At 57.6% G+C, this 57,671-nt stretch carries 40 protein-coding genes, 1 tRNA gene and 4 pseudogenes (1 of these 45 running past the window's edge); 23 read left to right on the top strand and 22 right to left on the bottom strand.

Annotated features, from left to right (window positions below; translation table 11 throughout):
• Positions 1-366 precede the first annotated feature (366 nt).
• From AAE027_RS30125 to AAE027_RS30135, 3 genes are all read right to left on the bottom strand, one after another.
• Positions 367-951, bottom strand: a complete 585-nt coding sequence (locus AAE027_RS30125; RefSeq protein WP_370989602.1) for an anthranilate synthase component II — start codon at positions 949-951, stop codon at positions 367-369.
• Positions 948-2,342, bottom strand: a complete 1,395-nt coding sequence (pabB, locus tag AAE027_RS30130) for an aminodeoxychorismate synthase component I (RefSeq protein ID WP_370989603.1) — start codon at positions 2,340-2,342, stop codon at positions 948-950. Before pabB ends, AAE027_RS30125 begins: the two co-directional genes overlap by 4 nt.
• A 112-nt stretch (positions 2,343-2,454) precedes the next feature.
• Positions 2,455-2,814 carry a Dabb family protein gene (locus AAE027_RS30135; protein WP_370989604.1) on the bottom strand — a complete coding sequence of 120 codons (360 nt, stop codon included), beginning with the start codon at positions 2,812-2,814 and terminating at the stop codon, positions 2,455-2,457.
• 833 nt (positions 2,815-3,647) lie between these two features.
• Here AAE027_RS30135 and AAE027_RS30140 point away from each other — a divergent pair.
• From AAE027_RS30140 to AAE027_RS30150, 3 genes are all read left to right on the top strand, one after another.
• On the top strand, positions 3,648-4,289 hold the full coding sequence (locus tag AAE027_RS30140) for a dethiobiotin synthase (protein WP_370989605.1): 642 nt from the start codon (positions 3,648-3,650) through the stop codon (positions 4,287-4,289).
• A gap of 415 nt (positions 4,290-4,704) precedes the next feature.
• Positions 4,705-4,965, top strand: a complete 261-nt coding sequence (locus AAE027_RS30145; protein ID WP_128947693.1) for a hypothetical protein — start codon at positions 4,705-4,707, stop codon at positions 4,963-4,965.
• A complete protein-coding gene (locus tag AAE027_RS30150) occupies positions 4,962-5,624 on the top strand; it encodes a nucleotidyl transferase AbiEii/AbiGii toxin family protein (RefSeq protein WP_370989606.1) in 663 nt (220 codons plus the stop codon). Before AAE027_RS30145 ends, AAE027_RS30150 begins: the two co-directional genes overlap by 4 nt.
• A gap of 60 nt (positions 5,625-5,684) precedes the next feature.
• Here the strand turns inward: AAE027_RS30150 and AAE027_RS30155 are convergent, their stop codons facing one another.
• The 6 genes from AAE027_RS30155 to AAE027_RS30180 are packed head-to-tail and all read right to left on the bottom strand — an operon-like array spanning position 5,685 to position 15,800.
• Entirely contained in the window at positions 5,685-7,052 is a 1,368-nt protein-coding gene (locus AAE027_RS30155) for a coiled-coil domain-containing protein (RefSeq protein ID WP_370989607.1), read from the bottom strand.
• On the bottom strand, positions 7,049-10,411 hold the full coding sequence (locus AAE027_RS30160; protein ID WP_370989682.1) for an AAA domain-containing protein: 3,363 nt from the start codon (positions 10,409-10,411) through the stop codon (positions 7,049-7,051). The genes AAE027_RS30155 and AAE027_RS30160 overlap by 4 nt, the downstream gene beginning before the upstream one ends.
• Positions 10,318-13,314 (bottom strand): protein kinase domain-containing protein, encoded by a 2,997-nt coding sequence (locus AAE027_RS30165; protein ID WP_370989608.1) that lies wholly within the window; start codon positions 13,312-13,314, stop codon positions 10,318-10,320. Before AAE027_RS30165 ends, AAE027_RS30160 begins: the two co-directional genes overlap by 94 nt.
• 10 nt (positions 13,315-13,324) lie before the next feature.
• A complete protein-coding gene (locus tag AAE027_RS30170) occupies positions 13,325-13,975 on the bottom strand; it encodes a 4Fe-4S single cluster domain-containing protein (protein ID WP_091897639.1) in 651 nt (216 codons plus the stop codon).
• Complete coding sequence (locus AAE027_RS30175; protein WP_370989609.1) at positions 13,972-14,382, bottom strand: hypothetical protein; 411 nt, start codon at positions 14,380-14,382, stop codon at positions 13,972-13,974. Before AAE027_RS30175 ends, AAE027_RS30170 begins: the two co-directional genes overlap by 4 nt.
• Positions 14,331-15,800: an AAA family ATPase gene (locus AAE027_RS30180; protein ID WP_370989610.1), complete on the bottom strand. Its 1,470-nt coding sequence runs from the start codon at positions 15,798-15,800 to the stop codon at positions 14,331-14,333. Before AAE027_RS30180 ends, AAE027_RS30175 begins: the two co-directional genes overlap by 52 nt.
• A 126-nt stretch (positions 15,801-15,926) precedes the next feature.
• On the opposite strand from AAE027_RS30180, the pseudogene AAE027_RS30185 reads away from it, so the two are divergent.
• A pseudogene (locus AAE027_RS30185) lies at positions 15,927-16,316 on the top strand (LabA-like NYN domain-containing protein); the annotation flags it as partial.
• A gap of 318 nt (positions 16,317-16,634) precedes the next feature.
• Positions 16,635-18,032: a carbohydrate porin gene (locus tag AAE027_RS30190; protein WP_370989611.1), complete on the top strand. Its 1,398-nt coding sequence runs from the start codon at positions 16,635-16,637 to the stop codon at positions 18,030-18,032.
• A 3,787-nt stretch (positions 18,033-21,819) separates the two neighbouring features.
• On the opposite strand, the gene AAE027_RS30195 is transcribed toward AAE027_RS30190, so the two are convergent.
• A complete protein-coding gene (locus AAE027_RS30195; protein WP_370989612.1) occupies positions 21,820-22,095 on the bottom strand; it encodes a recombinase family protein in 276 nt (91 codons plus the stop codon).
• A gap of 903 nt (positions 22,096-22,998) precedes the next feature.
• Between AAE027_RS30195 and AAE027_RS30200 the strand changes: the two genes are divergently transcribed.
• Together AAE027_RS30200 and AAE027_RS30205 are read left to right on the top strand one after the other, a co-directional pair.
• Positions 22,999-25,308, top strand: a complete 2,310-nt coding sequence (locus tag AAE027_RS30200; RefSeq protein ID WP_370989613.1) for a S9 family peptidase — start codon at positions 22,999-23,001, stop codon at positions 25,306-25,308.
• Between the two features lie 242 nt (positions 25,309-25,550).
• Complete coding sequence (locus tag AAE027_RS30205; RefSeq protein ID WP_370989614.1) at positions 25,551-26,060, top strand: imm11 family protein; 510 nt, start codon at positions 25,551-25,553, stop codon at positions 26,058-26,060.
• Here AAE027_RS30205 and AAE027_RS30210 read toward each other — a convergent pair.
• Positions 25,953-26,282: a hypothetical protein gene (locus tag AAE027_RS30210; RefSeq protein ID WP_370989685.1), complete on the bottom strand. Its 330-nt coding sequence runs from the start codon at positions 26,280-26,282 to the stop codon at positions 25,953-25,955. The genes AAE027_RS30205 and AAE027_RS30210 overlap by 108 nt on opposite strands.
• Before the next feature lie 1,037 nt (positions 26,283-27,319).
• Between AAE027_RS30210 and AAE027_RS30215 the strand changes: the two genes are divergently transcribed.
• Positions 27,320-28,951, top strand: coding sequence for an ATP-dependent Clp protease adaptor ClpS (locus AAE027_RS30215; RefSeq protein WP_370989615.1), 1,632 nt, complete (start codon positions 27,320-27,322; stop codon positions 28,949-28,951).
• A 352-nt stretch (positions 28,952-29,303) separates the two neighbouring features.
• On the opposite strand, the pseudogene AAE027_RS30220 reads toward AAE027_RS30215, so the two are convergent.
• Positions 29,304-29,874, bottom strand: a pseudogene (locus tag AAE027_RS30220) (RNA polymerase factor sigma-54); the annotation flags it as partial.
• Between AAE027_RS30220 and AAE027_RS30225 the strand changes: the two are divergent.
• On the top strand, positions 29,833-30,360 hold the full coding sequence (locus AAE027_RS30225) for a hypothetical protein (protein WP_370989686.1): 528 nt from the start codon (positions 29,833-29,835) through the stop codon (positions 30,358-30,360). The pseudogene AAE027_RS30220 and the gene AAE027_RS30225 overlap by 42 nt on opposite strands.
• A gap of 58 nt (positions 30,361-30,418) precedes the next feature.
• On the opposite strand, the gene AAE027_RS30230 is transcribed toward AAE027_RS30225, so the two are convergent.
• From AAE027_RS30230 to AAE027_RS30255, 6 genes are all read right to left on the bottom strand, one after another.
• Positions 30,419-31,780 carry an O-antigen ligase family protein gene (locus AAE027_RS30230; protein ID WP_370989616.1) on the bottom strand — a complete coding sequence of 454 codons (1,362 nt, stop codon included), beginning with the start codon at positions 31,778-31,780 and terminating at the stop codon, positions 30,419-30,421.
• Positions 31,781-31,903: 123 nt separating this feature from the next.
• On the bottom strand, positions 31,904-33,097 hold the full coding sequence (gene wecB / locus AAE027_RS30235; RefSeq protein WP_370989617.1) for a non-hydrolyzing UDP-N-acetylglucosamine 2-epimerase: 1,194 nt from the start codon (positions 33,095-33,097) through the stop codon (positions 31,904-31,906).
• Positions 33,057-34,091, bottom strand: a complete 1,035-nt coding sequence (locus AAE027_RS30240; RefSeq protein WP_370989618.1) for a polysaccharide biosynthesis protein — start codon at positions 34,089-34,091, stop codon at positions 33,057-33,059. The genes wecB and AAE027_RS30240 overlap by 41 nt, the downstream gene beginning before the upstream one ends.
• Entirely contained in the window at positions 34,084-34,971 is an 888-nt protein-coding gene (locus tag AAE027_RS30245; RefSeq protein WP_370989619.1) for a dTDP-4-dehydrorhamnose reductase family protein, read from the bottom strand. The genes AAE027_RS30240 and AAE027_RS30245 overlap by 8 nt, the downstream gene beginning before the upstream one ends.
• On the bottom strand, positions 34,964-36,184 hold the full coding sequence (locus tag AAE027_RS30250) for a glycosyltransferase family 4 protein (RefSeq protein WP_370989620.1): 1,221 nt from the start codon (positions 36,182-36,184) through the stop codon (positions 34,964-34,966). Before AAE027_RS30250 ends, AAE027_RS30245 begins: the two co-directional genes overlap by 8 nt.
• Before the next feature lie 4 nt (positions 36,185-36,188).
• A complete protein-coding gene (locus AAE027_RS30255; RefSeq protein WP_370989621.1) occupies positions 36,189-37,310 on the bottom strand; it encodes a glycosyltransferase in 1,122 nt (373 codons plus the stop codon).
• Between the two features lie 974 nt (positions 37,311-38,284).
• On the opposite strand from AAE027_RS30255, the gene AAE027_RS30260 reads away from it, so the two are divergent.
• From AAE027_RS30260 to AAE027_RS30290, 7 genes are all read left to right on the top strand, one after another.
• The gene (locus AAE027_RS30260; protein ID WP_370989622.1) at positions 38,285-39,391 is read left to right on the top strand and encodes a hypothetical protein; all 1,107 of its coding nucleotides are present in this window, start codon (positions 38,285-38,287) and stop codon (positions 39,389-39,391) included.
• Complete coding sequence (locus AAE027_RS30265) at positions 39,388-42,888, top strand: TylF/MycF/NovP-related O-methyltransferase (protein WP_370989623.1); 3,501 nt, start codon at positions 39,388-39,390, stop codon at positions 42,886-42,888. Before AAE027_RS30260 ends, AAE027_RS30265 begins: the two co-directional genes overlap by 4 nt.
• On the top strand, positions 42,881-43,699 hold the full coding sequence (locus AAE027_RS30270; RefSeq protein WP_370989624.1) for an ABC transporter permease: 819 nt from the start codon (positions 42,881-42,883) through the stop codon (positions 43,697-43,699). The genes AAE027_RS30265 and AAE027_RS30270 overlap by 8 nt, the downstream gene beginning before the upstream one ends.
• Positions 43,700-43,787: 88 nt before the next feature.
• On the top strand, positions 43,788-45,098 hold the full coding sequence (locus AAE027_RS30275) for an ABC transporter ATP-binding protein (RefSeq protein WP_370989625.1): 1,311 nt from the start codon (positions 43,788-43,790) through the stop codon (positions 45,096-45,098).
• A gap of 178 nt (positions 45,099-45,276) precedes the next feature.
• Positions 45,277-45,690, top strand: a complete 414-nt coding sequence (locus tag AAE027_RS30280) for a hypothetical protein (RefSeq protein WP_370989626.1) — start codon at positions 45,277-45,279, stop codon at positions 45,688-45,690.
• 70 nt (positions 45,691-45,760) lie between these two features.
• A complete protein-coding gene (locus AAE027_RS30285) occupies positions 45,761-46,696 on the top strand; it encodes a glycosyltransferase (RefSeq protein ID WP_370989627.1) in 936 nt (311 codons plus the stop codon).
• 126 nt (positions 46,697-46,822) lie between these two features.
• Positions 46,823-47,104, top strand: a complete 282-nt coding sequence (locus tag AAE027_RS30290) for a hypothetical protein (protein ID WP_370989628.1) — start codon at positions 46,823-46,825, stop codon at positions 47,102-47,104.
• A gap of 657 nt (positions 47,105-47,761) precedes the next feature.
• Here AAE027_RS30290 and AAE027_RS30295 read toward each other — a convergent pair.
• Positions 47,762-49,171 carry a tetratricopeptide repeat protein gene (locus AAE027_RS30295; RefSeq protein ID WP_370989630.1) on the bottom strand — a complete coding sequence of 470 codons (1,410 nt, stop codon included), beginning with the start codon at positions 49,169-49,171 and terminating at the stop codon, positions 47,762-47,764.
• 449 nt (positions 49,172-49,620) lie between these two features.
• Between AAE027_RS30295 and tnpC the strand changes: the two are divergent.
• Positions 49,621-50,287 (top strand): annotated as a pseudogene (gene tnpC, locus AAE027_RS30300) (IS66 family transposase); the annotation flags it as partial.
• A gap of 245 nt (positions 50,288-50,532) precedes the next feature.
• Here the strand turns inward: tnpC and AAE027_RS30305 are convergent.
• From AAE027_RS30305 to AAE027_RS30315, 3 genes are all read right to left on the bottom strand, one after another.
• A complete protein-coding gene (locus tag AAE027_RS30305; protein ID WP_370989631.1) occupies positions 50,533-50,742 on the bottom strand; it encodes a DUF4145 domain-containing protein in 210 nt (69 codons plus the stop codon).
• Positions 50,646-51,149 (bottom strand): hypothetical protein, encoded by a 504-nt coding sequence (locus tag AAE027_RS30310; RefSeq protein ID WP_370989687.1) that lies wholly within the window; start codon positions 51,147-51,149, stop codon positions 50,646-50,648. The genes AAE027_RS30305 and AAE027_RS30310 overlap by 97 nt, the downstream gene beginning before the upstream one ends.
• 422 nt (positions 51,150-51,571) lie before the next feature.
• Entirely contained in the window at positions 51,572-51,799 is a 228-nt protein-coding gene (locus tag AAE027_RS30315; protein ID WP_370989683.1) for a hypothetical protein, read from the bottom strand.
• A 327-nt stretch (positions 51,800-52,126) separates the two neighbouring features.
• Between AAE027_RS30315 and AAE027_RS30320 the strand changes: the two genes are divergently transcribed.
• The 6 genes and pseudogenes from AAE027_RS30320 to AAE027_RS30345 form a co-directional block, all read left to right on the top strand.
• A complete protein-coding gene (locus AAE027_RS30320) occupies positions 52,127-52,741 on the top strand; it encodes a hypothetical protein (RefSeq protein ID WP_370989633.1) in 615 nt (204 codons plus the stop codon).
• Positions 52,742-53,516: 775 nt separating this feature from the next.
• On the top strand, positions 53,517-53,735 hold the full coding sequence (locus tag AAE027_RS30325) for a hypothetical protein (RefSeq protein ID WP_370989634.1): 219 nt from the start codon (positions 53,517-53,519) through the stop codon (positions 53,733-53,735).
• A gap of 1,118 nt (positions 53,736-54,853) precedes the next feature.
• Positions 54,854-54,926: transfer RNA gene (locus AAE027_RS30330), tRNA-Gly, on the top strand.
• 17 nt (positions 54,927-54,943) lie between these two features.
• The gene (locus tag AAE027_RS30335) at positions 54,944-55,615 is read left to right on the top strand and encodes a DUF4145 domain-containing protein (RefSeq protein ID WP_370989635.1); all 672 of its coding nucleotides are present in this window, start codon (positions 54,944-54,946) and stop codon (positions 55,613-55,615) included.
• A 783-nt stretch (positions 55,616-56,398) separates the two neighbouring features.
• Positions 56,399-57,587, top strand: a pseudogene (locus tag AAE027_RS30340) (IS3 family transposase).
• Positions 57,588-57,590: 3 nt separating this feature from the next.
• Positions 57,591-57,671 carry the 5' portion of a LamG-like jellyroll fold domain-containing protein gene (locus AAE027_RS30345; protein ID WP_370989636.1) on the top strand. It continues 390 nt past the right edge of the window, so only the first 81 of its 471 coding nucleotides appear in the window; its start codon is at positions 57,591-57,593; its stop codon lies beyond the right edge, outside the window.

A 57,671-nucleotide genomic window follows, 5' to 3' on the forward strand; every position in this document is an offset into this window, starting at 1 on the left:
TTCGCCGATCGGTTTGACCCTGCACCCTCGCGTGCGCATCTTGTTGAGCGAGTGAGCTAGCAACGCCCTGCCTTCGCGACCGCTCATGGCCCATCGCGACATACTGCGCTGCCGCACGAACTTGGTCGCTATAGGACCAAAGCGGACGTAGTCACCAGTCACATGACGACGCCGATATAGGTACACGGCCTAGCACTACTTTGGCAGAATGTGTTTTCGCCACTGCTTTTCAAGGAGTGCACCAAAAGAGAAAGTTGCGTACGTAGCATACCAACTGAGCTATTTCCGCCTTCTGGTTACATCTTATCCGACCTCTGCGGGGCGATTCACGAATACGCAGCTCGCCTTTCGACGAAGTCTCCGATCTCACGCTTCGAAACTGGTCGCCAATCGCAAGAAATTCATAAGCAAAACGTGCCCTTGTTGAGTAAGTACTGACTCGGGGTGGAATTGCACGCCATAGGTTGGATGATGCCGATGTGACAAAGCCATAATCTCACCTTCAATTGAACGGGCTGTAACCACGAGATGCTGCGCGTCTGACTCCTCGAGTTCGACCGCCAGAGAATGATAGCGTCCAACAGAAAGTGGAGACGGGAGTTCCTTGAACAACCCTCGGCCGTCATGCGTTATGTGTGAGGCTCGGCCGTGCATGGGACAACGCGCGCGCGCCACGCGACCGCCGAAAACGCTGCCAATACACTGGTGCCCAAGACAGATGCCAAGAATTGGAACGCGACCCGAGAGTTCGCGGACAACGGCAGTGGATATGCCGGCCTCCATTGGCGTGCACGGCCCGGGAGAGATCACGATTGCACGGGCCTGGAGCGCGACAAGATCGGTGAAGCTGATCGCGTCATTCCGGACGACTTGCGTCTCTTCACCGAGCTCGCGGAAATAGCGCGCAATATTGAACACGAAGGAATCGTAATTGTCGACGATGAAAATCAAAGCGCACCAGAGGGATCGGCACCAAAGGCGTGGAAGAGCCGCTGTGCCTTGGCAAGGGTTTCCTCATACTCGGTTTCAGGATCCGACATCGCCGTTATTCCACCCCCTGCATGAAATACAGCTAGGTCGTCGTCGATCATCACGGTGCGGATCGCAATGTTCGTGTCCATCTGTCCATTGAATCCAATGAAACCGATCGCCCCGCAATAGACCTCTCGCGCCACTCCCTCGATGTCCGCAATGATCTCCATTGCTCGCACCTTCGGAACGCCGGTAACGGAGCCGCCCGGAAAGCAGGCGCGAAGCAGACCGACGGCGTCTTTGTCCGCAGCAAGTGCGCCCCTGACAATCGAGACGAGATGGTGCACCGACGCATAGGATTCCAGGTTGCACAGTGCGGTAACCTCGACCGAATTGTCGGTACAAACGCGTGACAGATCGTTGCGCAGCAGGTCGACGATCATAATGTTCTCGGCGCGATCCTTCTCGGACGCAAGAAGGAGTTCGGCACGGCGCCCATCTTCCGCGGAATCGGCGGAACGCGCGATCGTGCCCTTGATCGGGCGCGTTTCGACCTGCCGTCCGTCAAGTTTCAGAAATCGCTCAGGAGAGCTCGATGCGATCGTCAGCTTATCGTAGCGCAGGAGAGCTGCAAACGGTGCCGGGTTCAATGACCGGAGCTGGCAATAGAAGGCGAGCGGATCGAACAGGGGCGAAACCCTGGCACTGAAGCGTTGCGCGATGTTCGCCTGGAATATATCTCCAGCCAGGATCAAACCGACGACGCGCTGGACCGCTGCGATGAAGCGTTCACGGCTATAGTTCGAATGCCAAGCACCCGCCGTGCTGGGGATTATGATCCGCGGCGACTTTGGCCTGGCAAGCAGTGCTGCAAACTCGTCGGCGCGACGACGCGCGCGATCGGCTCGTCGGGTGGGGTCCTGCTCGGGCCATCCGGTCGAGACGATCCAGCACCTGTGGTCCTTGTGATCGAAGCTGACCACCACATCGTAAAAATGCAGGATTGATTGAGGCAACCGGAGGCCGAGAATTGACGGCGGCGGCAGCCGCTCCAGTGTTCGGTTCAGATCGTAAGCAAGGAAGCCGGCTGCGCCGCCCTGGAATGGGGGTAGATCGGGCCGATGCGCTTCTTTGTATCTCGCAAGAAGGTCACGGAGGACCTCCCATGGATCGCCTGTAAGTGCCTCTCCACTCCAACTTGCCTGTCCATCGGCGACCAAATAGGTGCTGAACGGCTCGCAGGCCAGATACGAGTAACGCCCAAGCAGCTCATGCCCTGCCGCGCTATCGAGAAAGGTAAGCTGCGGCCGCTGCGCAAAGCATCGCAGCGCCTTGACAGGCTCAATCCACTGCAGCTCGCGGACGTGCATAGGCTATCTGTTACGACGACCGGCAGGTTGTGAGGCCCGCGCCGCGTGATGCCTTTCCGAACGAGGGCTATTTCCGTCCGACGCGTACGAGACTTTGCGGCTGATCATCAAGCTACTCACGGCCAGCTGGTCCGCTGCGCCGAGCGACTTGCGTTAGCCCTGCCGTTCCAGCGAAATGCACGTCTGTTGACAGCTCATAGTCAGCGGCAAAGCGCAACTCCCGGAGTGGCCGTACGCATCGGATCGCTTCTCGATACAAATTGTGCGTTTTGTACGCAGCGAGATCCGTCTCGCTATCAAACTCCCCGTACACCACGACGTCAATGTCATTGCCGAGCTGATCACTCTTGCGGTTGCGCGCAATCTCGAGCCGGCGTGCATATGGAATGGAGGTAAGAACCGATAGACCTTCGACGATTTGGTCGATACCGGCCTCATCTCTGGCTGTGAAGAAGACGATGTGACGGATCATGGTGGCCGCAAACGTGACGCCGCAACTTGGCCGCGTTCTTACCTCGGGATGAGAATCGACGCAATGCTGGAACGGCGTTGATGGCAGAAGAGGGGGCGCTCGGGCGACGCTCGGCCTTGCAGCAGAGGCTCGCAGAAGTTCCAATTGAGCAAGATGTGTGTGAGTTGCGCGGTGCCCAAATGATCTGAATGTGCCGTTATTCTGGCTCGGCGGCTCGATGAATGCCCGCGCGCAAAACTCGAGAACGGGCGATACTCCGTTGCGGGTGATACCGTCGATCAATGTTCTCCGGAGAAGACTTTTCAGCACTATCTCACCGGCCCCATACCAATTGAACTCAGTCACAAATCGTAGAGCTGCGGTACGAAACGTACAGTTCTGCATCTATTAGGATACATCGCGCCGGACGTGAACGCCTTCGTCCGATCCGGACAGTATTTGTGTGTCGAAAACAATCTTGACCTGTCACAACGCATGACACGCAACTCGGGGAAGCGCGATGGTCCGCGCGCGAAACTTGCATGGTTCAATCTAACAGTTGGCCATGCGGAGCAGGCCCTTTCAGGCGGGCATCGGCAACGAACGCCATCGGTGTCTCGCATAAACTGTGCGGACGCTGCTTGGCGTTGAGAGCGTAAAAAATAGTCGTCGTAAGTGCGCTGAGCAACCTTTTGCTCGACTCATGGAAGGTCGGGTCGTACGCCGAACGTAGACTGCCGATCTTCCCAAGCGCGAGGCAGGGCCTCCCGACTGGCGCACGTTTGTGAACTGACACTGAAAATCGTGGAGGATGAGATGCGTACACTGCAGGAGGAGACAAGAGGCCAAGCTCGATGAGCCAGCAGCGGATTGTGGTGACCGCTACAGGCGCCGGCATCGGAAAGACAGTGTTCTGCGCAGGACTTGTCAATCTCCTCGGTGCGAAGTTTTGGAAACCGATTCAAGCCGGCCTCGAAGGAGAAACGGACACCGAGCGTGTCGCTCGGCTTGGCAGTCTTCCGTCGGATCGCATCGTGCCTGAGCGTTACCGACTGCAAACGGCCGCTTGGCCCTACAGTTCCGCGGAGATTGACGAGGTTCGCATCAAAACGGATTCGCTGGACGTGCCGAACACTGAAGGGCAGCCGCTCGTAATCGAGGGTACCGGCGGATTAATGGAGCCGCTGAATTGCGGCTCGCTTTACATTGACCTCTTGGAGAGATGGCGACTTCCTGTCGTGCTCTGCGCGAGCACAACTCTGGGCACGATCAATTGTTCACTGCTGTCCATAGAGGCGCTCCGGAGGCGCCAGATCGACATTCTTGGAATCGCTTTCGTTGGCGAAAAGAATTCGGATGCTGTGAGAGCAATTTGCGAGATTGGACGGGTGCGGTGGTTAGGGCGACTGCCCTGGATTGCGCCTTTGTCGGCGGACACGCTGCAAGCCGCGTTCAAGGCCTCCTTCTGGCGCGATGATTTCAACCCATGCCGCTAAAGATGAGCGGCGGGGCAAGGAAGCTCCGACCGAGACTCCCCTGGGAAATGGTTGGACGCCTTGGGCTGACGCGCTTCGGGTCCCGAGGGCCCGGACTCTCGGCCCGGCGCGCACAGCGCATAGAGCCCGGTCGGCTCAGGGATCGGATTCGCCCGAACGTAATCGGGCTTGAAGGCCTTCACGAATGCTCGGCTAGGCCGTTGTGCGCCACGTGGAGCAGGGCGCTGGATCCGGCGACGTCCTCGCTCGCTTCCTCAGGCGGCCAACGTCAGGACCGGGTTTGAACAAGCTTCGCGGTACGGGTAATATAGTACCTCGCTTAGATGATCAGCTATTTCGCTGGGTTGACTTTGTTGGACATTCCACCACCTTCAGTGGAATTCGATTGTCCGCTCTCGGGACAAAAGGGACGCAAATGACGATCTCGACGCTAGTTCTCGCTGCTATCAACGCGCCTCACAGCAAACAGCTGGACGCGCAGGCGCTCGTCTTTTGCCTTAAGAATCCAGCTGCCGCTAAAACAATGCCGGGACACATGTCGGCTTTCTTCGGTGAAGTTGACACGTATTTGCAGAAAGAATTCGCACATCAGTTCGGCATCAGCGATGCGGAGCTCGTTGCTTCTGCAAAAGCGTTTTCCAGCTATTCGGGTGAGCATTACCCGATTGCAGCGTGATAACCGAGAAGACCAGGTCGGATTGGGCGAAGCTATTTCGGATAGCGCGCGATCTAATTGGCCAAGTTAACTCGCAAGGAACAGTCATAGACCATTGGACGTTCGGTGGGGGCACCGCGATGATGCTGCAAATTGCACATCGCGAAAGCCACGACGTGGACATCTTTCTTTGTGATCCGCAATTGCTGCCGTTTTTGGATCCGCAGAAACAGGACTTCAACTTCGAGATACGCCCAAGCGAATACAAGGGTGACGGCAATCGCTTTCTCAAATTGGCGTTCGAAGCTGTTGGCGAGATCGATTTCATCGTTGCTGGTCACAAGACCGCTAGCCCAACGATTGAGAGAGAAATTGAAGGTATCAACGTCCTTCTAGAAACGATTCCGGAAATCATCGCTAAAAAGATCATCTTTCGTGGAGCGAGTATCAAACCGCGAGATATCTTTGATATCGCTGCAGCGAGCGTCGATCATTCCGCCGAACTGATCCGCGAGCTGAACCCATATCGACAGAACGTGATCGAAACCATCGTTCAGATCGATAGGCTAAATCCTGAATTTGTGCGCAGGGCAATAGACAGTCTGATCATAAGGGACGGCTATAAAGGAGTTGCCGCAACAGCTCTCGACTCCGCGAAAGAAATACTTCGGGCTGTGTGATCTTCGCGGACATCTGCGAGATGATCTCTGTTAGGTTAGTAGCTGGGTTCTTGCAAATTGCTAATTGGGCGGGTTGATTGATAGTGCTCGATATGAACTTTCAACAACTTCCGCTTCGTGGCTTACATCCGGAACTGACACGATCTTGAGAGGAAATTGGCCGGCGGGCCTTGCGAATTCCATTGCAAAGTGCCCGCCTGCTTTAGCGACCAACGCCTTCAGGCGATCGAACTCGCCGCACCAGATCGTTTCCATGTCGTGGTCACGTTTCGCATCGCGAGCTTCGGCCGAGCTGCCGATACCTACGGCGCGCACCTGGAGGAGATCCGATCTCGATCCGCCCAAGAGCTCTACTCCGTAGCCAGGATTCGCCGCCTTACGCAGGACAATCTGGCCGTTCTGGACCCAGGCGGTCGCTATTCCCTCCGATACTTCGTATCCCAGGCTGGCAAGACCTTCGAGCACCGCGCGCCTGCGCTCCGCCGCGGCCATCGCCTTGAATTCTTCCTCGATGAGAACGTCGGCGCGTTTGACGAGCTCTTGCCGGTTGCTGGGCGCCGGCGAGGCGAGGGTCTCCTCGATTTCGGTCAGCAGCGAGTTAGCCTCCGCTGACTTCATCACGGAAAGCTCGGCGCGTCGCGCCCGAAGCTCGTCCGCTAGTCGCGCGCTGGCGCGGCCATCCTTCACGGCCGCGGCCAGGTCGAGCAGAAGACTGTCCGCGACAAGCGATCTTCGAACGAGCGGCTCTGCTTCCAGCAGTGCGACACGGTCCGAGAATGGGGAGGAATCGATGCCAAGCCCGCGCAACTCGCCGAGAAGAGTATCGACGCGTCCCAAGGCGGGATCCTCCATCTCCTGAACTTGCCCGGCAATCCAGTCCCGCAGGGTGTCACGGCGCTCGCCGGCGCCCAGGCGAGTAGCAAGCTCGCGTTGGCGGTCTGTCGCGCTATCCTGTGCCGCCTGAAAAGGAAGCAGCAGCAGCGCCTTTGCCATCGCCGCTTCCAGGCGCTCGGAAGATTCGGCCAAGCCACTGAGCTCGCTTCGAATGTCGGCGGGAATCTCGACTTTCAGAGCTTGCAGTCTCTCTAGCAGTGCCTCGGCTGCCGCTTTCGAGCGCCTTAATACGCGGTTCGAACGGGCGGCCATTTCGGCAGCTCTTTCGACCCGGCGCTCGGAATCCGCCTGAAGGAAGGCGATCTCGGCGGCAACCTGCTTCTGGAGTTCGATGAAACGATCGGCCTCGAGCAGGCGACGAAGCTCATCTCGCCGAACTATGACTTTGTCGATGTCCTTCTGCTCAATGGTCCCGTTGCGTTTGCCGGCGGAGGTCCAGCTTTCGATCGCGGCGTCAAGCCGCGCCAGGTTGCGGTGGCAGATGGCGATGATCTCGGCTCGAGTAACGATCCTGAAGGCTTTGGGTCCGCTCATTGCAATCCTCCCCCACGGAGCGCGTGCTCGACAGCGTTCTTGAGCCGGAGGCGTTCGGCGTCTCCAGCATGAGTCCAAGCATACGACGAAACTCTATGGACATAAGGAACGGCTCTTCCCAACACATTGGGACGCCAGATCTCGCGAGCACGAGCTCTTTGAAGCAATTGGTGTCGCGGCGCATCGCATTCCACGCCTATCGCGTATAGGCCGGTCCGGGGATCGGTCACGGCAAAATCAAGGCTGAATGCGCCGCCATCGCGAGCGCGAGTGGGCTTATAGCCATTCGCTTCCAGAAAGGCTTCGACGGACCTGGTGAAGCCGTCGTCCTCATGATGTCCAGCTTCGTGGTGCGGACGTGGTTCGGTTACCATCCGGTCCAGGAGCGTCTTTCCGGAGTCTGCAAGACCATCGGATACCGTCCTGGCATATTCGAGGTAGCCTTGCAGATAGTCGCGCGGCACCCTGGGACCACTCCGCCTCGTCAACAAGTCCGATATCTCCGATATCGGCATGGATGTGACGATGACCACCTTTTCTCTCGCACGTGTTACCGCGACATTCAGGCGGCGCTCGCCGCCGGCGTGGCCTAGCGCGCCGAAGCTCTTGCGGAAAACGCTGTGTTCGTTGCGGCCGAATGTCGTGGAGAAAACGATGATGTCACGTTCATCGCCTTGCACATTCTCCGCATTCTTGACGAAAAAGCCCATGTCCTCGCCATGCTCGATACGTTCGCGCTCGCGCATCAATGCCTCTCGGAACGCTGTATCGTTTTCGGCGCGATCTTCCAAAACATCTTCTATGGCGTCGGCCTGCTTGCGGTTGAATGTGACGACACCAACCGACGGTGGCGATGAATCCTCCCAGAGCTGCGATAGGTATTGTACGACATCGCTGGCTTCCTTTTGGTTCGTCTGAGCCTTGTAAGTGCCGTCCGAGCGCACGACTTCGATCGGCTTGAGCCTGTGGATTGTCTCTACGGGATGGCGAACGGGGACGCTAAGGCCGTTGGCGTAGAACGATGCGTTCGAGAATGATATCAGCTCTCGATATTTCGAACGATAGTGCACCTGCAGAGTACGGGTCCGAAGCACGGAGCGGGCGAGTTGGAGGAGGTCGGGACAATCCTTGATCTCTCTGCGATTCCACGTCTCCGCGAAGGCTTCGCGTTCCTCCTCGCTGGCTCCTTCTTCTGGTTCTTCACCGTCGAATATTGCCGCTTCGTCGTTCTCGACCTTGCTGGCGAAGAAGGAGGTCGGCGGCATCTGCTTTTCGTCGCCGCTGACGACGACAAGCCTGCTGCGGAACAGGGAGGGCAGCGCATACTCAACGGGCATCTGCGAAGCCTCGTCAAAGATGACGGTATCGAAGAGTCCCGCGCGAGGTTGCAGCACGCGGCTCGCGACATCTGGCGTCATGAGCCAGATCGGCCGGAGCGCGAAAAGACCGAGCGGAGCGGCGCGATCGATGAATTCGCGCAATCTTAGCGCTCTTGGGCCACGCAGCTTGGTGATCGCGTCCCACTCGCTGGTCGGACGCACTTTTGCTGCATCGATACCTTGGACGAGAAGATCCCGGTTATACTGCCGGATCTGTACGTCGGCTTCCGCGAGCGATTTTACCTTCGCATCTAGCTCGTCGGCGTCGAACAAGACGTCAGGATTCGCACCCTCCATATCGGCCTTCCACGCCAAACGGGCCTCGCGGCCTATAGTGGCGCGAATGCAGGCGTCGAGGTCTTCGGAAGCCAGTTCCGAAAGTTCGGACTCCCTCGACCTGAGTGTTGCGAAGATGGCGCGCTCCTTGTCGTCCAGGCGCGAAGAGCGAAGTCGATATTCCTGGTAGCTGCTCAGCATCGGCAGAGCCTGCGCGATCTGGTCAATGGCGCTCGCATTAGAGCGACCATTCTCGATCGCCGAGCGTCTCGATCCGAGCCACAGTTCGTCGAAATAGGTCCTGAGCCGGTCCAATGCGGCGCGGCTCTCCTCCCGCGTGTCATGCCTTCTGAGCGCGAGTTCAGCCCGCTCAAAGAACGTGCCGAGCTCCGCGGTCGTTCCGGCCGAGAGAGCTCTCTCGAGCTCAAGCCGGTCCGGGCACCGGTCGATGAGCGAATTGTGGCCTCCCAGACCATTGAGGAACGAGCCGAGGCGCTCGGCGAAATCGGCGAGCTTACCGGGCGACAAATCGAGATTGGGGGAACGGCCGAACAGGATCGTGAAATATTGCTCGAGTTCGTGCCTTGGCCTGCGTATGGCCAATTCCAGCTCGACCGCATAATACAATGAGCTGATGGCGTCGTTATCTTGCGGGAGCTGCAATGACGCAAGGAGCTGGCGTACACGGCGCGTTCGCAGCCAATGGAGCGGGTTGAGCCATTGTAGGGCGCTTGCCGGCAAGCGAACTTGGCCCGCGAGCTCCCCGGCAGAGCAGAGCTCTTCCTCCTTGAAGGCGATGAGCTTGGAGCAAAAGTTCGTTTTGTAGGATGGGCCGTCGAGCGATGAGAAGATTTCTTTAATCGCTGATAGGCTCGCGAGAATGCGCGCAGCTTCCGATGTCCCATCCTCGACGTTCCGAAACAGCGGCCGCAATCGAGCGAGATTTGCGCAGACCGAATCGCTGATCGAGCGGAGCTCATCCGCTTCGGCGAGCCAGGACCGAAATTCCGCCGCATCCGATATTTTCAGACAATTCGCCGTCTCAGCGTCGGTCTGCTCCCGCCGCGCGTCGGCTTGCAAAAATGCCTGCAGGTGCAAGGCCAGCGCGGCCGCGGTTCCTCGATCGGGATTGAACGGCTTGAGGGCGGACAGAGGATTGTCTTCAAATTTCGCCGGAAGCCAGAATTTCGCGAGCGGGCCGCAATTCTCCTCGATCCTCGCCACGTCCGCGGGATGTAGATCTGCCAGCAAAGGGCGGAGTTCAGGAGCGTCAATGGGTTTCGGGCTAACTTCTTCAATCTCGAGCAGTTCGCCGAGCAGCGTTCGATAGGACAATCCGGTTCGATCATCCACGGAATGAAGTGCAACCTGGCGACAGTCCAGCTCCGTCTCGAGCGTCTCGATGCGAGCGGCGAGACGATCGCGCTCTCGCTTCCAGGCCGGAGACCCTCCGGGAGACTGGTTGTGCAAAGCCTGGACCTGCGAACGGATTGCGCCGACGATCGACTCACGGTCGCGATGGGCATCGGTGATCATGACGAAGCGATCCGTCAGGCGTTCCTTATCCAAGCGCTTGCGGACCACCTCGAGAGCGGCTTGCTTCTGGCAGATCACGAGGAGCGATTTTCCCGTGCCGATGGCGTCCGCGACCATGTTGACGATGGTCTGGCTCTTGCCGGTTCCAGGAGGTCCTTCGATGACCAGGCCCGGAGCCTGACGTGCTTCGAGGACGGCCGCCTCCTGCGAGGGATCACTATCCGCAGTAAATCGGCCTCTTTCACCGGAGGGGATGCCGAAGGCGCCGCCTGCTGTTCGTTCAGGCGCAGGGCGGCCTCGAGTGCTGTGGCCGTCGGCGGCAAGCCCCGGAGGGTCTCGAGATCCTTCATCACCGCCTGGCCCATGAAGGCCAGATGGAACAGCACGGCTGCTGGCACCAGCTGCCGTTCTTGCGCGCCGACTTCGACGTCCTTTCCGGGAAGAGCAGTCAATTCGTTGCCGATAGGCTTGGCCAATCGGCTGAAGGCGTCCATCACCGCCTGGACGGACAAGCTTGCATGGGTCAGGAGCTCGTTGGCCGCTTCCTGCCAACGTCTCGCCTCGGGAATGCCGACCATTCCTTCGAGAGCGGGATTGACGAGAACATGCTCGAACTCGGTATCTGGATTTCTCTCGCGCCCATAACCTAAAGAGACATGACCGCGGTTTCCGACCTCCGGATTGACGCGCACCGGCCACAGCAGGACCGGCGCAATCCGCGGTCTCGCGTTCGGCCGATGATCGCGCATGATCAGGAACGGAAATCCCATGAACAGGCCATCGATGCCGGTATCGCGTCTGTAGAGCAATGCATGGGAGTGCAAAGAGCGCAACCTTCGCTCAATCCCGTCGTCATCGGCGAAAGCCGCCGGATCGACGTTCACGGTCCGGTTCGTACGACCAAGCAGTTGGTCGAGAATCTCAGCTGCCGGCACTCTGGACGTGTCGAGCTCGGTGAGATCGATCCTGGCCGATTTGCCGATCAGCATGCGCGTCAGCGGCCCGCGCAACACGCCGCCTGAAATCCGCTTGGCGAAGAAGTCCAAGATCGTCGACACATAGCCTTGCTTCGGAAGCGCTCTCCACGTCTCGGCGGGCACACAAAGAAGGGCGAGCGCGCGCCCTAAGGGCATCCGTCTGTCCAGGCGAAACTGGTCCGCCCACTCGTCGACTTCCTTGATGCCGCATCTGGCGAAGTTTTGAATGCGCTCGTCAATCGCCTGGTAGATCTCGCGACGTGGGCGGCCGAGGAGCGTTGTCGCCTCCTCTGCCGAAAAGTTGCCGAGCCCGGCCGTCGACGCTTCCTTTTCTGCTTCTTCGATGACCTCGGCGACCGAGCGGAACTGGTTCGAGGTCGCGCTGAGCAGGATGACGAGGTCTTCTTCCGCCGAAATGCGGCGCTCAGTGAGCGCTGCTACGCCGGCATGGTCGGTATCGGGGAAAAGCTTTCGCCGTTCTTCCCAGAGCGCGGCCAGGCGGGCCATAGAGGTCGACAGCAGGTGAACGCGCAGAGCATCCTCGTCGACCGCGATTTCGAGTTGGTCCAGTCGCTTACGAACCGTGTCCGAGCGGACCTTCAGGCGCCAGAGCCAATCGTCCGGATCAATCTTCCGCAGCAGGTCGGGTGCAGGACCTGTGATCAGACTGTAACCGTCGCTCGGGTGGTCGAGCAGCCAACCCGGTGTGACGATATTGCCTCTGACGATCAGAGGCATCGACGGATTGAGGGTTTTAAGTGAGATGGAGAGCTTCAAATCCTCCTGAAGGTCCTCAGTCCGCAGAATTTGCCGAAGACCTGCCGCAACAGCCGCTTCGAAGCCAGCCTCCGAAGTCCAGCTTGCAACGGCGCCTCTGAGGACAAGCGCCTTGGCATGGTCCCAGTTCGCAGCTTCCGCCGCTGCCAATGCGAACATGTTTGCAGATCGATATTGTTTGCCGCCCAGCGAAATCGAGCTCCGGCCCTCTGTGTCGCCCGCTGTATCGGCCGCTGGCGCTGATACGCTTTCTCCGCGTAGCCACGCCTGAACTTCCTTCCACTGCCAGCGCTGACGCCTGTCACGCGCCAACAGGCCGCGCAGCAACGTGTTAAGCCGCTCATCCAGACTTTCGGGGAGGTGTACGCCGTTGGTGAGAATGTGGATCAGAAAAGCCTGCTCATTGATGCCTGCGAAGCACGCGCCTTGGGTGATCTTCTCCAACAAGATCATCCCCATGCTCCACCAGTCGGAAGCCGGGGCGACGCCGCCAGCGATCGCCTCGGGCGCCATATAGCGAGTGGTTTCAAGCGGAGACACGATATCGAGGTCGAATTCGGAGAGCCGTGCCGAGCCGAAGCCCCCGATGACGAGGTCAAGTGGCTCTTTTGACCGCACGAAGACCACGGAAGGGCGCAGATCCCTGTGTCGCAATCCGGCTTCGGTGAGAGCGTGAACGGCCTTGGCGAGCTCGCCGACCAACGTTGCAAGAGACGCCGGATCGGCTAGATCGACGGCAAAATCCGCCAGAGTGCCGCCCTTGAATTCCTCCGTGACCTCGTAGGCGCGGTCTTGCCAGCGACCGGTTGCGAAGAATTCCGGGACGTGATCTCGAGGAAGCTTTAAGAGCAAATCGTAGATCGCTTGGTCCGGTTCCGAGCCTATAGCGTAAAGCGTGAGTATTCCTCGCTGTCCGTCTGAGGCGCGCGTGGCGACGAACCGCTCGCGAACTGTGCTGGACGAGGCGATCCGATCCTGCAGATGCCAACCGTCCACGACCGTTTCGTGGCCGGGCGCTGGCGCGGGCTGTGGCGTCGGAATGGGCTCGGTCGGTGAGGGCGCCTCGTCCCCTTCGATGATCGGCTCGCCGCATAGGCTGCAGATCAGGTCGCCAGGAGAGCCCTGATGACCGTTTCGGCAGGTTGGGGCGCTCGGAAGAGGAATTACAGCTGGATTTGGCCTTGGTGTCGCCGATCCCGCCGGCGTTATATCGACCGCCGACAGGTCCCAGCCGCAGGTTTGGCCGTTCAACGTGCCTTCGCAAAAGATCTCGCTGACGGGGCGTTCGGTATTGCAGTTCGGGCAAAGTCTGATCATCAGCAAAATTCTAAACAGAGGGAATATGTGTATCTTCCGAAATTCCCAGCGTCGCTCCGCCGCCTTCGAGCATATGTCGAAGGCGCCGGAAGTCGCCACGAGCCGGAATGCCCGCAAGCCAGACGTCGCCATTATCGTCGAACATGACGTCGAAGGTGCGGTCTCTTTCGTCCATCGGCCGGTCGAAACTCGCGAACCGAGCGCGGCCCAGGGGCGTCATGAGGTGCAGCTCCTGATTGTCGCTGCCACGAAGCGCGAGGGTTTGCTTTTCATCGATATCGAACGGCCCGGAAACGACCGCGTCGATCAGAGATGGCGATGTGGCTAGCGCTTCGCAGATCGCGGTCCACGGGTGGCCGGTAAAGACCAGGATGTCCGCCTTCGTTCGAGTTCTAAGCCGCGCCAGAAGATCGAACAAAGCCTCGCGTTGATCGAAGGGCTCGCCACCCGAAATCGTGATCCCATCGGCGGTCGAAAGCCATGGCGAGACTGCCTCGACGACTTTCTCTACGGTCGTCGTTCCTCGTCCGTGCGCCCAGGTGTCCATGGAGATGCATCCCGGGCAGCGGATCGAACAGCCTTGAAACCAGATCCCGATCCTTCGGCCAGGCCCCAACGTTGTGACCGGGAAATGGATGCGCGACAGATTGACCATCCTCATGGGGACTGCTCGCTCACGAGATCGATCGTGGTCGATGGTCCAGGTCGAATCTGTTCAATCCTGTATCTGTGTCCGGCTTCCGCTCCGCGATCGAAGAGACTGCGCGACAGTGGGTTGATGAGGTGAGATTCAACCTGATTGCGGATGCCGCGGCCGCCGTTTGAAAGATCAGAAAGGCACAGGCCGCGAAGGACCTCGCGGGCAGCTCCGGTCAAAGTCACGCCATAGCCGAGCGAGCTGACGTCCCTGAGCAGGTTGTCGACCATCTGATCGAATATCTCGTTTGCAACCTCGGGCCGGATGAAATCGAAGACGATGACGTTCTCTCCGATCCGGTTCAATATCTCGGGCCGGTTCAGGACCTGTTTGAAGTGCTTTTCGATCTCGCTTCGGACCTTTCTCCGCACGCCGTCGAAGGTCTCTTCGGGCGTGACGTTGGCAATTCTCTCACCAGATGGCCCGGGACGTAGATGCCTAAATTTGAGGTGAAGACAATGAACGCCTCGGAGAAATAGACGCGATCGCCTCGTCCCGAGGTGAGGACGCCATCGTCGAGGACCTGCAGGAATTTGTCGAGAATCCTCGGATGGGCCTTTTCGATCTCGTCGAACAGGACGACGCTGAACGGCTTTTCACGGATCGCGTTCGTGAGCTCGCCTCCGACGTCATACCCGATATAGCCGGGCGGTGCGCCGATCAGCCGTTGGTCGGAGTGCTCGGCACTGAACTCCGACATGTCGAAGCGGATATACGCAGATTCATCGCCGAAAAGCAGGCTGGTGATGGTCTTGGCGAGTTCCGTCTTGCCGACACCGGTCGGCCCGGCAAGAAAGACGACACCTCTTGGCCGGCCGCCGCGCGGCGATTGTCCGATCCCGGTCACCGCGCGCTTGACGATATCGAGCATATGCGTGACTGCGTGAGACTGTCCCTTGACGCGGCGTCTGACGAATTCTTCACCCGAAGTGATCTTGTCGCGACTGATCTTGCGCCAGGGATCCTCAGTCACGCCCACTTTGAAGCGCCGGACGGCATCCCCGATCCGATCGAACTGCACGCCTTCGCTGCGGGCGAGCTGCGCGACCGCGCTGACGTCGAGCAACAGAAGGCCTTCAGTCTCGTCCACGAATCCTTGAGTACACTTTTCTAAGTCAGATTGGTCCGCGTTCTGCGCGCCAGGTAGACTTCGGACAAGGGAACGGATCATGCTCCTTCTCGCAAGATGATCCGGTCGCCCAATGGGCACGTGTCTGATCCTCGGGTTTCCGATCAGGAACCAATCGGGCAGATCACCCTCGTTGTCGACGATCCAGACGACCGTATTGAAGAAGGGCAGCCGCTTGTCGCCCGCCGGACGCGCCCGCGCCGCATGAGACAGGATCAGCGCCCGGGAGAAAAGCTGGTGCTCGGCAGGTGATAAGGCGTCGTTTCGCGCGATCAGTCTTGAGGCAAAGTCGACGATAAGGGCGGAGGGCTGGCCTTCAGCCATGACGTGCCGTTCGAGCGTCGTCGACAACAGATCGATCCCGCCGGCCGCTGTGCCAGCAGTCGGGACTAGACCCAGTTGAGTGAGGTAGCTTCCGTCGGCCGGCTCGACGTCCCGAAATCCGTTCAGAAGATCGAACCATGCGATCCGCCCATAACCAGCTGCCTTCAAAACGTCCGGCAGGACCCTCGATAGCGGCGCTGCGGTCAACTCGCCCGGACCGAGCTCGTGGATCTGAAGGTCCCGCGTATTGCCGGAGAGCACGAATTGGCTGCGCAGAGGCAAAAAGCGCAGCAAATCGCGGAGCCATCTGGCTCTTTCCACCGAACTGTCGTGCACCGAGAAGCCCCCTTGTACGCGTATCGCGCGACTATAAGCTATCCTACTCGCTGATTTCGAGAGTATTTCCCAAGAATCCATAGGGAAATGGGATAAGGCGACGAAGGACGAGAAGGGCGGCAACGAATCGACGGAGCCAATCTCTATGCCACAGCCAAGACCCTCGACTTCGACATCGATTACAAGCGGCTGCTCAGCGAATTTCAAACTCGCGGGACGCTGCTCCGAGCGTTCTACTACACGGCCATGATGGAGGATCAGGATTACTCCTCGGTCCGGCCGCTGGTCGACTGGCTGGACTACAACGGCTACACGGTCGTTACCAAGGCGACGAAGGAATACATCGAGGCGTCCGGTCGCAAGGTCAAGGGTGACATGAACATCGAGCTTGCAGTCGATGCTATGGAGCTCGCGGAGCACATGGACCAGATGGTGCTGTTCTCGGGTGATGGAGACTTCCGCTCGCTGGTTGAAGCTGTGCAGCGGCGCGCCGTCCGCGTCACCGTGGTCGAAACCCCTGGTGTGATCCAGACGCTGGTATGACTGTGTCGCCGGCGCTGCTCATTCCTGCGAGCTGTGCCCCGCGAGACGAGCGCAACAAATAAGCCCGGCATTTGCGCCGGGCTGATCGCTAATATAGTTCGGTTCTCAGCAACGGACGAATTAGACAGGAGTCAGTCGCGTCCAGTCGGTTCGGATTCTGACATTGCATGCTTGCCCACGACCATCGCATGTCGGGTTCCGGAACAGGCCACGGTACGCTCTTGAGTTTGCCGTCCGACCGTGCGCCAATGCGTCGTATCGTGGAGTCCTCCGTATGCAGTTCAATTGAACATGTCCGTTAGATGCCTGGCGCTGGCAATCCTTGCCGCGGGGCTACTCGCGGGGACGCATGTTTTCGCGCAGGAGGACAAGAAGACTGACGAAGACAAGCCTGCCGATCCGGACACCGGCGAGAGCACGGTCGAGGAGAAGACCCTTGGGCTTCTGCCGAACCCCTTCCAAAAAAAATATGGGATCAAGTTCGCCGCGACATACATCGGCGAGACGCTCGGAAATGTCTCCGGCGGACTGAAGCAGGGAGCGATTTACGAAGGCCGGCTGAACCTCGCGGTCGATGTCGACTTGCAGAAGCTCGCCGGCATCGACAAGCTGACCTTCCACGCCAACATGTTCCAGATTCACGGCGAAGGACTGTCGCGCAACTATCTCGACAATCTCTTCGTCGTCAGCGGCATCGAAGCGTTGCCCTCGACGCGCCTCTACGAAGCGTACTTCGAGAAGCAGTGGGGCGACAAAAGGGCCTCTCTGAAGTTTGGGCAGCTCGCCGCCGATAGCGAGTTCTTCAACACCAAATACACCGACGTCTTCACCAACGCCTCGATGGGGTGGCCGGCGATCACATCGCTCGACCTGCCCAGCGGCGGCCCGTCGCCGCCGTTAGCGGCAATGGGTACCCGGCTGCTGCTCAACATCACGGATCAGCTATCCGTCCTCGGAGGCATCTTCGACGGCAATCAGGCAGGTCCAGGCCCGGGCGACCCGCAACAACGTAACCGATATGGCGTCAACTTCCGGATCAACGATCCGCCTCTTGTGCTCGGCCAGATCCAGTACGCCTGGAACAACAAGAAGGGCGATCCCAATCTGGCGGGCCAGATCAAGTTCGGCGGATGGCGTCACTTCGGACCATTCTCCGATCTTCAACTCGCCAGCAACGGCGTTTCGCTTGCGGCACCGACCAGCAGCGGCACTCCGCTCATGTTGGCTGGCGACGTCGGCGGATGGGCAGTCTTCGAGCAGCAGATCTATCGCGTGCCCAAGAGCGATGACCGGGGAATTGGCGTATTCGCTCGCGTCTCCGGCGCTCCCGCCGACCGAAACCTGATCGATCTCTACGCCGACGCCGGGCTCGAATTCATCGGCCTCAGCGACAAACGGCCGGACGACAAGTTCGGCGTCGCGGCCGGCTATGCGCACGTCTCGAAACGCGCCCAGGCGCTCGACGCCGATTATCGCGCACTTGTCGGTCCGGCTTGGCCGGTACGCAGCTTCGAAGGACTGTTAACGGCCGTGTATCAGTACCAGCTAAGGGACGGCTGGACGCTCCAGCCCAACTTCCAATATGTCATCCACCCCGGCGGCGGCGCGACGGATCCGGCGGGGCCGATGCGGGGCAAAGCGCTCAAGAACGCGGTAGTCTTCGGTCTGCGTACGACGATGAAATTCTAGGTGGGCGCCCCCGACTGGGAAGGCTCCTAAGCGAAGAACTATCCGCGAAGAGAGCATGAAGGATTTCGGAGGTGCGCCGCGGACGGCTTCGGCTGTTGTATGCCGCGGCCGGGGAATTGATCTTGTGAGTCCCGGAGATGAGAGAGTGCGCTGGCAGACTGCAGCCGGCTACGCTCCAGAGCCGCTTGGCGATGAGCCCCAGCGGCCGTTCCGCTTCAAGGCGGTATGATCGGGGGGGCGATGTGCTTGGGCGTGTTCTTGAATTTGCGGGACCATACGAGCTGTGTCGGGAGCTCCAGGAACGCCGCGTGGGCCAAGCTGCTCGCGCGCAATGTTATCTTCAGTTTTTCAGGCGCTACGCCGTTGATCGGGCGTGGATGCATGGTTCTTTTCCCCAGGCGTACCGGCCGTCAATCTTGCGATGCGGCGAGCTCCGCTCCAGACCTCCATTACCATATGTGTTTCGAGGAATTTTGCGGCTCGACGCCGTGCGTCTACTTTCTGTCCTAGCAAAGGGTAGCTGTCTAACGTTCGAAGGCGACAACCTCGTCCATGCGGTCATGTCATCGGCCAGGCAACTTCAAGCTCGGGGTTTGCGCTGGGCTCTCTGACTTATCGGAGACTTTTGAAGAGCAGGCCCGGTTTGCCTGGACGCCCGGGCCCATAGTCTCAGCGACCTGAGCGGCCGGTTGTTCGGCTACACGCCACTTTAAGAAAAATGAACACAGCCGGGTTGCGATACGTCAAAAGCCATCCGGCGTGAGCCGCATCTACCATGATTAAGAGCTTGCCGTTTTTTCCCGGTCTGCTGTAGAATCTTCTTCGTGTTAGGACTTCGAATAGCCTCCGTTTAGTTCCAGATTTCGCAAATTCATTTGAAACATTCTGTGGGGGACATTGCGATGGCTAAGCCTTCCGTTTCCCGTGAGGCCTTTCGTGGGTTGTTCGCCTTTTATGCGGCCAAGGCCCACCATGATCATAACGGTGTCGCCGAAGGTCGGCTCCTCAAACTATTTGGATCGAGCGAACACATCCCGGACGGGCTGTTGGAGTTGTGGTCATCACGGACCGAGCTGATTAGCCCTGAGGCTGTTGGCAACATAATGTCACCACTCGCTCATCAGATCCTGGACGGCGGTGCACAATATAACCACGCGAGCGACTTCCTTCATCGACTGTTGCGAGAGTTAGACCGAGACGTTCATTAAGCGCTTAAAGCAGCCTCAGGGTCCGAGTTGGGCGGACAACAGACATAGCTTTCGCCGAGACGGCGAGTAGTGTTCCTCCATTGAGGCGGAGCGGGTGGCGATCATCAGTTCAATCAGTATAAGCGCGTGGTCGCTCGGTTTCGGCAGTCTCGTTTGGGGCTAAGCAACGGCGCGCCCGCTCGATCTGTGCGTCGGTAGCGCCATGGTTACGCGCGTACATCTCGGCCACTGGTGCCGAATATTTCGCAACGTAGTATCTGACCTCGCTGCAAGAGATGCGCCCTGTGGGCCTATGGTGACGCGAAGCGAAGGCTTCGGACCCCAGCGGGATCAGCAACAAGGCAACAATGGCCGCCGCCCGTACGATCATTCTCGCCGTCCCCCATACACTGTCTGCTTCGTACAGAGAGCAGGGCTGAATCGCGCGCATGACGCAAATTAAGAATCGTGCACTGGGGCAAAGTGCTGGGAGACTGTTGCTCCAATGCTTCGGTGCTGCGCAGGCAGTGAAAAATGAGGCGTCGGTAAAAGCGATCTGATGCGAGCGTTCCAAAAAGCCGAAGTGGCAAGTTCGATCATCGCATTGAACGGCTCTACGAGCTTGCGATAGCTAGCTCCGCCGAAGAACTCTCCTTCTACGGCTGGCCTTGGGGATACGGCTAGTCCTGGCAATCCTTCTCGCCTGAGCGGCTCGTAGGCGACGCCGGAGGGCCTGCAGTTCTCGAAATAGTGCGACCAGTCCCTCGACCCGTTCGCCCAGAATAGTCGAATAATTGTAAACCCGAGCTCGATTACTCATTACTGCCCAAACCATGATTGTTGAAAGCAATAGGCGGTCGACAACGGGAAAAATATGCAATCCAGGGTAGGAACATACAACCCATAAATGACGGTGGCATTAACAGGGGCCATGTCCTACATCGTTGTTCAGTGCGCGTTGCTTTCGCTTTGTCTTTCGGGTTGATTTCGTTTCGAAAGATTAAAGCTGCAGGCTTAGTACCGCGGCACTCTCGCGCGCTGCGATCTCTCAGGCGTGGTAGTTCCCTTCTGCCCTTAGTCGCACGACGGCTGCTTAGGGCCGCTCTTAATCGCCTGGCGGCCCCGGTTTGAAGGATCGCATCGAACATTACAAATTATACCCGCGCCCCATTGCGACCAGTTGCGTGCATCATGACAACCGCGTGGCGCATGCCCCCGCCTTGCCCATCGGACCGCCGGCCACTCTCCCTCTCCTCCGCCGCGGAGGGCCAGGGGGCGGACTATGAGGCCCTGGCGCCTAGGCAAACCGGGCCTCGCCTTAACTGCTCCTCCGCTTAGCACATGCCAATCGCGTGCACGTTTTCGCGATGGTGAGACGACATGAGGCTCGATAGGTCCGCCAGGGAAACATCGATGATCTCAGCGCCACTGTGCACTATGAAATCTAGGGGTCGATCCCTCGGAGGCTCCGCCGCGCATCGCACGAATGCAAGGGCGGTCCAGCAGCACATGGTTGCAGACACAGTCCGGCCGGCTTGGCGTTGAGCTCCCGGGCGACCGCCAGGCATCACGCCTTTTTGGTTTCTTGCGCGATCCACCGCTGTCTTATTCGTGCTGAGGGACATCGGCTGTTAAGAGTTGGTTTAGTTCCCGGCATGATCATTGGGGACCACGAGGGGTCCGAGCATGCAACTGCATCATGCCAATACCTTGGAAAGGATCGAGGCGGTCGCGGATCAAGGCAGTGGCGAGGTCGCAACGTGGCCCGTCACTCTCGACCAATCAGATTTCTTGACCTCCAATCGAGATGAGATCCTGGCGCTATTAGAGCCAAGCGGCCATCCAAATCGCACCATTTGGCTCGTCGTGGCCGCATTAGCTGGGGGCTTCGGGTTGGGATGGGCTGGGGCTTTGTATGGTCCTGCAACTATCTCGGCTCTCAACCCAATTGCTCAGATAGATACGGCTTCGCGCCGGATGCCTGACACAAAGTCAGGCGGTAAGGCCGAAAGCGCCCGAAAGATAGCATCAGCATCAGGCTCGCGAGCACCGCCTGGTTTAGGTCAGCCCTCCACAGTCAGCGCGAGCCTTGCTCCGAAGCCTCTCGCCAAAGCGTCGAGTGCGGCGCAATCGGCGGAAGCTTCGAAGCAAGCTTCCTCTGCTGTGGAGACGGACATGTCTGTGACCGGCTCGCTTGAGCCTGCGGGGCCGCTCCTGTCGGTTCCCGAGACAAGACCAACGACAATTGGGGGTTGGACAGTCCTTGACGTTCGCGGCGGAACGGCGGTGCTCGAAGGGCCCGATGGGATTCGAATGGCAGCACGGGGCGACGTGGTCCCCGGCATCGGGCGAATCGATTCTATCGTGCGTTGGGGCAACCGCTGGATAGTTGCAACAGCTCGTGGATTGATCTCGACGCCCTAGGCGTGACCGGTTGCGAGGAGCGTGTTACTGTGCTCGCGCATTCCCTGACTTCGGGAGAATGACGGAATGATGCCCACGCTGCGGTTGTATTTGGAGTCGCGATTATGTGCCGCTATTGCCGATCAGGCCCATACTCGTCGAGCAAACCGAGCGATCGATGTTGTCCTGGGCAGCGATCAACTGGACGCCGGCAGACCTGGTTCGTTGTGAAAGCCGCCCAGGTCTTTGAGGTCGCGTGAGATGCGGTCGAGAGACTTCGAATCGATCACATCGAACTTCCGGCTCCTGGCATTCGGCATCAGGCGCTGAAAGCCCATGCGGTTGATGGTCGAGGGGCCGGAAATGCCGTGATCGGAGTAGCTCAACGACGATGTGACCCTCATGCTTGCAGAATGCGCGGCACAGCGCGACCTGATCCTCGATCGACTTGGCGGTCTGCTTTTCCTTGTCACTAAACATTGTGTAGATCGCCGCTCTCATCATCATCGCCTGCACTGGGTTTGATGGTTCTGCTGTTCTGCGCGGCTATCGCTGCGGCGCGGGCAAGGGCGCGCACGAGTTTGCGCATTGCCTCGCTGGGCGCGCGTTTGTCCGCTGTGCCAACGGGCACTGAATGTGGGCCGGCCATGAATCAGCATCCCCGCGCCCGCGGCCGCGAGGGCCACGTGGCGAATCCTGAAACGGCCTCCAAAGGCGGGGCCCAGCGCCGGAGTGCAGGACGATATGTTCCTGGGCCGGCCATAGCACTCTGGTGGAAATCGCTTCTCACTAAGCGTAGCCCGCGACAAGAGTAGCGCTCCATGACAGGATTGAAGCAATTCAGCCAAGATTGCATCAAACACGTTCGATGTTCTTCGAACAAATGTCCACGAGACCGCAGCGGACATCCGCGCCGGCTCGGTCTGGCAACCTGACATGCCACTTGAAACCGCGTGCTGTGGCGCAACTAGGCAAGGTCGCGTGTGCTTGTATGCCCTCGCACTCGCGTCCGAAGCAGGTTGATATTTCTCGAGAGTCACAGCTTCGGGGTATGACCGCTGCCTAACCTTGATCGCTCGACCTGCCGCTACTGCCGAACTCGATTCTGTGTTTGATTTTACACATTCGTGTTCGCGTTACTCTTCTTGTGCTCTAGCCGCCAAGGGGATCAGATAACAACGCAATAACGCCTGCAGCTTCGATGGCATCATTTCTGCAGGGAGGACTTGGAACGGAGCTCAAGGGGATTGAACCGAAAGGGCACTGGAGATCTTTCGGCCCACGACTTAGCCGCACCCTATCAGCGAGCCTTATTGCTCCTTTCGTATACGGGGCACCTTAACGATGGCTCCGTTAGCTCAGAGGAGGAGGAAGCCGTGAACCGCCTGAAAGACACACTGGGACGCGAGATCCTGCAGGTAGCGGATTACGAACGAGCGCTCTCGATCAACGGCTACTATGCTCAGCTCACGGTCAATGTCGCGGACGTGCCGTTCTGGATGTCAGACGGTGAGGCCTTTGCTTATTGCCGAAGTGTAAGGGGCCGGCGCCAATTCATGCTCGTGAACGTTGTCAAGGGCGCAAAACAGCTGGCCTTTGATCATGATAAGCTGGCTGCCGCCCTGACCCGAGCAACGCAGAGGCATTACGACGCTGCCAATCTGCCATTCCGTCGCTTTGACCTGCCTAGCGATGGTCGCGAAATCAGCTTCCAGATCGATAACACCAGGTGGAGCTGCGATCTTGTGAGTTACACTTGTCTAACCCAGAACGCTTCCTCCAAAGTCCATGAGGAGAACCCCTATGGCAGCCCTCGGATAGAAAATGATCCGAAGGAAAAAAGCGCATCTCCTGATGGTAAATGGCTGGCCTATATCAATAGGCACAATCTATTCCTGTGCAGCAAGGATGGCTCGCAGGACATGCCGTTCACCTGGGACGGATCCGAGAGCAACTACTACGGGTTGTCGACACTGAGTTGGTCTCCGGACTCGCGCTATCTTGCGGGATACCGGTTCCGCCCCGGATACGAGCGTAAGATTCATTTCGTCGAATCGTCGCCGACCGACCAGCTTCATCCGAGGCGCCGGACGATGACGTATCCTAAACCTGGCGACCTGTTGACGGTATCACATCCGGTGCTCTTTGAGATCGGCAGCCGACGCGAGATCCAACTCGACAACGATCTATTCCGAAATCCTTACGAACTTTCGCCGATCGAGTGGTGGGAGGACAGTCGAGCTTTCACTTTCAAGTATAATCAACGAGGTCATCAGCTCTATCGACTGCTAGAAGTGGTAGCAGCCACCGGAGAAGTCCGCTCGCTGATCGATGAGTGCAGCAAGACCTTCATCGACTATCAGCCGCTGAACATGGACCAGGAGTGCACTGGCAAAATCTTTCAGTATAACGTCGCAGACGGAAAGGAGATCATCTGGGCGTCCGAGCGCGACGGACACGAGCATCTCTACCTTTTCGATGGCCGAACCGGCGAGCTCAAAAATCAGATCACCAGAGGCAATTGGGTGGTCCGGACGGTCTATTTTGTCGATCCGGTGAGGCGCCAGATCTGGTTTGGCGCGAGCGGAATGAACGCAAGCGAAGATCCTTACTTCATCCATGGCTACCGAATCGACTTTGACGGGACGGGCCTGACTGCGCTCACGCCGGAAGCGGCAAATCATCACATCGAGTTCTCGCCAGATGGCCGGTACTTTGTAGACCTGTGTTCACGAATCGACCTTCCGCCGAGCTTGGTCTTATACCGAACCAGTGACAATTCGAAGCTCATGCAGGTCGAAAGCGCCGACATTTCGGAGCTCGTCGCTGCTGGCTGGACGCCGCCGCTCAGCTTTCATGCGAAGGGGAGAGATGGCGAGACTGATATTTGGGGTGTCATTCACCTTCCCATTAATTTCGATCAAGCCAAGCGATATCCGGTCGTAGAGAGAATATATGCTGGCCCTCACGGTTCTTTCGTTCCGAAGTCATTCTCAGCCTCGGCCGAGCCGCTCGCGCAACTTGGATTCGTCGTTGTACAGATCGATGGAATGGGGACGAACAACCGCTCGCGAGCGTTCCACGACGTCGCCTGGAAAAATCTGAAGGACGGTGGCCTTCCCGATCGAATCCTGTGGCACAAGGCGGCGAGCGCAAACTATCCGTGGTACGATATTTCAAACCTTGGCATTTTTGGTGCGTCCGCCGGCGGTCAGAATGCGGTGAGCGCACTCCTCTTCCATTCTGAGTTCTACAAGGTTGGGGTCGCTAATTGTGGTTGCTATGACAACCGAATGGATAAGATCTGGTGGAATGAGCAGTGGATGGGCTGGCCGGTCGGCATCGAATATTCACAATCCTCCGCCGTCGACAACGCGCACCGATTACAAGGTAAGCTGTTGCTGATTGTCGGCGAACTGGATGAAAACGTCGATCCGTCATCCACCTTCCAGCTTGCCGACCGTCTTATCGACGCAGGAAAATTCTTCGACATGCTTGTGGTGCCGAACGCAAACCACGGAGTGCCAGGCAATTACTGCGAACTAAAGCTCGTGGACTTCTTCGTTCGCAACATTCTTTGGCAGACACCGCCTAACTGGAACGCGGCTTCGATCGAGCCGCTGAGCCGGTGCTGGATGCGAGGAAGCGGCCAAAAACTAATTAGCTCGATCGAATCTCACAAGTGATATCCGCGTTCAACGGCAGGACGATTTTGGCCGGGTCAGCGTTCGTGTGAAGCGCGGATTACGGTGGGTCATGGGTACTTTCGGTTCGCGGGCAGATCGGAAGACGCCGAGTAGAAGCTCAAAGCAGAGAGCGGAATGGTTTACCTCTTGGATGTAACGGAACATGAGTGGGGGATGTACCAAGTCCTTCGCACCAACTCATAGATAAGCATATTGAGGGCGTTGCACTTCAACAGGATCCCATGGCTGCGAACCGAACAGCTGATGACGCCTTCGTTTCCCGACATCTGCAGGCTAACCAGCTGCTTTTTCTATGTTTCGGATTGCGGCGTGCGGCGCTGGAGGACTTGACACCGCGGAGCGTCGCGTTCTTTCCACTTAAGGTGATGGCGCCCGAAAGTATGCATCCCGCAAACGTCTATTTCTTCATTGACGTGCTGCGGCGCGCCCACTGCATTGACTGGGATCAATCCGAGACGACGCGGCGCGTCGTAACCGCGCCTGGCGACCGCGAGAGCCGAGGAAGGGCGTTATTTGGAATCCGTCAGCGAAGTTCAAAGCAGTCGATCCTGACACGCTTAATATGGCAAGAGGCGGACGTTGATCGTCCGACACGTCACTTCTTCCACATCAAGAAGGACGCCTTAATGCGAGACGAGGGGGGTGTTGAACAGCAGATCGAGACCCGGAAGCAAGAACGGGATCATCGCGACGAGCCGCTTACTGCAGAGCCGGTCAGAGGCGTCCCATAGCACAATTAGTGCAACGTGAATCGAAGCTCCGTAGCTCCGGCCCCGTCGCCGCGGCACCGCCGAGCCCGACAGTGCTCGGATCGCGTGCTGACGATGCCGTCGCGTACCGGCGCACAGCTCGTCTAAAATCCGTTCCTTCTCGAGCTGCCCGCTCGCCCGATAACGCTCCGCCAGCGCTGATGTGATCTCGCGCTTTGCGCGCGTGCCGATCTTTCCTGCCATGGCCGCCACCGAACTGATTCGGCAGCTCCGCCCAGACACGACAGGGAAGTTGTCGGTAACATCGTTAGTGCGCAATGGCGCCTTAAATCCGGATGTCGCTTGACGATTCTCGTCCCACCGGCGCAAGCACTCTCGCATTGCAGCGCAAACGCCTCGAGGGTGGCCGTGCGCCTCTTCAGCGCACTCCCGAATGCCGGCGATGTTCGGCACAAAGAACCAAAATGCCGCAGCTGTCGGTGCATTATGCGACACCGCGTCGCCGATACCGCTAGCTCTTCTTGATTGCCGAGGCCCCGTGCCGCCCATTATCCACCACATCAGCAGTGATGAGGCGCAGCCCAAGTCAGCGGACATCGTGGTGATCGGTGGTGCGGTTGTTAGCGCCAGTGCGGCCGTATCCTGGCGCGGCGGGGCCTATCGCTAGCGCTTGTCCAAAAGGGGGGATGTCGGTTGCGAAAAGTCCGGCCAGAGTGTGGCTAGTGTCGTCGGCAGAACCGCGATGCGCGTGAATTTCCGCTCGCTAATCTGGCAACTCGCGACGCTTCAAGAAGCGAAGCTCATGCTCCTCGGCAGGTGCCGATTCTCCTGCAAAGAATAGTTTGAGAGTCGTTTTCGCGACCGGCATGCAATTTGCTGAAAGATCCGGAAACGAGAGAGGCTTGATGACAAGCAGTGACATCATTCGCCCTTTACACCAACACGGGCGCGTAAGGACTGTAGGAGAGAGCACAATTGTGAGGATACTGACAAAGGCCAAACATGCCGTCGCCCGGGTCCACGACGCGATTGTGCGTTTGGTCCGCTGGGGCCTGCGTGTCCTTACTCGGCTATCACAGTCGATTGCGCCATTCGGCCCAATCGACGCAGGCCTTGATGGGGCTCACCGTGAGCCGCCGATGAGTTCTCCTCACTCCATGCGGCTAAATGGCGCCTGGACGGCAAAGCGCAAGTTCATCGAAACAACCGTACGAGGAACGGAGCGCATCAAGCGAAGTAAGGCCAACGACAAACCGTTTCACTCATACTAGGAGCTTTGGATGGATCATCAAGTTTACACTGTGCCCGAGTCTGTACAGCTGGTTTTTCAAGATGGCGGTAAGACGCCGCGCGATTTCGTGGTGGATCTATTCCGGGAGGTGTTCGGCAGACATCAGCGCGATGCCTACGCCCTTTCCATGTTGATCGAACGGCAGGACAAGGCCGCGTGCGGCCCCTTCCCACCGTCAGTTGCAAAGGCGCTCTTCGATGCGGCGCAGGAACGAATCCGAGCTGAAGGACATACGTTGCAAATCACCTCCGAGCCTGCTGGCGAAACCGAGGCGCCAGATCCGTCCGAAATCCACTTCGAATTGGCCCGTGACGCGGTTGCCTGGCATTTCGCTGATATCCCGCCGAACAGCCTCGTGACTATGGTGCGGCGATTTCCCGGCCACATGCGCGCGGACATCCAGATCGCAATCGACAAGCTGTTCGCTTCGCCGGTCCGCTTCTTTGGCCTGCATCAGCGATGGGTTTTGGAGAAGCTGTCATTCGCGGAGCTCCGGCGCGCCGGAGACGATGCCGTCTTGCTGGCGTCGCCACAATACCACGAGATCGACATCGGCGAGGCTACTCCAGTCAAATGCCTGCACAATGGGCTGTGGCTATCCGAGGCGAACGAGTTTCGTTACGCTGTCGTGCTGTACTATTACCGCGAGCCAGTGCAACAATGCGGGACCGACCCAGAGGAGATGATGCACATTGAGGTCGCGGTGCCCGCCGGCGGGGCCGGCGAGTCTTTCGCGCAGCACTGCTTCGTTGAACTGGAGAGAGCGGTACAATCCGCCGGATCGTACCGTGGCAAGATCCTGTCCCTCGAGAGCGATCCGAATTACAGCGGCCGTTCGCGCGGCGTTACGGTGCATCGTTGGCCCCGGGTAGACCCCGCGGACGTGATCCTGCCCGAAAAGGTGCTCAAACTGCTCGATGGAAATGTATTGAGCTTTGTCGGAATGCGCGATGCGCTGCGCCGGCTCGGCCAATCGACACGCAAGGGCATCTTGCTTCATGGCCGGCCCGGCACCGGCAAGACCCACACGATCCGATACCTCGCAACTAACCTGGCTGATCAGACCACCCTAATAATGGCAGCCGGGCAGGTCGGTGCGCTCGGTGTATATATGAACCTCGCGCGGCTGTTGCAGCCGGCATTGGTGGTGATCGAGGACGTCGATCTGATCGCGCGCGACCGCAATGAGATGCGAGAAACGGACGAAGAAGTGCTGCTCAACAAGCTGCTCAATGAGATGGATGGGCTGAAGGAGGACGCCGACATCGTGTTCTTACTTACCACCAACCGACTGGAAGAGCTCGAGGACGCGCTCGCGGCGCGGCCTGGCCGGATCGACCAGGTCATCGAGGTGCCTTTACCTGATGCTAATGGCCGCGACAAGCTGGTGCGGCTCTATGGCAAACGCCTGCCACTCACTGAGGCCGTTGTCGCTGAAGCCGTGCGACAGAGCGAGGGCGTCAGCGCCGCCTTCATCAAGGAGTTCATGCGGCGCATCGCGCAATCGTCCATCGCGCGCGATGGCGGCAACACGGTCATCTGCGATGATATCGATCAGGCGCTGGACGCTATGCTGCCGATGAGGGGGCACGGATCGCGGGCCGAGCAAGCTGGACCGTGAGCCGCGACAAGGGGCAGGAGCGGCCATAAAGTGTGCGCGCCGCCGTCCGAAATCGGTACAGTTCGCCGACGTTCAGATCGGCGGCGAGCTGACCGGCGAGTTGGGACCCCTGCCGCGCTCGTGCGTCAGCGCAAGCAGACGGACCATGAGCCGGCATGCTTTCCGGTGAACCCATACGGGTCTCGCTCCGCCGCGCGGAAATCAGGATGAAAGCTGACATCGTTGCTGCGTCGATGGTCGCGGGAACGTTTCTATGGTGCGCCTCTGATCTCGCCAGCCGTTCGAAACTGAATCGGGGCGCGTGAGCAGCTCAAAGGATCTCGCCTGCACAAATTGTTGGCTGGTTTCATTACCGCAGACGATCACTGAAGCAGGTCATCTCGACAGGGTTGCCGATCGGCTTCGACAGTGCCTTGCAGTAGATTTCAATCACCCGCACGCGCGGCAACGTGTCGCTGTTGAGCTCGAAATGCCAGCCGCCTTCTGGCCTTGGCCCCACATATACATCCGGTGCGACAATTTGCGTCCGCGATGTGCCGAACTTCAAAGCCGGCTCCGGATCGAGTCTGCGGATCTTTCTGATCATGTCCGTGATGTCGTCATCGCCGACCCCGCACAGTTGCGCGCAAAAACGAAATGTTACATTTTGCAAGCAGCTTGAGATTTTCGACCAGCGCGTGCATCACGGGGTCGTACCGGTTGAGTTCACGAAGCTGCATCACCAGACACTCACTCAGATTCCGCGCGAAGACGCCAGGGAGACCGAACTTCTGCAGCTATTTGAGCACCGCCTCGACAACCGCCTGCGAAGCGCCGAGGCGCTCGGCAGCCTCTCCGAGGTCCGGCGCTAGATAGCCGGCATCGTCGACGAGATTGATCAGATGCTGCCCGATAATGCGTCGCGCCGAGTCGCTGAGCGCCAGCCAAGCGTGGCATCGTCGTGTCGGCGAGTACGTGTTTTCGGGGTGATTTGGTCGCGCAAGGAGCTGAAGTCGCTTAAGGACCTTCAGGGCCAGAAGATCAGGGTGATCTCGCCCGATAAAGCCGAGTTCATCAAGCGAATGGACGGATCGCCGGTGACGCTGGGCACTGCGGAAGTGCCCGCTGCTCGATCGCGGCGTCGTCGACGACGCAATCACGGCAAGCTCGGGATATGGCCATGTCTGGCGCGATCTCTTCAAATACAATTGCCGGCTCAACCTCGGCTATGTCAGCTCGCTGTTGCTCGTGAACAAGCGCGCGTGGGACCGGTTGTCGCCGTCCTGCAGGCCACGGTCATGGATACGGTCCGCGAGATCTCCGACAAAACGACGAAAGCAATGGCCGCCGAGGACCAGGATCTCACGCGGAAGCTGGCCTCGCAAATGACGGAGACCATGCTCAAGAGAGCGAGAGCAGCAATAAAATGAAGTATCTCCTTTGTGCTAGAGGGCAAAATGCTGGATCTGGTCTTGGCGAGCCTCCGACTCACTGCAACTGCGTGGCCCCCAACGAACTGGCTGTCTTGCGAACGTCAGTACCGCTCTGGATTCGCAACACTTCTCCTCCCGCAGTTCCGACGGCGAGGACGTAGAGCCAGCTCTCGTACGTATCCATCAGATGAGAGTTGAAGATCGAGCTTGCGATGTTCTGCACTGTTGCCAGCATGCCGATCCAAGCCACCGGGGTGCTGATGCAGAAGAGCCGCAGGTGGGCTATCCACATTGCCCACAGAATGATGATTCCAGCGCTACCCCACTGGATGCCAGCGGCGAGCGTCTGATTGTGAGGATTGCTAACAACGACGGCCGATACCCCTGTTTGGCCAATTGCATCTTGCTGAAAGAGATCACGGATAGCACCAGTCCCATGGCCGATGAGGGGCGCTATTTCGAAAAACCGCAATGATTTGCGCCAAAATTCAAGCCTCATGGCTGCCGACGGCTCGTTAACTCCTATTGGAGCATCCCGTTGGACGGCCAATTCAGTGAAAATCGTAGAGGCTTTCCGATGGAGGTTAGGAGATATCTGCCATAGCCCGCCGCAGATGATCGCCACTCCGATCAATCCCGCAATGAGCTCCCGTCGGCTGAGGTAGCGCACCATCACCAGGACCAACATAACGGGGATATAAAAAAACGCCGTCCGAGCGACGTTGACAAACGCAAGGTTGGCGAAGAACAGGCCAGCGGCCGCTCCGAAGCCCGCAGCAAAATAGCGGCGTTGCCGAGAGGCGGCCTCGAACGCAAGACCAGCTAAGGCAATTGCAACGAATGCAAATCCCTGGCTTTGGTCGATATAGTTTCTCACCGGAACGCCCGCGTAACCCACTTTTTCAACAACAGCAAGCGAGGGCACAACGCATGTCAGAAACGAATATCCTAGCAAAATGAGGTTCGAACCGACGAAGGCGACGAATGTCCATATCGCGCTCCGACTCTGCTGAAAATGCAGCAACAGGACCGGGAGCAGCAGTAGCTTCATCGTCTTGTCGAGAGCGCCGAGCCGCTCTAACCAAGGCACCGCGGTCGCCCAAGCTGTTCCGATGGCGGCAAGAGCCAGGAGTGCAATCGGCAAAGCTGCGGCAGGCTGACTTACGACAGCAAACAGCCGCTCCGACCTGATTGTTGGCCAAAAGAGAAAGAGAATCACAATCCCAAGTATGCTGGTTGCGCTGGTCGACCAGGGTAACGCGGCCGCGAGGCCCAGCACCGCGATGTCAACGTTGCGACTTCGTAGCGTTTCCGCGCGAGCCAGGTCGGGGCCGCTCCAGGTCGTGCAGGCGAGGTAGGCCTCAGCTGCAAGCTGGGAAATTGCGTTGTTGAGCTTGAGAATTAATAAGATGAGCATGCCCTTTTGCCATTGTTGGGCTCCCCTACCAGCCGCGAGAAGTCGCTAAAGGGAACGGGCGCCTACGTCAGCGTACCGATGACGAGCCAATGCGTCCGGGCGCGCGGTCCTTTGCCGACAAGGCTACTCTCCGCCTGCACGTTTGCGCCACACCGTTCTATTGACGTACTCGACATAGCTCAACACGATGCGAAGCACCTGCTTTGAGACAGGCCCGCTTTCGTAGTCTGGCACTATCCTAAACGTCCGGGAGCTTGCCTGATGATGATTGATGACGACCTGCACGGCCTCCAGAACGCGTCGGCTCTTCAGCCCGCTCATGACGAGAGTGCCCACGTCCATGCCTTCGGGTCTCTCATGCGCATTTCGGATTGTTATGGCAGGCAGATTGAGAAGCGATGCTTCCTCAGTGATGGTGCCGCTGTCGGAAAGAACACAGAGTGCGCCCATTTGAAGACGAATGTAATCGATAAATCCGAACGGTTTCGCGAATATTATCCGATCATCTAAATCGATCCGCCCAATCGCATCCAGCCGCTTCCGGGTGCGGGGATGCGTGGAAGCCAGGACGGGGTAACCGTACTTGCCAGCCAAATCCCGCAACGTGCTCAAGATGTCACCCAAATTCTCGACGCTGTCGACGTTTTCTTCCCTGTGAATGCTCACGAGGAAGAACTTTCGTTCTTCCAGACCAAGTCGCGTCAGAATGTCGGATGCCTCGATCTTTGGCATGTAGAATTGAAGCACTTCCTGCATGTGGGAGCCGGTCTTGATAATCGTCTCAGGCCGGATCCCTTCCTCGAGCAGGTAACGACGCGCGTGTTCTGTGAGCACCAGATTTACGTCGCTAAGATGATCAAGGACCTTTCGGTTCAGTTCTTCCGGCACACGCTGGTCGAAACATCTGTTACCAGCTTCCATATGGAAGACTGGAATCTGCCTCCGTTTCGCGGCAATCACGGCGATACAGGTATTCGTGTCGCCGTAGAGCAACAGAGCATCCGGCCTTTCGACGTTCAGCACCTCATCGGTTTTGGCTATGACATCAGCTATCGCCTTGGCGGGCGAGTCGTTGTTCACTCCCAGAAAGTGATCCGGCTTGCGGATTCCAAGCTCATCAAAGAAGATTTGGTTCAGCTCGAAATCGTAATTCTGCCCCGAATGGACAAGGATATGATTAAGCTGAGCATCGAATTCCGCGATCACGCGGCTCATCTTGATGAGTTCTGGCCGCGTTCCGACTAATGTCATCACCTTCATTTGCTGCGCCGCCTTTTCACAACGCTGCAAGCTCAGGCCGATCGGACGTTCGTCCAATTTCGGCGCGAACAAAATCGAGAGCTAATAGGCGGTCCTTAAGGCCTTCAACGGTGAGGCGATACGTATTGTGAGAAGTATAGTCCTCGACTTTCGAGAGCTCCACTTCACCCTCCACAAAGAACTTGTCGTAGTTCAAGTCACGGTTGTCCGCAGAGATCTGAAAGTACCGATCTGAATGACTGGCTCTCATTATCTCCTCGCGGCCGATTAGCGTCTCAAACAACTTTTCTCCGTGCCGAGTGCCGATGACATTGATCGGATTACTCGCTTCGAAGAGCTCTTTCAGTGCAACCGCCAGATCACCCATGGTTGCCGCTGGAGCCTTCTGCACGAATATATCGCCTGGCCTGCTTCGCTGGTACGCATGAACGACAAGCTCGACCGATTCTTCCAGCGACATCAAGAATCGGGTCATATTGGGATCTGTCACCGTGAGGGGGAGACCGTTCTTGATCTGTTGTATGAACAATGGAATGACGGAGCCGCGGGACCCCATCACATTGCCGTATCGTGTAATACACATGATCGTGTCGCCGGCCGCCCTCGATTTCGCCAGCACAACCTTTTCGGCCATGGCTTTCGACAGGCCCATGGCGTTGATGGGATAGACCGCCTTATCTGTGCTTAGGAAGACAACGCGCTCCACACCCGCTTCTATTGCCGCCTGCAGCACGTTCTCCGTGCCAATCACATTAGTGCGCAACGCTTCTATCGGATAGAACTCACAGGAAGGCACCTGCTTCAGCGCCGCGGCATGGAAGATATAGTCGGCTCCTTTCATAGCCTCACGAACGTTTCCGTAGTCTCGAACGTCGCCCAGGAAGAACCTAAGTTTTGGGTTCTTAAGCTCCGTACGCATATCCTCTTGCTTCTTTTCGTCGCGGCTGAAAATACGAATCTCTCCAATCTCAGTGTGGAGAAAGCGACGCAAGACAGCGTTTCCAAACGAGCCAGTCCCGCCAGTGATCATCAACGTTTTGTTCTTAAACATTCTTCATCTCTCGACGCACATCAGTTTCGTACAACTGCCGGATGAGTTCCGGCCAATCAGCCGCGCGATAGCCTGTCTCTCTTCGAAATTTCTCGGAGCTTAGAGAGCGATCGATCTTCATCTGATCATCCTTCAGAATTTCAATGCGCTTTCCGTACTGACGCGCGAGAAGGTGCAACAGATCAAGTTTACAGATAGGCGTTGCTGAGACGTGATAGAGTCCCGCGAGATCTTTTCTCGGCAGCACGATATCGCGAATTACTGCAGCAAGTTCCGCCGTCGGCAACCCCGAGAAAATGGCCTTTGCGTAGCCCTTGACGGCGCCCTGCTGGGAAAGAAACCACTCGACCAACGAATGTGCGCTATAGAGCTCGCGGCCGATAATCGACGTGCGCAGCGTCACAGCATGGTCGTAGTCAACGAGCTCTCCCAGGAGCTTTGATCGACCATATAGGTCTTGAGCGTCGGTGGCGTCATCTTCCGTGTAATTTCCCATCGATCCGGAGAAGACACAATCGGTGCTGATGTGAATCAAGCGGGCGCCAATCAAGGAGCAGATGCGGGCAAGCCGATGCGGAAAGATCGCATTGATCGGTAGAGCGACCAGCGGGTCGGCCGCCGACGCAAGCTGCTTCACCAGGCCAATACAGTTGATGACCGCAGCAGGACGCTCGCGATCGAGAAGCGAGACAAGCGCGTCCTCGTCAAGAACATCCAACTGCAGCAGACGAGCCGATGCTGCAGACGAGAAGAAGCCCAGAGCAACTCTGTCCCTTATGGTTCCAATCACCTCGAAATCGGCGGACGCAAGAAAGGAGCGGAATACAGCCGCCCCTAACATTCCGCTCGCGCCCAGGATAAGGACCCGACTGTCAGGCATGGCAACTCGTTCCCCTTTGCAAAATTCCCAATAGCCGGCTCAGAACCTGATCGGCATTAAAGTGTTCTTCGTAATACGACCGACCGGCTCGACCCATTTCCAGCCGCTTGGCTGCAGGCATTTTCGTCAGAGCGATGATGTTTTGCGCGAGGCCAGCACCATCTCCGGCTTGAGCAGTGAGGCCGACTCCCGCTGTTTCGATCAGATCAGCAGCCGCACCATTGACAGCTCCGACGATCGGCCTCCCCGCTTTCATGTAGGCCTGTATTTTGCTTGGAATGGTTGCGTTGAGAGCCGGGTGATCGCCAAGAGTCACGAGGAGACAATCCGCGCGCCTGAACAATTCAGGCATCATGCGGCGATCCAGCATGCCGATCATTTGGACGTTTGTTAGCTCAGCAGCACTGATTGCTTGTCTCAACGTCTCGGCATGGCTGCCCGTACCGGCGACGACAATCAGGATGTCAGGGTAGAACCGAAGAATGCGCGCCGCATGGACGATCGTGGACAGCGACTGGGCTCTGCCAAGGTTGCCTGCGAACACAACCGAAAACCGACGCGGAAACAAGCGCGCGATTGCGTGGGGCAATGGAGGAGCGTCTTCCTCACTGGAGGGGGCAAAATTCGGAAGGACAAATATCCTCTTCTTAGGAATCATTCTGGCGATCGGCCCCACGAACTGATTTGACTGAACCAGAACGGTGTCCGCGGCGCGATAAATGAATCTGACCAGAACATGAAGAGTGGCTACGACGACGCGGCTATCTACAAAGCCGGTCGACGTGACGACCTGCGGCCACAAATCCTGTACCCAGAGCGCAAGATGGCAGCGTTTGCGCCAGCGCAGAAGAATAGCTGGAAGCGCCGCAGTTATTGGCATCGCGAGCACGAGAATAACGTCAAACTCGTACCGTTTGAGCAGCCGTGGAAACCACAAGAGACCTGACCAAGCGAAGGACAGGTAGTTGAGGGCAAGATTGAGCGCAGTGGCCTTGTGTCGCGGCCGGCTCGGAATTCTGATGACTTTCGCGCCGGCGAACGTCTCGTATTGAATGCGATCCCGCGTATATCCAGGTGCAAGTTCGCCGGTCGGATAGTTCGGCTTGCCCGTCGCGACGGTTACTGAATGTCCGGCCTTCGTCAGCCATCGAACCAGATCGTTGACAACAAATGATTCCGGCCAAAAATACTGAGTCACAATCAAAATACGCATTAGTCTAGACCAAGCTGACCCATTCAGGCTTAGACGCTGCTTCATCGCAGAGCCATTCGTAAGTTCTAAGATATCGTCCGGCAATGTCAGGCCATGAAAACTGCCGCGCGTAGCACCGCGCTTGATCGGCAATCGCTTTCAGCTGAGATGGAGACAGCGACAATGCTTCTCGCAATGCTTGTCGCAATTGACCGATGTCATTTTTAACAATCCAACCTAGGTTCTTTTCCGCAAGGTGGGTCCAAGGCGTTGCATTGGTGGTGATGACCGGGAGGCCGGCTGAAAGGGCCTCGGCAACTGTAATCCCGAAGCTCTCCGTGTAAGACGGCAGGACGTAGATAGAGGAGGCGTGAAGCTTCTGCCATTTCTCCCGGTCGTATAGCGGACCGAGAAGCTTCACGTCGCCCTGAAGACCGAGTTGTCGAATCCGGACCTCCAGAGAGGCCCGATAGGCCGGGTCGCCAAATCCATGGATATGCAGTTCATAGCCGCGACGATTCTCGAGGCCGTGCCACGCTTCCAGCAGGTCGGGAATCCCCTTCGTGGGACATAGACGAGCAAGAAACAGAACGATCTTCTTTCGCTCCGCGTTGACGCCGTCCGGCCAAATGAGAGGGGTTTTCGGCCCGTCGACTCCATTAGGAATGATGGCAATGGGAGAGGTCAGCCCGGAACTTCGAAGGTGGTCATGCTCTTGTTCTGAATTTGCAACGAGCAGATGGGCGCGCTGAACAATGCTACGCTGGTAGAGAGCCCAAGCAACGCGCTTCTTTAGGCGCTTGCGATCCAGTGCGCGAGGCGACAGTGCCCCATGGGGGCTGATAACGAGTAAGGCTGGACTACGCCATGCTTGTAACTGTGCAAGGCACTCGAAAGGTGTCCAAAGTCCGTGAATATGGATCACGCCACAAAGCAATTGCTTTGGGAGCACACCGATGCCGCCAACGGTTCGGCCCGCCACGTATACATGTTCGATGGTTTGTTCCGGCGCTACTCCGCAGACTAGGTGAGCGGCAATTCGCTGCGCCAGCAAGGCATGATGCAAGGACCGCGCAACAGCAGCCATGCCACCGCCGCGTTGGCTTGCATCGCGCACCACACCAGTAATGGCGCCCACCCCCGCCATTCTTATTTCACTACCTTACACAATACGTCACTTCAGCAATCTGCCCTCAGGAGGACTCCCGTGAGCGATCTCCAACAAAGTAAAAAAACGACCTAAACGACGGCCTCGCCTGGCAACATTACGAACACCACGCCCACCGTTGCGCACGGTAAGAGAAGTGAACGCCTCTCCTCGTCCAACCAACACTAGAACTGGCGGCGCGACTCCGACAAACATCGTACGTAATGCACCAACAATCTAATCGAGCACCCGAGCGTGTCGCCCCGACAACAGATCGGTACGCCACGCACGAACGAGATCATCCCGATCCGGCCTTACGGCGCGGCGGGCACGGCAGAGTAGCCTTGCGCTTGCGTTTGCGTCGCGCGTTTCTAGGCGTGAAGACGCAGTAATTCTGCATTCGGTCGCAGGTAGTGCGGGAAAGCGGCGATACGTCGATCGGGCGACAATCATAAAGCCCCGTTGTTGGCAGCGATCGGCTGCGGCTCGTAGTGAGCATCAAAGATACATTCGACGCCGTCATGCGAGACAGGGTTGACCACAACTTAGCGCCCTAATATTGGGTGCCGCATAGTGTTGGTTGGTAGTGGGGGCTTGACGTGGGGGTGTGCGTTCGACGAGCCGCAGCTCGTCCTCGGACCTGGTATATCGATTTACGCATTTGGAACGTACCTCCTGAAGCATGGTCGCGCAGTAAGTGCGGCGCGCTCATTGATCAGCAATGTTTCGCTGTGTTTGAGGCACGGGCGAATCGCGCGCCCGTATTCGATCCTCCTCTTATCGCGGTTCGTGTCTGCCAAACTGCATCGAAATCGCTCGTCGGTGGAGGCAAACTGAATTGCGTGAAGTCGAGCTGCTCTCGTATCGCCCGAGAGAGCAGATAATTACCTTGAGTTTCCCTGCCTCTCAAACGTGCGAGTGAGGATCGCTACACCGGCCTGAGATCGGGCTATGTAAAATTAGAGAAGTTTGAAATGGAGATTTTGATTGGTGACTATTGCTCGTCGGCTAACGAGGCGGCCCGCTACTTCTATTTCAACAGGGCGCGAGCAACGGCGATGGACACGAACTATAGCTGCTTCGGAAGTGGCTCAGCAGCGCCAGGCGGCATTCGAGGAATCCCGAACACACAGGCTGGCGCGGGGGGCCCACCCGCCGGATCAGACCCGTTGGAGACAGCAATCCTGATCCAGCATGCCGCGTGGTTTGAGCACTTGCGTTCGGGGATGGCCGCTGGCCCGACTGATCTGATCGAGCTGCCGTCATATTATCCTTTTGGACATCTCGTCAAAAGGATGCTTGGCGTTCGCCTGCGTTTCGTACTGCATGGCATGAACTCGCGAATGCTCGCGGCCAGCTATGAAAACCACGCCAGCTTGTTCGATTACGTGAGGGCTTGGCGCAAGCTGGAGCAGTCGTCGATCGCCGTTGCGGACGAGATAGTGGCAGCATCCGAGCGGGAGAAGTCCGCGTTCGTGGAGCAGTGTGGCCACTCGGGCGAAGTCGCTGTTCTGGATCCGTGTCTATTTATGCCGCGGCACTTGGATTGGTCGAGTGATCGATGCCGCGCGCGCGCCGACCGGCAAAAAACGTTGCATGTTATCTATGCGGGGCCACTCGACGGGATACACCAGCCTCACCGTCTGACCGAACTAACGCCGCGCGTCCGGGACTACGAAGTTCGCCTCAAAGCCTATGGTCCTAGTTTGAAGTTCCAGTCGATCGAGGCATCGGAAATCATACGGTCCATCGCTCCTCAAATCGACATCTTGGAATCCGGCGAGAACTGGTGGGACATCGAGGATCCGGACTGCACCATCGTGGCCTATCCAGGTAAAGCAAATGTCCACTGGAATCCGGCATACGCCGCGTTGAGAGGCTACACGGTATGTTTAAGCGATGCTGCAGGATGCAAGCAGCTGTTTGACGACTATGGTCTGACATATTACCGCTTTGAAGATGGAGCCGAGTTGCGGCCATTGCCCTGGGCCACGCGCGTACAAAACGCCCAGCGATTGCGGGCGGCAGCTCAGGGTAAGACCGTCTCGGACGCGTCGCTCAACGTAGGAGAACGCGTATGAGCCAAGCGCTGCAGCAGCCGCTCGTATCTGTCGTCATCCCCGTCTACAACGGCGCGAACTTCCTGGCTGACGCTGTTCAATCCGCGTTGAATCAGACTTACCGGAATATCGAAATTATCGTCGTGAATGATGGATCTACGGATCATGGAGCAACCCGTGAGGTCGCGCTGTCGTTCGGTGACCGAATACGATACTTCGAAAAGGAAAACGGTGGTTGCGGGAGCGCGTTCAATTGGGGCATCAGGCAAATTCGGGGCGAATACTTCTCCTGGCTGAGCCATGACGATGCCTACGATCCGACGAAAATCGAGCGCCAGATCGAGGTGCTTTCTGGGGCGAATGGTGCGGCAGAGGTCGCGTGCTGCGCATATCGCATTCTTGATGATTCAACCGGCAAGAGTTTCCCGCAACACTATTACGACGTTGAGGAATTTGGGCGCAAGCCGCTCTACGGTCTCTTCCGCGGAGCGATAAATGGTAACTGCCTCCTGATCCGCTGCGATGCGTTCACTGAAGTGGGCCTGTTCGACGAGTCACTGCGGACGACGCAGGATTACGATCTCTTCTATCGCTTGTTGCGACGGTTCAGCATAGTCTATCATGACGACGTGCTGGTCACCGCGCGCGTGCACCCGCAGCAGGACACCCTCGCAAAGCACGACCTCGCCATGCGAGAGTCTGACCAGCTATGGTCGCGGTTCATCGCCGAATCCCCCTCAATCGGTGTCTTTTCGTACGAGCGCTCCCCCGCAGAATATTGGGCGAAGCTCGCCAACCATTTGTGGCAGTCGCCCTACCCGACAGCACGCGAGAAGGTTTTCAGCGAGTTGCGGCTGGCGATTGAGTCGCAAGTTCCGCAGCTACATGAACAACCCCTCGTGTCCGTGATTGTGCCGTTTGTACGGGTCGACTCACTCCTGCTAAGTGCCGTCAAGTCTGTCGTCGAACAGACCTATGCCAATCTTGAGATTCTACTGGCGGCGAATGCTCACTTGGGCGACGAAGCAATCGGCGAAATTCATTCTATCGCTCGGACTCACGGGCGGGAGTTGAAAGTGATCGATGCATCGGCCCGGCGCGGGGCTTCGTATGCACGTAACTGTGGACTAGATGCCGCCAATGGTGAGTACATCGCTCTACTTGATGCGGACGACTTTTGGCATCCAAAAAAGATCGACTACCAAGTAGCGGCCATGCTCGGGCTTGATTGCAAAGCTGTCTCGACCGCTTACTCGCAGAATGGACTCGACACCGATGATTTTGCACCCAGGCAGAAGCTATATTATAGCGCGCGCGATTATCTGCTGACCCTTGACAGGATCTTTCCGACGCCCTCGTTCATGTTCAAAGCGACCGGCGCGCGGTTCGATGAGGGCAGGCACATATGCGAGGATATGGATTTCTTTTCGAAGCTGATCGGAGATGGACTGTTCTTCGAACTGCCCTTTCGCCTTTCAGTGATAAATATCAAACCTGCCTATGCATGGAACGTTGCTGACGCGTACGCCGCCCGCATGAGCGTGTGTATAGCGCAGGGAGTGTCTCAGCGAGGGGATGAATTCGAGACGAGCCTATTCTTGACCATGTGCCGAGTGGCAGTCTCGCGAGGCCAGATCGGTGATCTGCGCTTTATTGCTCGTAACTGGCGGCGGATCATCTCCTTAATGCCCCGCAAATATGTTGTCGGTCACTTCATCCGGCACGCTGCGCGTACCGTTCCTGGGGCTACGACGATTGCAGCTCAGCTCCGTCGTGCTCGCTATGTTATGAAGTTAGTGCTTCAGCCGAAGGAGGCAAGCTTCGCGGGTCGATCGCTAAGCCGGGCGCGCCGGCGCATATACCGCGCTGTGATACCTAAACGCATAGAGCAGCGGATCGTCCTGGCTTCACCCGAGTATCGGGCATTGGCTGCGCAACTCGAGCAGACGGTTAACGAGCACGAGGTCTCACGCACCGCCCAACTCGACCAGTTTGGCCGGTTGGAGCAGGCCGTTGTCGGGCATCAGTCCGCGCACGCGGCACATGTGGAGGAGATCGCGAGGTTGGAGGGGCGGCTTGCGGAGCAGCAAACTGTCCATGAAGCAGACATCGATCAGATTGCCCGCCTCGAGCAGGCTGCCATCGATCATCGGGCTGCCCGCGCCGTTGATCTTGAGCAACTTGCCAAACGCGAGAGGATGATCACCGAGGGCCACGCAAGGCATACGGCGGACCTTGAGCGGATTGCTCGACTTGAACAAGTCGTGGCCGCGCATGAGGCGGCGGGCGTTGGGCATACGCAGCAGATTGCTGTGCTAGAGGGGAGGCTCGCCGAGGATCGGGTGACGCACACGGCACATGTCGGGCAAATAGCACGGCTTGAACAGGTGATCGTCGAGCACCAGTCGGCGGCGGCCGCTCACGCGCAGCAGGTTGCCGTGCTGGAGAAGAACCTCGTTGAACGTCAGGAAGCAGAGATCGCTCATATTGATCAGATTGCTCGTCTGAAGCAGGCGCTCGGTGACCGCGAAATAGAGCTCACCGGACTGCGGCAACGGCAGGCGGCGCTGGTCGATGAGAACAGCGCATTGAAGGGGCAAGCGGCGGCGTTGCACATCGCCAATAACAATCAGTCAGCTCTAATAACGGGCAAATTGTCTCTGTTGGGCTACCAACTTGAGTCCTTGATGAAGCCCGCGTGTGACGACAAGTGTGGGAACGTCAACAGCCGCGCCTATCTCGATTTGCTCGAAAGCTCGTTGGTTGGCCTTTTGACGGAAGATCCGGCTACAAGCCCATGGTCAGATGCCAAGTTTGACCTGGATATTCGTATGATTGGCCGGGATTGGCCAAAGCAGGCGTTGACGATGATCGGCGCGGTGCGCATGCGCAACTTACGTCATCTGCTCGAGCAGGTCATCGAGGAGGGCGTGCCAGGAGACGTGATCGAGACCGGGGTCTGGCGCGGCGGGGCGTGCATCTATATGCGCGGCATTCTAGGTGCGCACAACATTGTCGATCGCACGGTGTGGGTCGCAGACTCGTTTCGCGGACTTCCTCCTCCCAACGAGGAGGCGTTCCCAGAGGACCGCGGAGACAAGCATCACAGTTTCGACGCGCTAGTTGTCCCGGTCGATGAGGTGAAGCGGAATTTTCGACGTTACGGGCTGCTCGACAATCAGGTTCGCTTCCTCGAGGGGTGGTTCAGAGACATTCTCCCCTCGGCTCCGATTGAGCGGCTGGCGCTCCTGCGCCTCGATGGTGACATGTATGAATCGACGATTCAGGCGCTCGATGCGCTCTATAGCAAGCTGTCACCCGGAGGCTACGTGATTGTCGATGACTACATCTTGGAGCCGTGCCGCAAAGCGGTCGATGACTTCCGTGCAAAGCACGGAATTACAGAGCGCCTGGAGCCGATCGACGGTGCCGCCGCGTTCTGGCGGAAGGCTCCAGAAGTGAACGACAAGCCGGACGGTCCACCCGCGGGCGAAGCGAGGGACCGTCAACATGCTTGATCATTCCATTTCGCCTCACGGCATGATCGGGACAGTCTTCCGCTACCGCGGCTTGATCCGTCGCCTCGTGGTACGCGAGTTCACGGCCAAATACCGCGGATCAATCATGGGTGTTCTGTGGGCGGTCCTCACCCCTCTTGCCATGGTGTTGGTGTTTCTGTTCGTCTTCGGGGTCGTGTTTCAGTCCCGGTGGGGTGTGGAGCAGGCGCAAAAAGCTACGTTCACGGTGACCCTTCTGATCGGCATGGTCGTGCATGGCCTTTTTTCTGAGGCACTCTCACGATCACCCACCATCCTTCTTGGCAACCCCTCGTTCGTCAAAAAGGTTGTCTTCCCGCTTGAGATTCTGCCGATCGTCGTTGTACTCAACGCGCTCATCACGGCTTCGATCGGTCTCGTCATTGTCGTCACCGTGCATTTCGCAATGTCAGGCACTCTTTCGCCGACCCTGCCGCTACTGCCGTTCGTGCTGGTGCCTTTTCTGCTCGCGGTACTGGGCCTTGTCTACTTCCTTAGCTCGCTCGGCGTTTATTTGCGCGACCTCGTGCAGATGATCGGGCTGATCACCATGGCCAGCATGTTTATGACGCCGATTTTCTATCCAATCACTGCAGTGCCCGAGCCATATCGGACAGTGTTGTACCTCAATCCGGTTACGTTTGCGGTCGAACAGGCGCGGGCGGTGACCCTTTATGGGGAGCTGCCAGACTGGGAGGGGCTTGCAATCTTTACTATGGCGGGTGCCGCGCTCGCCTGGCTGGGCTATGCATGGTTTCAGAAGACTCGGAAAGGGTTCGCCGATGTCCTCTAACTCTCTCGTGACGGTCGAACGGCTGAGCAAGTGCTATCATGTTTTTGATTCCCCGCCAGATCGTCTTAAACAATCGATAGTACCCCGCTTGCAGCGGGCGGTTGCTCCGCTTGCCCGCATCACCGGCAAGAGCTTAACCACGTGCCGGTACTACCGGGAGTTCTGGGCGCTGCGGGACGTGAGCTTCACGGTCGGCCCTGGGGAAAGCGTGGGCGTGATTGGTCGCAACGGGGCTGGCAAATCGACATTGCTGCAGCTCGTGTGCGGTACGCTCGCGCCCAGCAGTGGCTCGGCTGTTGTGAAGGGCCGCGTCGCAGCGTTGCTCGAACTCGGATCAGGCTTCAACCCGGACTTCACAGGCCGTGAGAACATCTATCTCAATGCCAGTGTGCTTGGCCTCACGACCTCTGAAATCGAGGCCAAGCTTCCAGGCATCATAGCGTTTGCCGACATCGGCGATTTTATTGAGCAGCCGGTCAAGACTTACTCGAGCGGTATGGCAATGCGGCTTGCATTCGCAGTTGTCGCGCACGTCGACGCGAACTTGCTGATTGTTGACGAGGCCTTGTCCGTCGGCGACGCCTATTTTCAGCAGAAGTGCATGCGTTGGCTCCGAACATTCCGTGAGCGTGGCAGCGTGCTGTTTTGCGGTCACGACATCGGGGCAGTGATGAGCTTTTGCAACAAGGCAATCTGGCTCGACTCGGGTGCGGTCAAAGCGGCGGGCGAGGCCAAGGACGTGTGCGAGGCCTATATGGCCACTATCTATGCGCAGTCGATCGGGCTTGCACCTGTGGCCGTTCAGTCGGGCCGAGCGAAGCCCTCGGGCAAGAAGGCGGATATTCCGGCAATCGCACAATCACTTGAGATATTCGAGTTCAATGAAGCGTCTGCGTCGTTCGGCAGCGGGGACGCCAAAATCATCGATGTGCGCCTGACGAAGCCCGACGGTAGGGATCTTGGTTGGATTGAGGGCGGCGAAGAGGTTCGCGTAGCCATCAAAGTTGAGGCTCTGGTCGACATCGTCGATCCGATTGTGGGCTTCCATATCAAGGACCGCCTGGGGCAACCGTTGCTCGGCGACAATACGTATATCGCTTTCAAGGGCCAAAAGCTTGAGATCAAGCAGGGCCAGGCGACCGAGGTCGGCTTTGTGTTCGAGTTGCCCTGCCTGCACTCAGGCGAGTACTCGATCACAGTGGCAATCGCGTCGGGAACGCTTGAAAATCACGTCCAGCACCATTGGCTGCACGATGCGCTCATCTTTAGCGTCAACTCCCCTTACCGGAATGGCGTCATGATTGCCGTGCCGATGCGTTCCATCACAATAACTGGGGTCGATCAGAACCGAACCAGCATAGATGTTTCCGCCGACCTCAGCGCAATCATGGGCAGTTAGGAAGCACGGCGACCACGGTGTGCGGAGGGCTTCCGTCGCGGCAAGTCTAAAGAACGAGAGCAAATGCATGTCAGTGACGAAGCGCTTTGCTGGTTATTTGGCTCATTGTCTTCATCGGCATTTCCATTCTCCTTCAACTGCAGCAGCTCCTCTGAAATCTACTCAAAATGGATAACGAATGAAGGCGATCGAACTTATATTCAAAGCGGTCGGTGCTGGGGCAATTCTTGTTGGCTCCTTTTTAGGCGCTTTAGCCTTCTTGGACTATCGCGCACAGCGAGACGATGCCAAGCCACTGGCTGAGAGAGCCAGCACATCTACGGTTCTCGTCATCGATCCGCCAGCGTTGCGCGAATGCGACGGCCCGAAAGCAGCGAAGGTTACTTGGAACGCTTGGTCGGCTGGCGTTCAATCCGTTAAGATCTTCATTCGGGACAAGGCAGGCAAAGAGGTCCTATTTACCAGTGGCGGCTCGACGGGAGCCGCAACGACTGCTGCATGGGTCATCGCAGGTACGACGTTTATCCTGAAGGATGGATATACCCTCAACGATTTAGCGTCCGTTTCCGTTGGCGCCGACAAATGCCGGTAACTCGAACGCAGCAGGATATTGTCTCAAGGAGAGCGGTAGAACGCACGGCAAACAAGCAGCGGTTAGTCCCATGATTTCGCACCCGCTCGTCTCTGTAATTATACCCGCATACAATGCAGCCAGTTTTGTTCGCGAGGCGATCGATAGCGCGCTGGACCAGTCCTATTCCGCCGTGGAAGTGGTGGTCGTTGATGATGGCTCAACTGATGCCACACGCGACGTGCTCCGTTCATATGGAGGCTGGATTACGTCAGTGTTCCAGCCAAGCGCGGGTCAGAGCGTGGCTATTAACCGAGGCTTTTCCCTGGCGCGCGGCGATCTGGTTGCGTACCTTGGTGCGGACGATCGCCTTCACAGTTCGGCGATCGAGACCTTGGTGAATGCGATGGCACGTGATGAGCTTGCCTGTCTCGTATATCCCGATTTCAATTTGATTGATGAACGAGGCGATATAATCCGTCGTATTTCGGCTCCTCACTATGACCAACGACGGCTAATAGCCGGCTTTCGATGTTTGCCGGGGCCGGGCGCACTCGTACGTAAGCGCGCCTGGGGCTGCTGCGGTGGCTGGTCCAGTTCCTTTCGACAAATCCCGGATATGGATTTCTATCTTCGTCTTTCCTTGGTTGGCCCTTTTGCTCGGGTTCCCCACAACCTCGCGGACTTTCGTGTTCATCCCGGCTCCACCACGCAAAGTGAAAGCTCGTACGACATGGCAAATGAGCCCGTGAAACTGATCGACGAGTTTTTCAAAAGACGCGACCTACCGGCAGGTGTTCGCAGATGGGAAAAGGAAGCACGTGCTAATGCTTTGGCGTTGGCCGGATTCCTCCATGTTACGGGGAATCGTAAATCACTTGGAGCGCGGTGCTTCGCGCAAGCAGCCCGCCTCAGCCCGAGAGACGTCTTATCACGTCAATTCGCGGTCTATGCCATACGTTCTTTGGCTCGACTTCTAAGCCGCTCCTCTCGTGTCGAGCGAGGGACGATTTGCAGCCGACTCTGAACAGAGTTTTGAGAGATTGATGATAGAGCGCGAGAGCGATTTCGGCAAAGGATGAATTTAGCCATAAGCAGTCACTTGACCGATTACGATTCGATGAATTGCTGGAATTAGATATGGAAGGACATAATGAGCGAAAAAATTAGTGACGTTGAATGGAACGGCGAGGCGCTAGTCGCCTGGATTCCCATTAAGGGAGTGCAGATCAGAGTTGAGGTCGACAGAGACACTATTCATCGTCACGCACCGGGATTCAGCGATGCTTTGACTTGGGAAATCGAACGTCACGGTGTCGAGATCTTGGAAAAGATGATGCCATTTTTTCGTGCCAACCTGCAGGGCAAAACTCGTTCCACCATAGGCCCCATGGAGCACCATTGTTTCCGCAACGCTCGCTACGAGAGCAAGTAACATTACGGCAATTCCTCAGAGCACGGCGAGACCACATACTGACGCGCGGCCGCACTACTCGCCAATGCGCCGCTCCCGGCCCTGGAAGCGATAGCGGACGCACTTCCACAGCAACCGCGAGACGGCATATCAATACTAGAAGTCTCCCTTACCGATACTCTCACAACAAAAAGTCCGGCGCCGTGGTCGAAGGCATGATGGCCGCATTCTTTGATGATGAGGAAACTGATAAAGCAGTCCTCTTCGTAGATATCCGGCAGCAGCTATACACAAATGCATGCCGCGCTTCCGGCATTGATCCATATGAACACGGTCGCAAGGAAATTGCGCCGCCATCGAAGTCGCCTTGCCGGCCGCCGAACTCATAAACGCATATCTCGGTAATACCTGCAGCGTCTCAGCGCCTTCGCCCCGAAGTCTGTACTTGCGTTGCACGTCGGGTAATTCGTACCTGGAGTGCATGCAGGCGCACCTACCCGCAGCGCTAGCCATATCGCCTGAACCACGCGCTGTTGCGCTCTAGCAGATGCGGGAATCATGCTCAACCACGTGACAGGTGGAGGCAAAAACTGATCTCGATGAAATATACGACAGGTATCGGTGGCTCGAGCGGGCAGGGCGGTTTTTTTCGCTGATAGCGCCGAAAAGCGGTTGCAGCTAGGATCCGAAGATCAAGCTCTCGAACTCCCTGACGCCCTTGAAGACCTCGAGATCGTTATCCTCCGCCGGCGTACTCTCGCGCGATGGATCAAGCATTCCGCGCAGAACCTTTCGGTACGGGCTGGCGCGGTCTGGTTCCAATTTGACGAGCTTATCGACGGCCTTCAATGCGGCGTCGCGAGCGTCCTCGTATTGCTTTGGGAAGTGGTCCTTATAATAGCCGGCACGCTGGCCCTGCGCCGCTGCCAGCCATAAATACACATCGGGATCGTCTTTTGTCTTGGGATCAGCGATGAGTTTTTCAGCAATGGGTATTGCGCGGTTAAAGCTGTTGGGTGATTGAAGGTAGAGGCTCACAAACAACTCGCGTTTGAGGAGCTCTGGATCGTCTTTTCTTTCCTGTTCCGCCTCAGCGAGGGTCCGCGCAGCATCGTTCCAGCGCCCCTGCAGGGCCTGAGTTTCCGCAAGCTTAATCAGCAGGTCCTTATCCTGCGGCATTAACGTGATGGCCTGCTGCAACGCCGTGTTGGCGGCTTGCAAGTTGCCGGCACGCGCCTGCGCTGATGCCCATGCAGAAAATTCGTTTGCGTCCTTCAGCTTATCGATCGTGAGGTTGAGGAATTTGGGGTCCTCCTTTGAGGCCGGCGCAACACGAGGTAGCCGGGCGTCCGTCTCGACCGGTGGCGAGAGGTTAAGTATCGGTGCTTCGTTGACCGCCGACGCCGCTGCAGCGTGGGCATGGTCCGGTACCTCTGCGGCATTCTCGACATCGGCGAACAGCAGCACGATGCGGGTCCTGGTCTCGAGATAGAAAAAGAGGAAGCCGCCCACCGCCGCAGCGATGCACACAAGCAGAAACAGAACGTCAGTCCCGACCACGCCCGGAATCGCCGTCTTGAAGTTCGTGGCCGCGTCCCACAGTTTGGAATAGATGGTCTTAGCCTGAACGAGCCCGAGCCCGACGATGATCTTCGTGACCCAGTCGGAGATGTCCTCAAGGTTCGTATTGCTACCGTAGAGCCGACTGGAGACTGCGGCGCTCTGGGCAGTAGCCGCCGCGCCAGTCGAAGGAGTCCCGGCGCCACTTCCTGTGGAGGATGCCTGCGCAGGAGCAGGCATAGAAGCTGACGGCGAACGCTGTAGCAACCGCGGAATCCCGAACAGGAAGCCGAGGAAACCGCCTGCCGCCGCTGCTGCTAGGCTCAGAGCCAGTAGCATGCCGATTACCTGGAAGAAGATGGCGAGCGACCACGATGTAATGGCCGCCGCAACAGCGGAGATAAGGACCAGGAGCAGCACCACGCCAAAGAACTGAAGGGTCAAACGCTCAATCGTGGCGAGTTGCTCAGCAAACAACTTTCGCGGCGACGGCGTCGCCTGTCCCCGACCCTCGAGTGGCGCCGCCATCACGTCTACTCCCAATTAGACAAATTATTCCGTAAACATCAGCCTACGGTTGCAGGCTGTCAAGCTGGGTATTTAAACTGTGTAACTCTGCTTCTGAGACTGGTCGCGCCGGGCGCCGAATATTCACTCTACGAGCCGGAGAGTAATTGCTCGACGCTGAGATTGGAGTATTTTGATATCCATTCTTCCCGATGAGTTGACATGTTCGCGCATAAATCCTGCGCATGGCGGGCCCGCTTCGTCGGATTTCACCGTTTCCTTTAGGAAGGCATCGCAGCCGACCTGCTGTTCGGCCTCTCGCTGGTCCGCAACAGCCTGATGATCACCAACAGTCAGTACTTTCAGTTCTCTTGACGCGCCTCAGTCGGAAGAGCGCCGTTAATGCGCTCGACTACAGGGATGTTTTATAAGGATCACCAGCAAAGCGTTCTAGTGCAGTAGCAAACGCGCTTCTGCTCACCTCCGCGAAGCTCTGTGTCGATGAGACGCCGGCACCGGTGCAGGATCCGGGGCGCGGCAGGACCAAAACCGGCTACTTCTGGGCGCTCTCGCGCGATGACGGGCCTTGGGCCGGACCTGAACCACCTGGGGTGATCTGTGCCTATGCACCGGCCCGCGGCGCCGTCCATGGCTTGAGGCTGCTGGAACGCTACCGTGGCATCATCCATTGCGATGGCTATGAGGCTTGCAAGACCGTGACACGAGAGACGCGTGCGGATGTCCGGCGCGCTCGCCTATTGCTGGTCGCATCTACGGCGCCAGTTTGTGAAGATCGAGCGTGAGGCTTCGCCGGCGCCGGCTCCGGTTGCCCGCGAGGCCCTCGAGCGCATCGCCCAGCTCTAGCGGTCGAGAAAAGCCCTCCGCGGCCGATCTGATGCCGAGCGCCGCGCGGGCCGACAAGCGCATGCCCGGCCTCTGGCTGCAGCCTTGAAGCAGTGGTTTGAGGCAACGCTTGATCACCTTGCGCAGAAAAGCGACACGGCGAAGACTTTGCGCTATGCGCTGCGTCATTGGAACGGCTTGACGCTCTACCTTGATGACGGGCGCATCGAGATGGACACGAATGCGGTCGAGCGTGCGATGCGGCCGATCAAGGTCAACCCTCTGTGGTCCCTCCGCGTCATCGCTTCTGTAGGGCGGTATGTGACGAGCGCCGCAGTGGGGACAATTATCGTCGCACTGTGCCGACCAGACGCCAGTCCACTGAAACGCTTCGATAAGATCGCCTAGCGCTTCCTCCGCGAAAGCCGCCAATGCAAGGACCAATCCCCGCTCATCCAACTTCCCCAAGATTCGGTTTAGGCGATTCAGGTTGCCAAAGACGGCATCTTCCCCAGCCTCGTCGTCCATGGTTTTGCTACTCAACTGAGAAGCCGTACAACGCCGATAACGTCATCTGTCAATTTTCCAAAACGCAGCGCCTCGTCTTTCGAAAACTCATTTTCGTCTTGGCTGTGCGCAGCGCGGTTTCCGATTACGCGTTGGTCGTCCAATAGTGCGGATGTTTTCTCGTCAATGATACTTTGCTGACGCAGGGACGGATTGCACTCGTCAGTGGCAACGTCTTCCATGACTTGGCGACTGAGGTCGAAACGTACAGCTCGGCCGCAGTTTTTACCACTTGCTCTAGTTCGGCTCGCTTTTCGAGGATCGCCGCCCTTGGGGAATGCTCTGCTACCTTCTCAAAGCGGCTTTTTTCTTCCGGCGTCGGTTCTAGGTCTGGCGACGGTGGCCGAGGCAGAATAAGAGCCGCTTCTTTCTCTGCTTGGTCTAAGCGGAAAGAAACGTCGAAATCTTTGTATTTCATACGCAGGAATGGGAGCAGAGTGTTGAGCTTTTCTCGAAACAACCAAACGCAACTACCGCCGCTGCGGGCCACGCCAACGAAACGAGCGATTGAAACATCGCTGCGGCAAATTGATAGCCGTCCATGAGAATCCCCAAAACAGTGATGCATCATAGCAACCCGCGCGCGCATGGGGAGGAACCTGGGTAAGTAATTTTTGTTTGTAAAAATTACTGTTGAGTACTGTCAGAGCCTTAGGAGGTCAGTATGGTCGGCCCCTGGGCACCATCATCCTTTCTACGTGGCGCACCATAGATCGCGATGGTGCCCTAAAATCCTGAGGAATCAGCCCGCTACCCCGAACCTGAAGTCGCATTCGCCCACTGCCCGTGCTAGGCCATAACGACGTCATCACCGTCGCCATGCGAGAATGGTGCCCGGACCGGCTTGCCCTCGCCATGCAGTGGGCACCCCAAGGCGGCGAGATTTATCTCCCGATCTTCGAGCGGCTTGAATCAAAGCTTGCCGCGCTTGAGGCTAAGGAAGCTAAATTGCAGCGAGTGCGCGCCCGAGCGGCGCGCGTTCTGAAGGATCTGCAGATCAAGAAGTAGCCGCTATGTCTCGACTGACTGCCGGAATTTTTCGGCATTCTCCGCGGCAACAGCGAGAGCCTGAGAGAGCTTGAGGGCCTGATGAGCCGTCACTTGGAAATCAACGCCGATAACGCTCGCGATGATTATTGTGATCTCATCGTCGACCTGCTCAACACAGATGGCTGCCGATTCGCTTAGTTCGATCTCTGCGATCCGGCCCGGGAAATCATACTGCCCCTCATCCGCCATCACTGCACACTCTCCATACGCCCCGGGCGTTCGTAATAGGAGATCCCGCTTCGGGTCACTGTGCTCTGTAGGCGAGCCAAAATCGTAGTTGCCCTCCTCGGCTCGCTCGCCCTATGGTAGCACCGGGTCTGGGGAGTCATTCCATGAAGGCGTTTTTCGCGGCGCTCTCGCTGCTTGCAGCGTGCGCTAATGCCGCTCACGCGGTCTACTGCAAGTCTATTTCCGACGCGCAAGCCAGGCTGGCGTGTTTTGACGCGGTGGCCAAGGCACCAAAGTCGCCGACCGACAAACCTCCGACCGATGGAGTTTGCCGACGCGAAGACAGCAATGACGCGCAAGCTCACCGATCCCGAATCGGCGCGTTACACCGACCTTTTCAAGGTCTCGACGCCTGATGAAGGCGAAGTGGTATGCGGGATGGCCCGCCGAGCGGAGGCTCAAAAGGAGCTAAATCAAGTTTGGGGTGAGGCCGCTCAGACCATCGCGAATAGCGGCAACGTAAGCATTGCAGCAACACTTGTTACGGCGAAGACGATTGAAAATGGATGCGCTCCGATGAATGCAATGCATTTGGTCGCATCAATGGCTGAAGTTGACATGAAATCGGTTTCCCTATTGCTGCCTGTGTTCGGTGGAATTGTTGAGGTTGTCGGATTTGTCTTCTTGGCGTTCGAATTGTTGAGAACCAATAAGAGTTTTCTTAAGTACACCGGACGCATCTCGGGGGACGTTCCAACTTTCTGCAGCATGATCATTTCGGATGGTCTGGACGGCAGCGGCGAGTCTAGCGGTGGAATAATCGGCGAGACAGTGCCGGCAGCACGAGAGCTGGCGACGGAGGTGAACTCTGGGAAAATTGCGACCTATGTTGGTTTAGGAGTCACGGCGTTCGGAGCGATGCTTCAGATCGCTGGCGCTACGATGGCTTACTACTTTCAGTAACGCGCCTTCCAATACATCGGCTTTGGCCTCACCGGCTTCCTCGCCCCGATCCTCCGGCCAGCCATGCACCGCGCGTTGCGTCACACCGGCACGCGTGACGTCGTAAGTACCGCATGACCTCCGATGTAATATTTTGCCAATCGGCACGCCTTTCCGACCTGGTCAGCATTATTACGCCGCCATGAATTGATTGATCACGCTGGCCCAGTCTCACACCGGAAGCAGCGCGGGCGTGACTCGGCGCTGGTGTTCTGGGATGGATCAGACGCTGTCCCTGCCACGCCCGCACTGCCAATTGAAGTCAGCAGAAAAGTGACTCGGCGCTCGCGTAGTTGAGCTCAAGAAGCGCTGTCCCTACCACACGCCGCTAACTTCAACGGCGTTTTACGCGGACTAGCTTTCCGAAAGCTGACAAGACGGGCGGCTATAGATCCCTGACGCTGTGGGCTGGAGAAAATGCGCGGGTGATTTGGGACCGGCCCAAACCACCGAAGTGTTGGACCGAACCCGACTTCCTGTCTGTCCTCGTATATGCGAAGGATACGAAATCGCGGATCGAAACGCACACCTTACGAATCATGGCACCGGACACGGCGGCAAGCAGCGAGATGCGCCAATTGGCAGAAATCGGGATCGAGGTAACATTTCCACGTGCTTAGAATCTCACGTAATATGTTTTGTGGACAAACCATGGATCGATCAAACCACTGTTGCTCACCGCGGGTATTGAGCCGATGACCAGCATCGGCTGGAGGCAAAGCCCCAAGGGAAGGCTATGCCTAATACTATTCGCGAACAACTCGATGAAATGGAGCGTGATATCAAGCTCTACGAGGAATTCGACGAGCGCGAGAAGGCTCGCTTCGAACGCGAGTGCTTCCTTTGGACCGCGGAAGATCGCATCGAGTGGCAGAAGACGCAGCATTCGGTTGCTGAATGCCTTCGCGAGCTTCAGGACAAGCGCAACGCTTTGCTCGACGAGCTTGAAGAATGACTTATCGTTCGCCGCCTTAGCTTACACGCGTCGCTTGAATCGTTCCTCCGCAAGAATAGGACGCCCCGCTATAGGTGGCCTGCGCGTCTCGCTTCGAATGCAGGCGAGCGCCAAGTGGTCACCGAGATGTGCGCCAAGAAGGGATTGGATCCGAGCCCTCGCGTATAAGCGTTCTCAGCGCATGCGCCTTGCGCGCAGCGACCAAATGGCGGTTATGGGTCGACGCGAAGGACCTTTGACTGGCGAGCCTTGGCGCCCTTCCTCGCGATTCTTTCCGCTGCTCACTTGTTAGCGCGGCTGCTCTCGCCCGACCACCGGCCGCGCGAGCTAGCACTGCCCAAACTCCGCCCTTTCGATCTCGCCTCTGCTTCGCGCCTGCATTCATTCGGGCCATCCATAAGCCAGATGCTCGGGAGCATCAAGGTTGAAGCAGCCTCCGTCGCAATAACGAGACTTGAACTCGCGGGCACCTTGAGGTTTGATGGCTCTTTCGTTCAGGGAGAATCTTCATTTGAAGCACTTCATCTTGGCCGCGGCCGTGTTGCTCCTAGCTGGTCCTGCGGTCGCACAGAAGCTCGTCGATCCGCACAAGGGTAGCCCCCGAATTTCGCGAGGCCGCAGAAAAGCGTCGGGCCGAACAAGTCGCGCAGCGCGAGTGCTCCATGAAAGCCGAAGTGCGCAACGTGCTGCCGCGTGATCGCGCGGCGTTTTTGCTTGAATGTCTTCAGGAAAGAACCGAGCCCAAGTAAATCAGGCAGAACGATGGGCGAAAGCCTGAGGGTTATGATTGCGATCGGCACCCCACAAGAAGCAGGGTTGTCTCAACCAAAAAGATCCTGTTATCAAGGCGGCAAGCGTGTGCCCGCCAACGATCGATTTTGGAGAGCATCCCCAGCGTGGCAATTGAAGCGATTGGATATGGAATCTCTTGTGAGGCTGGGCTAAGGTCAGGCCGTTACAGCGTGCCAAAACCGTGCCATGCCGATTTGGTCGGATCGAGAAAAATAAGCGATCTCAAGGGATTGCGGGCGTAGTTCAATGGTAGAACGGCAGCTTCCCAAGCTTCGCGTCAAGGGTTATTCGTCAATCGGTTAGTGGAAAGTAGTCTCGGTTTATTCGCGGGCGTAGTTCAATGGTAGAACACTAGCTTCCCAAGCTAGTTAGTGGGTTCGCTTCCCATCGCCCGCTCCAATTCCTGCTAGTCCAATATGGCCACGTTCATCGTTGATTGTCCGCATTGCAAAGTGAAGGTCGCGGCGGAGCGCAGCGGCATAGCAGAAGATAGCGGCTTTGATCGGGACGGCGGAGAGCCTTACGGACGGCGCCTTTTCATCGGCAAATGCCCGCGATGTGAGGCCCTTCTAGCGGCAACTTCGTACCAGACCGGTTTTGAAGGATACGACTCGAACGAAGACGTCTGGACGGAACCAGAGAGAGTATACCCAGAGCCTGCTCGGACTTTCACTAGTTATCGAATTCCAGACACCGTGAAGCAATCTCTTTCAGAGGGGGAGAAGTGCATTCAGTCAGGCGCGAGCATGGCGGCTTGCGTGATGTTCGGTCGAGCGCTTGAGGCACTGTGCCGAGATATACTTATTGATCCCAAAGCTCCCGAACCTAAACGTCTGATGTTGGGCAAGGGCATCGAAGAGCTGAGAGCGAAAAACGTTATCGATCAACGTTTGTATGATTGGAGCCAGCAGCTTCAGGCATTCCGGAATATTGCAGCGCATCCCGAAGGGACGCCGATCTCGCGTGAAGACGCGGAGGATCTGCAAGCATTTGTGCACGCAATCGTGGAGTACATATACGATTTAGCAGATCGCTATGATGAGTTTAAAGCACGCATGGAGAGCCGCGCGAAGAAGAAAAGAAAATAAGAATGGCTTCTCCCAACCGCTAACTAACGTTTCGGCGTCCAGGCGCGCGTTCAATCCTGTCTGACGCGTTGTTCACAGAGTTCATATCGTCTTCATGAACCATAGGTGTGCAATAGCAACATTAGCGCGGGGGTCGTAATTCTTTCAATGTATGAGAACACGTGCAGCACCTATCAGCATTGCATCTTTCGTAATAGCCGCGATGTTTCTTGCGAGTCCGGCGTTTGCTGCAACGACAGGACCGATACTGCCGAGCTCTGATGGCAACTACACACAGTGGACGCCTTCGACGGGAACCTCGCATTCTGCGAACGTCGACGATGCGTCCTACAATGGGACGACGGACTACAACTCAACGACCGGAGTTAGAAACAGAGACAGTTATGCCGTGGATCCTTCCTCTGTTTCTAACGGTGCCACGATAACACAAATTGAAATTAAGCCCTGTGTCGGTCGCTCGGCGAGCGGGGGCGCGTCGGACCCCGTGATGAATGTGTTTTACAGGACCACGAGAACAAATAGCGCTGATGCAGGAAGCTATACGCTGACCGCTACAGCAGTGAATGAACTGGCAACGACATTATTTAGTGGTCTGTCGATAATCAAGATAGCAACAACGACACTTGAGGTCGGAGCGGTGCTCAGTTCAGCACCAACTAATAAAGGAGCGCGTCTCTCGCGAATAGCAACCACTATAGCGTATGACGCATTGAACGCTCTGACCTTGCCCCACGGGCTTAATCCAGTTTGAAGTTCGTTCTGGCCCACGACAAGGACCAGAGCATGAAGCGCAGCCGCTTTTCGGAAGAGCAGATCATCGGGATTTTGAAGGAGCACGAGGCCGGCGTTTCGGTTGCCGATCTGTGCCGCAAGCACGGCGTCAGTGACGCCAGCATCTACAAATGGAAGGCCAAATTCGGTGGGCTGGAGGTCTCAGAGGCCAAGCGGTTGAAGACGCTGGAGGACGAGAACACGCGGCTAAAGCGGCTTTTGGCCGACGCCATGCTGGACAATGCGGCGCTGAAGGACTTGTTGGGAAAGAAATGGTGACGCCCGCGGGAAAGCGGAAAGCTGTCGCCGATCTCGTTGATGCCCACGGGATGAGTGAACGGCGGGCGTGTAAAGCCATCGGCTGTTGCCGCATGACCATCAGATACTTAACGAGCCGGGCGGATGACGCCACCCTGCGCCAGCGCATGAGGGCGATCGCGCAGGAGCGCCGCCGCTTCGGCTATCGGCGCCTGCACGTGCTGCTCAAGCGGGAGGGCTATCTGATCAACCACAAGAAACTGTTCCGGCTGTACCGGGAAGAAAGGCTCGCGGTGCGTCGCCGTGGCGGCCGCAAGCGCGCCATTGGGACCCGGGCGCCGATGACGGTGCCGATGGCGCCGAACGACCGCTGGTCGCTTGACTTCGTATCGGATCAGCTCACCGATGGCCGCCGCTTCCGCGTCTTGACCGTGGTCGATGATTGCACGCGCGAGTGCCTGGCGCTGGTGGCCGACACCTCGCTCTCGGGACCCGGGTCGCGCGAGAACTGGAGCGGCTGGTGATGGAGCGCGGCAAGCCGAAGATGGTGGTCAGCGACAACGGCAGCGAGTTCACCAGCAACGCCATCCTGACCTGGGCCGATCAGAGCCGCGTCGCATGGCACTACATCGCGCCGGGCAAGCCCATGCAGAACGCCTTCATCGAGAGCTTCAACGGTCGGCTGCGGGATGAATTGTTGAACGAGACGCTGTTCACGTCGTTGGCCCAGGCTCGCGTCGCACTCGGATGCTGGCGGGCCGATTACAACGATGCACGACCACACTCGCAGCTCGGATGGAAGACCCCATCGGAGTTCGCCTTCACCTACCATCCGCGCCGGGATCTGGCGCTGCGCTATGCCGAAGGCTCCGCGCCAGCTCCCGTCGCTCTCACCGCCCAACCGGGCAAATCCAAGGACCGGGGCGAACTCAGAACTGGATAAAACTTGGGGGCAAGGTCAGCTCCAGTCGCATATTGGAAACTCGATGGCAATAGTCAAGACAGCGCGGGCACAAACAATGGTAGC

The organism is Bradyrhizobium sp. DN3 (assembly GCF_041357655.1).
Classification (GTDB): Bacteria; Pseudomonadota; Alphaproteobacteria; order Rhizobiales; family Xanthobacteraceae; genus Bradyrhizobium.

Bases quoted from the DNA above. Each gene is read 5' to 3' on its own strand.
- pabB (WP_370989603.1), bottom strand. From the start codon at position 2,342: ATGCACGTCCGCGAGCTGCAGTGGATTGAGCCTGTCAAGGCGCTGCGA.
- AAE027_RS30135 (WP_370989604.1), bottom strand. From the start codon at position 2,814: ATGATCCGTCACATCGTCTTCTTCACAGCCAGAGATGAGGCCGGTATC.
- AAE027_RS30140 (WP_370989605.1), top strand. From the start codon at position 3,648: ATGAGCCAGCAGCGGATTGTGGTGACCGCTACAGGCGCCGGCATCGGA.
- AAE027_RS30145 (WP_128947693.1), top strand. From the start codon at position 4,705: ATGACGATCTCGACGCTAGTTCTCGCTGCTATCAACGCGCCTCACAGC.
- AAE027_RS30155 (WP_370989607.1), bottom strand. From the start codon at position 7,052: ATGAGCGGACCCAAAGCCTTCAGGATCGTTACTCGAGCCGAGATCATC.
- AAE027_RS30165 (WP_370989608.1), bottom strand. From the start codon at position 13,314: ATGATCAGACTTTGCCCGAACTGCAATACCGAACGCCCCGTCAGCGAG.
- AAE027_RS30170 (WP_091897639.1), bottom strand. From the start codon at position 13,975: ATGAGGATGGTCAATCTGTCGCGCATCCATTTCCCGGTCACAACGTTG.
- AAE027_RS30190 (WP_370989611.1), top strand. From the start codon at position 16,635: ATGTCCGTTAGATGCCTGGCGCTGGCAATCCTTGCCGCGGGGCTACTC.
- AAE027_RS30205 (WP_370989614.1), top strand. From the start codon at position 25,551: ATGGCTGCGAACCGAACAGCTGATGACGCCTTCGTTTCCCGACATCTG.
- AAE027_RS30210 (WP_370989685.1), bottom strand. From the start codon at position 26,282: ATGGCAGGAAAGATCGGCACGCGCGCAAAGCGCGAGATCACATCAGCG.
- AAE027_RS30215 (WP_370989615.1), top strand. From the start codon at position 27,320: ATGGATCATCAAGTTTACACTGTGCCCGAGTCTGTACAGCTGGTTTTT.
- AAE027_RS30225 (WP_370989686.1), top strand. From the start codon at position 29,833: ATGCTGCCCGATAATGCGTCGCGCCGAGTCGCTGAGCGCCAGCCAAGC.
- AAE027_RS30230 (WP_370989616.1), bottom strand. From the start codon at position 31,780: ATGCTCATCTTATTAATTCTCAAGCTCAACAACGCAATTTCCCAGCTT.
- AAE027_RS30240 (WP_370989618.1), bottom strand. From the start codon at position 34,091: ATGTTTAAGAACAAAACGTTGATGATCACTGGCGGGACTGGCTCGTTT.
- AAE027_RS30245 (WP_370989619.1), bottom strand. From the start codon at position 34,971: ATGCCTGACAGTCGGGTCCTTATCCTGGGCGCGAGCGGAATGTTAGGG.
- AAE027_RS30250 (WP_370989620.1), bottom strand. From the start codon at position 36,184: ATGCGTATTTTGATTGTGACTCAGTATTTTTGGCCGGAATCATTTGTT.
- AAE027_RS30255 (WP_370989621.1), bottom strand. From the start codon at position 37,310: ATGGCGGGGGTGGGCGCCATTACTGGTGTGGTGCGCGATGCAAGCCAA.
- AAE027_RS30260 (WP_370989622.1), top strand. From the start codon at position 38,285: ATGGAGATTTTGATTGGTGACTATTGCTCGTCGGCTAACGAGGCGGCC.
- AAE027_RS30265 (WP_370989623.1), top strand. From the start codon at position 39,388: ATGAGCCAAGCGCTGCAGCAGCCGCTCGTATCTGTCGTCATCCCCGTC.
- AAE027_RS30270 (WP_370989624.1), top strand. From the start codon at position 42,881: ATGCTTGATCATTCCATTTCGCCTCACGGCATGATCGGGACAGTCTTC.
- AAE027_RS30280 (WP_370989626.1), top strand. From the start codon at position 45,277: ATGAAGGCGATCGAACTTATATTCAAAGCGGTCGGTGCTGGGGCAATT.
- AAE027_RS30285 (WP_370989627.1), top strand. From the start codon at position 45,761: ATGATTTCGCACCCGCTCGTCTCTGTAATTATACCCGCATACAATGCA.
- AAE027_RS30290 (WP_370989628.1), top strand. From the start codon at position 46,823: ATGAGCGAAAAAATTAGTGACGTTGAATGGAACGGCGAGGCGCTAGTC.
- AAE027_RS30295 (WP_370989630.1), bottom strand. From the start codon at position 49,171: ATGGCGGCGCCACTCGAGGGTCGGGGACAGGCGACGCCGTCGCCGCGA.
- AAE027_RS30305 (WP_370989631.1), bottom strand. From the start codon at position 50,742: ATGGAAGACGTTGCCACTGACGAGTGCAATCCGTCCCTGCGTCAGCAA.
- AAE027_RS30310 (WP_370989687.1), bottom strand. From the start codon at position 51,149: ATGCGCGCGCGGGTTGCTATGATGCATCACTGTTTTGGGGATTCTCAT.
- AAE027_RS30315 (WP_370989683.1), bottom strand. From the start codon at position 51,799: ATGGCGGATGAGGGGCAGTATGATTTCCCGGGCCGGATCGCAGAGATC.
- AAE027_RS30320 (WP_370989633.1), top strand. From the start codon at position 52,127: ATGACGCGCAAGCTCACCGATCCCGAATCGGCGCGTTACACCGACCTT.
- AAE027_RS30325 (WP_370989634.1), top strand. From the start codon at position 53,517: ATGCCTAATACTATTCGCGAACAACTCGATGAAATGGAGCGTGATATC.
- AAE027_RS30335 (WP_370989635.1), top strand. From the start codon at position 54,944: ATGGCCACGTTCATCGTTGATTGTCCGCATTGCAAAGTGAAGGTCGCG.